The sequence below is a fragment of the Micrococcaceae bacterium Sec5.8 genome, from assembly GCA_039636775.1.
In the GTDB taxonomy this organism is placed as follows: domain Bacteria; phylum Actinomycetota; class Actinomycetes; order Actinomycetales; family Micrococcaceae; genus Arthrobacter.
On the sequence record CP143429.1, the window covers coordinates 457,051 to 514,721 of the forward strand.

Genomic DNA, 57,671 nt, shown 5'->3' on the forward strand with positions numbered 1-57,671 from the left:
GCCACTTCCCGGCCGGCCCTCCACCATGCTGACGATGCCAGAAGTTCTCCGCGCGGCGCACGAGTCCGTTCGAGACTGGTATTCGGGCGCCGTCAGAGCTTAGGGTGTCGCGGAGTCGTTTCCGCGTCGCGGTGTTAGTGTGCCGGGCCGGTGCCCGGGGACGGCTGGCACGTGGGGCAGTAGTAGATGTCGCGTTCTTCGGTGCCGGTGGCCTTGGCCAGGACGCCGCGCCGTACCGGTGTCCGACACTTCAGGCAGGGCTGGTGTTCGCGCCGGTAAACCCAGTAGCCGGGCAATCCGGAGCTGCGGCCCACGATGGCGCCGCGCTGGTTCAGGACGGTGGTCCGGCGGCCGGGGCCCAGGTTGGCTTCCAGCAGCACTTTGGCGTCGATGATCATGGCGGCGACGTCCGGCACGTCCGAGACCGGGGTGGCCGGGTGCACGCCGGAAAGGAAGCAGGCCTCGCAGCGGTAGATATTGCCGATCCCTGCCAGATTCCGCTGGTCCAGCAGCGCGACGCCGATCGGCACTTCCGGCGCGGCGCGGATCCGCCGCTCCGCCTCGACCAGGTCCCAATCCGGACCCAGCAGGTCCGGTCCAAGGTGGCCCACAACAGAGTCCTCCTCTGAACTGCGGACCACCTCAAGGATGCCGAGTGAGAAGCCGACGGCGTCCGCCGCGGCGGTGCGCAGCACGCAGCGGGCGGTGAATCCGGGTTTTCGCCAGCGGCCACCCGGCGGGTACACCTGCCAGGTGCCCTCCATCTTGAGGTGGGAATGAATCGTCAGACGTTGCGGCTCCGCCGGTCCGCCGGACCCCGGCCGTGCCGGGCCTTCCAGCCGCATGAGCAGGTGCTTCCCGCGCGGGATCACCTCTGTCACTGTCCAGCCGCCCAGTTTCAGGGTGGCGAACCGGGGCACCCGGAAGTCGGAGGAGGTCAGCTGCTGGCCGGCCAGTGCCGCGTGAAGCTGGGCGGCTGCGCGGAAGACCGAATCACCCTCAGGCACGGATTCTCAGCCCCTTGGGCGTGGAGTAAGCCCCGGCATGGGCCAGTGCCGCTGCGACGGGGGTATCGAGGATGCCGTGGCCGTTGACTTTTTCCATGATCAGTTTGTCTACCGCGCCCCGGGTGACCACACCCACCAGGGCCGCGCCGGCTGCCGCGAGCACCTCGGTGTCCTCGCTGAAGGCGAGCAGGGTCTTGCCCCCGCGTTCCACATACAGGACCAGGGCGCCGTCGACCAGTACCACCAGGGCGCCGGCCTTCCGGCCCGGGCGGTGGCCGGTTCCCGCCTCGACGTTGAGGGCAGGCCAGGGCAGGGCGGCGCCGTAGGGATTGGCGGGGTCCGTCGCTGCCAGGGCCAACGCGACGGGCTCGGGCTTGTGGAGCTGGGTGTCCTCGGCGTACGAGCGGAGCCGGTCCACGGTGGCGGGAACAGCGAACTGGGCCGCGCCCAGGTGCTCAATGAAGTAACCGCGGCGGCACCGGCCGGCTTCCTCCAGCCGGGCCAGGACTTTGTACATCAGGCCGAACCCGCCCAGGATGTTTTCCGCCATGACCGAGCCCCGGGTGATGACGCCGTACCGGTCCAAGAGAAGTTCAGCGGTGGCCCGGGCGTGGATGGTGGCATCCAGCTCGGGCGCGGGGAGTGCGGACCAGCGGCCCGCGGCCAGCGGCGGAGTGGGCGCGGTACCGTTTGCGGAGCCGTACTTCCCGCCGGTCAGCCCGGGGGATCCGAGCAAACCGGTGCCGTGGGCGCGGCCCAGCCGGCTTAGCCGTGGGGCACGTGCCCGCGGCGCGCGGGCAACCTGCCGGTGCGCAGTGTGCCCGCCGGCAATTATTGCCCGGACCGGCGCGAACGTGTCGCCGGTGATCCGGCCCGCCCAGGCGAGGTCCCAGAGCGCGGAAACGACGTCCTGGTCGCTGAGTACCGAATCCATCCCGCCGGCGACGTCGGTGAGTTGCCGGAAGAAGTAGCCGCCGCCATTGTTCCGCAGGTGGTCCAGGAGCCGAAGCTGGGCGTCACCCGGCTCGAAGTCGATGGCGGGGTTCAGGGTCAACTCGGCAGAATCAGCCAGATGGAGGCTCACCCAGCCGTCATTGCCGGGGAGCGCACCCGCACCGGACCAGAGCACTTCGCCGGCAGCCATAAGCTCGTCGAGCATGGCGGGCTGGTAATCGACGATGCGGCCGGCAAGGACGAGGGGTTCCCAGGCCGAGGCCGGAATAGGTACCCCGGACAGCTGGTCCACTGCTGTGATGATCCCGTCCAGTCCGCGCAGTGCCGACTGCCCGCGCTGGCCAGGTATGCGGACGTTTTGCCAGGCCGGCAGGAAGCGGCCGTAGGCGGAGGCATCCACGGGCTCCACCTCGGCCCGCAGCGCGGCAAGCGAGCGGCGGCGGAGTTTGCGCAGGACTTCGGCGTCGCACCATTCGCTGAGGCCGGTCAACGACGTGGGCGGGGGAGCGGGCTGGGTCCCGTTGGTGGTACTGGAATCCGGGTCAGGGGCGCTAGTGGTGCCGTCGGCGTCCGGGGCCGGCGGGGGTGCGGCGTGCGGCCGGAACTCGCCTTCCACCACCCGGCCGTCGGCGGCGAGCCTCTTCAACGCGGTGCCGACGACGGCGACGCCAAGTCCCAGCCGGGCGGCGGCCTCGGCCGAGGTGAATGGCCCGTGGGTCCGCGCATAGCGCGAGACGAGATCGCCCAGGGGGTCGGCGACCGGCTCAATAAAGGCCAGCGGAACGCCCATGGGCAACGGGACGCCGATGGCGTCGCGCAACCGGGCGGCGTCCTCCACTGCGGCGTAACGCTCGGCACCCCCGACATTGACCACGATGGCGCGGTTGGCACGCCGGAGTGCCGCGAGGTGCCCGGCGGCATCGGCGAGCGGAGCCCCGGCGTCGCCGGGTGGCACGGCCGGCCCGGCGTCGGCCGCGTCCGCCGCCACGGCCGGCCCGGCGTCGGCCGGCACAGCCGCCACGACGGCATCAGATGCGACGGCCGCGGCCGCCTCGAGCCGCGCCGCGACTTCCTCCGGGGTCAGCGGGCCCAGCAGGCGGAGCAGATCCGCAACGCCCTCCACCCCGCGGACCTTCCGGTCGGGGGCAAGCCGCTGCAGTTCCAGTTCGGTGGCGTCGATGACCTTCGCATCGAGCAGTTCGCGCAGTTCCACCCGGCCCAGGAGCTCGTTGAGCAGGGTCGAATCCAGCGCCAGCGCCGCTGCCCTGCGCTCGGCCAGCGGAGAATCGCCCTCGTAGAGGAACTGCGCCACGTAGCCGAACAGCAGGGACTTGGCGAAGGGGGACGGCTGCTGGGTGGTGGTCTGCAGGATCCGCAGCTCGCGCCGTTCGACGGACGCGGCGATGTCCTTCAACGCCGGAAGGTCATAGACATCCTGCAGGCATTCCCGCACGGTCTCGAGGACGATCGGAAACGTGGGGTACTTCCGCGCGACGTCCAGCAGCTGCGCGGAGCGCTGGCGCTGCTGCCACAGCGGTTGCCGTTTGCCGGGGGTCTGCCGCGGCAGCAGCAGTGCCCGTGCGGCGCACTCACGGAAACGGGAGGCAAACAGGGCGCTGCCGCCCACCTCCGCCGTCACGATCTGCTCGAGTTCCTCCGGATCAAACAGGAACAGCTCCGCCCCGGGCGGTTCGTCCTCCATCATGGGCACGCGCAGCACGATGCCGTCGTCAGCGGCCATCGCGGACCCGTCCATGCCATAGCGCTGGTGCAGCCGCTGCCCGACGGCGAGGGCCCACGGCGCGTGCACCGGCATGCCGAACGGGCTGTGCAGCACCACCCGCCAGTCGCCGAGTTCGTCGTGGAAGCGTTCCACCACCAGGGTGGTGTCGCTCGGGACCACTTCGGTGGCCAGTTTCTGTTCGGACAGGTACTGGATCAGGTTGTTGGCGGCGAAATCGTCCAGTCCGCTGGCTTTGCAGCGTTCCGTGGCGGGCCCGACGTCGGACGCGGCGAGTTCGCGCACGAAGGCACCCAGGGCCCGGCCCAGGTCCACCGGGCGGCCGAGCGAGTCGCCTTTCCAGAACGGAAGCTTTCCCGGCTGGCCGAAGGCAGGCGAGACCAGGACCCGGTCGTGGGTGATGTCCTCGATCTTCCAGCTGGTGGCACCGAGGGCGAACACGTCACCGACGCGGGATTCGTAGACCATTTCCTCGTCGAGTTCGCCGACCCGGCGGCCGCCTTTCGCTGCGGCTGCGGCCGGGCTCGCCGCCCGGCCGTCGCCGCCTGCGGTGCCGGGAGAAGCGGAGCCTTCCGCCTCGGTGCCGATGATGTAGACGCCGAAAAGCCCGCGGTCGGGGATAGTGCCGCCGGAGGTGACGGCCAGCCGCTGCGCGCCGGGCCGGCCTTCGATCGTGCCAGCGTTGCGGTCCCAGACGATCCGGGGCCGCAGCTCTGCGAATTCGTCGGAAGGGTACCGGCCGGCGAGCAGGTCCAGGGTGGCCTCGAACGCGGAGCGGGGGAGCGAAGCGAAGGGTGCTGACCGGCGGACCGTGGCAAACCAGTCCTCCACATCGATGGACCCCAGGGCCGCGGCCGCCACGGTCTGTTGGGCCAGGATGTCCAGTGGATTGGCGGGCACGTAGAGCCGTTCAATCTTTCCGGCGAGCATCCGTTCCACCGTGATGGTGGTGTGGACCAGGTCGGCGCGGTGCTTGGGGAACAGCACACCCTGGGAGATCTCGCCCACCTGGTGCCCGGCGCGACCCACCCGCTGCAGCCCGCTGGCGACGGACGGAGGGGACTCCACCTGCACGACGAGGTCCACGGCGCCCATGTCGATGCCGAGTTCCAGGGAGGACGTGGCGACGACGCAGCGCAGGCGGCCGGATTTCAGGTCGTCCTCGATCAGTGCCCGCTGGTCCTTGGACACCGAGCCGTGGTGCGCGCGGGCCAGAACCGGATCTGCGCCGGCGGTGCTCCCTGCCTGCGCCATCATGTGCGCCGGGGTCGCGGTGGAGGCAGGGGTTGCCGGAGTGCCACCGGGTGCTGCGCCGGCAGCCTCCCCGCCGACCGCGGCAGCCATCAGCTGCCGTTCGGCGTAGATCTCGTTGAGCCGCGCGGTAAGGCGTTCGGCGAGCCGGCGGGAGTTCGCGAACACGATCGTGGACTGGTTGGCCAGCACCAGGTCAACGATCTTCTCCTCGACATGGGGCCAGATCGAGGCCTGCGGCTGCAGTCCCGACGCCGGGCCGGAGTCGAAGGCGCCTGCGGCACCCTGCAGGTCCGACATGTCCTCCACCGGGACGGAAACCGTCAGGTCCCAGGTCTTTTTCGAGGGCGGGGCCACAATTTCCACCGGCGCGGAACCGGCGAGGAACTGGGCCACCAGTTCCTTGGGCTCCACGGTGGCGGAGAGCCCAATCCGCTGGGCAGGTTTCGGGAGCAACGCGTCGAGGCGTTCCAGCGATACGGCCAGATGGGCGCCGCGTTTGGTGCCCGCGACGGCGTGGACCTCGTCGACAATGATCGTGTCCACCTCGGCGAGGGTCTCCCGCGCCTTGGAGGTGAGCATCAGGAACAGGGATTCAGGCGTGGTGATGAGGATGTCCGGGGGGTTGCTCAGCAGGGCGCGGCGGTCCGACGCCGGGGTGTCCCCGGACCGGACGCCCACGGTGATCAGCGGCGCGGGCATGCCGAGGCGTTTGGCGGTCTGGGTGATGCCGATCAGCGGGGCACGCAGGTTGCGTTCGACGTCGACCCCGAGCGCCTTGAGCGGCGAGATATACAGCACCCGGGTTTTGCGCTTGGGTGCCTTCCGGCGGCCGCCCTTCGCGGGAGCCAGGCCGGGCAGCTCTTCCGGCTCGGCAGGGGCAGCCACCAGCAGCCGGTCCAGCGCCCAGAGGAAAGCGGCCAGGGTCTTGCCGGATCCGGTGGGGGCAACCACGAGCGCGTGCGCGCCCGAGGAGATCGCATTCCAGGCACCGTTCTGCGCCGGTGTGGGCGCAGTGAAAGCGCCGAGGAACCAGTCCCGGGTCGGCCGGCTGAACCGGTCCATGGCCTCGGCCTCAAGTGTGCCGCCAGCTAGCTCCTGCCCCTTCATTCCTCCATCATGCCCTACGGCAGCGACAGTATTTGGCGGGCGGTATCCCGGCCGCCCGGCGGAGGTGGTGCGGGCGTTACTGGGCCGAGAACGCCCGGATGCTCAGTACATTGGTGCCGGCGTTGCTGCAGGCGTCATGCGGTTCGGCGATGAACAAGGATGCGGTGTCCTCCGGCGGGTAAATCCGGAACCCGGCCGCGGGGACCACCGTGCAGTCGGCGTAGTTGCGGGCCTGGGTATAGCGCAGCGTGGCAGTTCCGCCCTGGCCGGGGGCGAGCAGCACGCCGGCGGCGGGGGTGGATGCGTCCCTCGCAGCGGGGGCGCCGATCGGTTCGCCGTTCGGGCCCGCGGTGAGCGAGACCCCGGCGAAGCCCTTCAGCAGGCAAGGCTCGGTGCCGGAATTCGTCAGGATCAGCTGGATGTAGACGCTGCCGGCCGCGCCGCCGCCGGTGGCATCGGTGGCGGCGGTCAGGCCGGCAGTTTTGCACAGCGCAGGACCGGCGGCCGGCGTGGAGACCGCCGCTGCCGGCGCCGATGTGGCGGGGGCGGCGCTCGTGGGGGTCTCCGCGGGCTGGCTGGTGGGGGCCGCGGCCGAGGACACCGCGGCGCTGGGCGCCGGTGTGCTGGAGGTCTGCGTGCTGGAGGTCTGGGATTGCGGGGTGCCCGTGCCGCAACCGGCGAGGACGAGTGCTGCCGCGGCTGCCGCCGTCGTCAGGAGCAGTTTGGAGGTGAATCGCTGAGCCGTCATGGCACCACCTTCATCCCGTTGGTGGCCTGAGTCAACGACGCCACGACGGCGGCGCCCGATTGATGCCCGGATTGTGATTTTCGGGCATCAATCGAGGTCAGCTAGTCCTTGGGCGCGGAGAAGGGAGCCGAGGCGCGGGACGGAACGGAGTTGCTCCGGTTGCGTGCCAGGGCGAGGCCGCCGAGAGCCAGGCCCCCGACGCCGGCCACCAAACCGGCCCAGCTGCGGGCCTGGGCGCCGTCGTCCGTCACTGCGGCGGCCTGGACTGCCTCCGGGGTGGCGTCCGGGGCGCCCGCAGCATGGGCGCCGTGTCCGTCCGCCGCGGCGGCCGCGGTGACCGTTACGGCTGGTGCCGGTACCTTGAGCGAGTGCGGGTCCTGCCCTTCGGCGGGGAGCTGCGACCAGTCGGTCTGGCCCACCTCGCAGTTCTGCAGCGTGGGGAAGTACAGCGTTTGCCCTGCGGCGTCGGGCAGTTTCACCGAGAGCACCAGGGCGTCGCGGAGGGAGGGCTCCAGCGGTGCCTTGGCCGTATAGATAATCTGGCTGGTCCGCTTGGTGATGGACGTGCCATCGGCAAGCTTCTTCGGCTCGGGCAATTGCTCTGTGACCTTCGCTGCCGTCCAGTTGGGGTTGACGGTTGGCTGCGCGTCGTTGAGCTCGGCAGGCAGGGTGATGGTCACTTTGGTGGTGCCGGATTCATCGCAGCCATGCGGTATGCCGAAAGTCAGCAGGGCGTAGGAGTTCGCGTCGGTTTTATCCGGGGTGACGCCTACGTGGGCCGATGCGCCGGACATGCCGGCAAGCATCAGCGCAGCGGTTCCGCCGGCCACAGCGGTGGCGGTGACGGAGCGGCGGATAGCGGAGGTGCGGGAAAGCTTCACGGGGGTTGCCTTTCAGGGGTGCACCGCGCAGGGGCAGGCACACAAAATGGGTGAGAGGCGCGGCGGTGGTGACGGCATCGGCGAGGCGTTCGGACGCGAAGCGTCAGCGGCAGGCAGGGCCGCGGCCAGGAGGTGTCAGGAAGATACGACGGCGGCGGGTGGCCCGCGCCGGCAATCGCGCCGAAGGTTCCGCCTTGGCAGTGGCGCGCACGCTGCCGGCCAGCCGGTGATCAACGGCACCGCGACGGCGTGGGGCGCCGCCGCTGCGGGAAGCCGCAGAAGCGGACGAAGCCACGCCGCGAGGGACCAGAGGGCGTCTTCGCCTTTGGCCAGGAGAACCGCGCAGAGGAGCGTTGCCAGCATGTGGCCGGCCAGCATCAGAAGGGAGTCGATGCCCGGGCCAGCGTGCAGACCGGCCGCGGCGAGCTGGCCGCCGGTGTCCGGGGACAGGTGGGCCGGGGCGAAGTGGTGCGGGGCGAAGTGGTGCGGCAGGACGCTGCCGGCCGGTGCCGTAGCGGCGGCGCTCACGGCGGGGCCGCTGAAGCCGGTGAGGGCCTCGTGCAGCACCAGTTGTCCGGCGCCGAGGAGGGCGGCCATGACGGGGAGGTTCAGCTTCAGCCGGGTCGCGGCGGTGGCGGCGAGCCCGGTCAGTGCCAGCAGGGCCAGCAGGATCCCGGGGGCGGGCAGGGTGCCGCCGGACAGTGCGTGGGCGCCGGCGGCAAGAGACAGGACGGTGAGCGCGACCATAACCGTGCGCAGGGCGTGGAACGGTGCAGCTGTGCGCACGGACCCCTCCCCTTCCCGGCTCGGCATGGTGCTCCCGCGGCGGAGCGGGTTGCCCCCGATTCTATCGGCGGTTTCTACCGGGCGGCGAAATGTGTCTGCCGGGCCGGGGCGCCAGCCTGGTCAATCGGTCTCGGGACCGGAGCAGAAGTGGCAGTCCTCCGGGCAGGGCAGGCCGGCCGGCAGCTCCTCCACCCGGTCGCTGGTCGTGGGGGAGGTCCAAAATCCTGGGGCGCCGTTGGCCCGGTCCTGCTGCAAAGTCACGAGGTGTCCTGAAACGTCATTGGTGCGGAACGCTGATCCCCATAGCTAACCGCGTTGCCCTGCTGCTCCTCAATGGACCAAACAACGGCGGCGCCGACTCTCCGCTGTGCAAAAGTCCAGCGGAGCAGTCCTGCGCCTTCATCCCGGGCGGGCACCGCGGACAGCAAAGAGGCCGCGGAACAGGCGCGAACCTGTCCCGCGGCCTCGGCACCGGAACCCCTAGCTGACTGCTGCGTCGGCGGTGTCCGGGACGCCGGCACCGGAAGCCGCCCCGGCGAGCCGGATCCAGGTGTCCACCACGGTGTCCGGGTTCAGCGAGACGGAGTCGATGCCCTCCTCGACCAGCCACTCGGCGAAGTCTGCGTGGTCGCTGGGTCCCTGGCCGCAGATGCCCACGTACTTGCCGCGCGCCTTGCATGCCTTAATGGCCATGCTCAGGAGTTTCTTGACGGCAGGGTCGCGCTCGTCGAAGCTGCCCGCCACGATCGCGGAGTCCCGGTCAAGGCCCAGGGTCAGCTGGGTCATGTCATTGGAGCCGATGGAGAAGCCATCGAAGTAGTCCAGGAACTCATCGGCCAGCAGCGCGTTGGACGGAAGCTCGCACATCATGATGACCTCAAGGCCGTTCTCGCCGCGGCGAAGACCGTTCTCCGCGAGCAGGTCGATCACACCGCTGGCTTCGTCCACGGTGCGCACGAACGGGATCATCAGCTTGACGTTGGTCAGGCCCATCTCGTTGCGCACGAAGGACAAGGCCTCGCACTCCAGGTCGAAGCAGTCGCGGAAAGACGGTTCAAGATACCGTGAGGCGCCGCGGAAGCCGATCATCGGGTTTTCCTCGTGCGGTTCATAGGCGGGTCCGCCAAGGAGGTTGGCGTACTCGTTGGATTTGAAGTCAGACATCCGCACAATCACCGGTTCCGGCGCGAACGCGGCGGCGATGGTTGCAACCCCTTCGGCCAGACGCTTGATGTAGTAGTCGCGCGGGCTCTCGTAGGCGGCGATCCGCTCCCGGATTTCTGCGAGCACCTCGGCGGGCTGCTCGTCCAGATTCAGCAGCGCCTTGGGGTGGATCCCGATCTGCCGGTTGATGATGAATTCCAGCCGGGCCAGGCCCACGCCGTGGTTGGGCAGCTGGGCAAAGGTGAAGGCCTGCTCGGGGGTGCCAACATTCATCATGACCTTGACCGGAGCCTCCGGCAGCTGGGTGATTTCAGTTTCCTCGACGCTGAAGTCCAGGAGTCCCTCGTAGATGACGCCGGTTTCGCCGTCGGCGCAGGAAACAGTCACCTCGAGCCCGTCGGAGAGGACGTCCGTGGCGGACCCGGTGCCGACGACGGCGGGGATCCCCAGTTCACGGGCGATGATCGCCGCGTGGCAGGTCCGTCCGCCGCGGTTGGTCACGATGGCCGACGCGCGCTTCATGATCGGTTCCCAGTCCGGATCGGTCATATCCGCGACGAGGACGTCACCGGTCTTAAAGGCGGCCATCTGGTCGATCGCGGTGAGGATCCGCACGCTGCCGGCGCCGATGCGCTGGCCGATCGCACGGCCCTCGACCAGGACCTTGCCGGAGCCGTTGAGGCGGAACCGGCTCAGGCTCCCGGAGGTTCGGCGGGACTGGACGGTCTCCGGGCGGGCCTGCAGAATGTACAGGCCGCCGTCGATCCCGTCCTTGCCCCATTCAATGTCCATGGGGCGTCCGTAATGGTTTTCGATGGCGACGGCGTGCCGGGCGAGCTGCTCGACGTCGTCGTCGGTGAGGCTGAAGCGGTTCCGCAGCGAAGCCTCAACCGGCACGAAATCAATGGTGTGCCCGATTTCGCGGTTGCTGGTGTAGGTCATCTGGAGGGCTTTCTCGCCCAGTCCGCGCTTGAGGATGGCAGGGCGGCCTGCTTCCAGGGCAGGCTTGTAGACGTAGAACTCGTCGGGGTTGACCGCACCCTGGACAACGGCCTCACCAAGGCCGTAGGAGGACGTGACGAAGACGGCGTCCTGGAACCCCGATTCGGTGTCCATGGTGAACATGACCCCGGAGGCGCCGACGTCGGAACGCACCATGCGCTGGACGCCCGCCGAGAGCGCCACTTCGGCGTGCTCGAATTTGTGGTGCACGCGGTAGGCGATGGCGCGGTCGTTGTAGAGGGACGCGAAGACGTCCTTGATGGCGACCAGGATGTTCTCGATGCCGCGGACGTTCAGGAAGGTTTCCTGCTGCCCGGCGAAGGACGCATCGGGCAGGTCCTCGGCGGTCGCGCTGGACCGGACGGCCCAGGAGAGGTCATCGGAGCCGCCGTGCTTGTCCACCAGCGTCTGGTACGAGGCGCGGATCTGGGATTCGAAGTCCGGCAGGAAGGGCGTCTCGCGCATGAGCTTGCGGATTTCCAGGCCCGCTGCCGCCAGGGCCGTCACGTCGTCGGTGTCCAGGCCCACCAGCCGGTCGGCAATTCTCTGGTCCAGGCCGGAATCGGCGAGGAAACTGCGGTAGGCGTCTGCGGTGGTGGCGAAGCCATCCGGTACCTGGACGCCGGCGGAGGTCAGGTTCTGCACCATCTCGCCGAGGGAGGCGTTTTTGCCGCCCACCCGGTCCAGGTCCTTGAGGCCGAGTTCTGAGAACCACAGGATGTCTGTCGTCATGGTTGCTGCTCCTTTGCAGATGATGGCATGAGATATCGCGCCCCGAGCGGGGCGATCGCCGGATGATGGGCGCAAGTCCTGTCCACAGTGACAGGTCCGGGCCGGTGTTTCCACATGATGTGGTCCACGCAACACGCAGGAGTCGATTCGCTCAGTGTTTGAGGTTCATCTTCTGCAGAATGGTGGCGGCCATTTCCTCGACGGAGACGCTGGCCGAATTCAGATAGGGGATTCCGTGCTGGACGTACAGCCGTTCGGCGCTGCGCAGCTCAAAGCCGCACTGGCGCAGTGATGCGTAGGGCGATCCGCGGCGGCGTTCGGTGCGGACCTGGCTCAGGCGCAGAGGATTGGTGGTGAGGCCGAAACACTTTGAAACGAAGGGCCGCAGCGGCTTGGGGAGTCCTTCGCGTTCAAAGTCCTCGTCCACCAGCGGGAAGTTCGCGGCGAAGATGCCGTGCTGGAGCGCCAAATACATGGTGGTGGGCGTCTTGCCGCAGCGCGACGGGGCAACCAGGATCACCTGGGCCTTTTCGAGCGCGCGCAGGCTCTGGCCGTCGTCGTGTTCCATGGCATATTCCACCGCGGCCATCCGCGACTGGTAGCGGGCAGCGTTGCCGAGTCCGTGCGCCCGGCCCGGTTCGCCGCTGGCGTCGACGCCCAGGGCGAGCTCCAGCTGGCCAACATGGGTGCCGATGAGGTCCACGATGATGCCCCTGCAGGTACCCAGGGTCTGGCGGATGTCGCTGCCGACGGCGGTGGAGAAGACAATCGGCTGCAGGCCGCCTATTGCACGGTTGTCGATCACCCGGACGACGGCGCGCGCCTGATCGACCGTGGTGATGAAGGGGACCGTGATCCGATCAAATTCGTTCTCCGGGAACTGCGTCAACAAGGTGTTGCCGAGTGTTTCTGCGGTGATGCCCGTACTGTCCGAAAGGAAGTAAACCGGGCGGGGAGCGTCATTGGTCATGAACGCATTGTCCACCAGTGCGGGCCGGCGCTCGTCCATGACGCACCCCGATGGGCGGACAGCTCAGCGCCGGCCTCGAGGAGTAGGCTGTGTTCCACGTCACCAAAGGAGCCCGCATGAGCTACAAATACCGGACCGTGAAAGTCCGCGGCACGGACCTGGTCGGCACCATCGCCCGCAGGCACGGTGGCGCCCCCGAGATCTACGAAACCTCAAAGGATCCCAGTACTTCAGTTGTGCCCGTGTTCTTCGAAGAAACCGGTGAGATCCGCTTCTTCGACCGGAAGGTCCTGGAGGACGTCGCGAGCCCGGCCGGCTAAGGGAAGGCAGACAGCCGCGTCTCCCGTGGCTGCTGCAGCCGTGGTGTTTACGGATCGTGCCCCGCCGGGGTCCTAAGCAAGCTGATGGACACTGCCGCCGGCCGGCCCCAGACTGAATCCATGGATGACGCGGACAGGCAGGAAACCATCGACAAAGTCACGGCCCGGATCCTCGCTCGGCATCCCGACGCTCCCCGGACCCTGGTCGCCAGCGTCGTCTCGGAAGAGTACGACCAGTTGGCGTCCAGCCGGATCCGGACCTACATCCCGACTCTGATCGAACACGGGGCCCGGAACAGAATTAGAAGCGAGTTCGCTTCACGGGCCGCAGAAGGAATCTGAAGCCCGTCCCCTTGCGGTCTTGCCTTTCCTCAGGTAGCCGATCAAGAGGGCACCAACTGCGATGACGCCCAGCCCGCCGAAGATGGAGGTCAGGACCACCCCTACCCCGCGGAACCAGACGCCGTCGCTTTCGAATCCGAGGACCACGGCGTTGCCCGGGCTTTGCTCCCGGTACACCACGGTGACATCCTCACCGATGACGGGGTGCTGGTCGTGGTCCACCGCCGCCCAGGTGCGGTGGAGCGTCCCGTCGGCGGAAAAAAAGTCCACTTCCATCCTGCGCTCCGATGCCTCGGTGACGTCATCGAAGTCGACAATGGTGCCGCTGGCGTGCGTCCCGGTCCGCGTCAGCTCCTCGTCCACATTGATCAGGTGGTTGCCGACGCCGATCAATACCGGCCCCAGGCAAAGGACCGCAACTGTTACCGCCAGGTTCACAACCCTTGGCAGCGACACCCGCGCTTTCGGTCGCCGCTTAACGGCAGCTCTTCTAGAAGTCACGTCCCCATTGTGCCGGACCGGCTGCATGATGAAGTGGACGGGAGTCCTGCGGGCACGGTTCCGTCAATGGCCCAGGCTCTTCGGCGGGAGTTCCGAAGCCCGGCCGTCCGTGGAATCCAGTACGGACGACCCGTCACGAGTTGCGCAGGAACCAGAAACGGCCTCGACGCAGCGAACTCCTCAGATTATTTAGTGTTTGGTATGACTCGGCGGCTCCGACGTCTGAGAACCACCCATTCCCTTTGTACAAAGAAGTGCGCCGGCGGCCGTCATCACGGATGGCACGCGCATCCGTGATGACGGCGAACTGCGCGTCGAGGTCGTCGGCGGTCATTTCCGACGTCGACTCACCATGGCCGGTGTTTACCAGGGATCAAGCCCGCGAGCGAAGCCAAGCCGCCGATCACGAATAGAAGTCCCACGAAACCGCCGATCCCGTGACTTGCCGGTCCGGTGAGGAGAAAAACGCCGATTCCGAGGCCGGCTACTCCGCGGCCGAGACGCCACACGCGCTTCACCTTCGGGTTCGACTCGTATCTCGAAACCCCATACTTCCGCCGCTCTCCTCCGCGGTTTCCTGGCGGGTTCGGATTAATCTCAGTGGGACCCTCGACGACCCGGCCGAAGTCGTCCACCCATTGGCCGGTCCCTACTTCCGGGCAGTGGGCGTTCACGCTCTCGTCGATGGCTGCGAAGTCCGCTGGGAATCCCCGGTACATCATCTTCGAGAGGCTCACATCGAAGTCCACGCGACTATCTGACCAGTGGGCGTCGTAGCGGACCAAGCGCACCGGGCGGTGCAGCCACCTTGAGGGTCGGACGAAAGCCGTCGCGCGCACGGCGACAGGCTGATCTGCGGTTTCGGGCATGGACCGAGCTTAGGGGCACCCGTCCTGAAACCGGTGACTAGGCTGCTGCTCAATCTTTCTGACGTGGGCGCCGGTCGATACCCTGCGTCTGGTCACTGCCATCGTCTTCGTGCCAATCGGACTGGTCTTGATCCTCAAGCCCTTCATCGGCCGCCGACCCGCGAAATGACTGAGATTCACCAAATGCAGGTGATTTACCTATTTGTTGGATTTATTGTTTGGTGTTGGTAGTGTCGGGCATGTTCGGCCCTCGGGGTATTCCCGCCGGCGGTTTCTTGTTGTCACTCTGAAGGTTTTGTAGGTCGCGCGTGCTGTCTACTGAACAGGCCAAGGCTGATTGGTCAGGTCCAGTCGATCTCGCAGGATATTTTCTCAGCTGGCGGCGGCGCGTAACTGCCATAGGTGGAAAGGCCCGGCAGCCCTTCCCGAGCCGTCGGAAGTGTCTTCGTTGAAGGAGTGAGCATTGGCTGTTTCGTTTGACGATGATGCTGCCACGTCGTTGGTCAGGGTCGCCCGTGATGTGGATGGGCGGCTTCGTGATGAAGGTGTGTTGCGTCGTGGCGCGGTAGAGACTGCGCTGGAGGACTTCTCTGGTGGGTATGCGGACTTGTTCAAAGAGGCTGCGTCCATTGAGACTGAGGATCGCGGGAAGCTGGCCGCGGTGCTTGACAATCTTGCCGGGCAGGTCGAGGAAGCACAACAAAAAGCGCGGGAGGAACGTGAGCGCCAATCGCGGCTGGCGGATTGGCGGGAGCGGGAGGCCGAGCGTGAGAGCAGGCGCGAGAACTTCATTGGAGACATCGGCACCGCGGTAGAGGGCATCTTTGATCCAAAACCCTCTGAGACACCGGTCGCGCCTCCAACCATCTCGGCGGTCTTCTCTCCCCGCCAACGCAACCGCACCTCAGGCGGTGGGTCTTCGAACGGGAAAAGTTCTGCCGTTCCGGACCATCTACGCACGTTCGTGGCTCAGGCCAGAGCGGGTAACACAGGCATGCAGCAGGACCTCATGCAGCTGGGCAACGCATGGGTGTCATTCACCTCGTCGTGCTCCTGGGTTCTGCTCGGATCGAACTCGTTCCCTGGCGGTTTTGAGCGGCTCCTGGGCGAAAACGAGGCAGATGCTTATTGGATTGAACACATCGCTGATGCATTCGCCGCCGCCGGCGGAGGATCACTCTCACATGGTGCGCTCGATCTGGCCGGTACTGGTCTCACGCCGTTGAGCGACCAGGAGCTGTTGCATGTGTTCTCGTCCCTGCCCGCGAAGGAACTCGCCGCAATGCTGACGGCCTCTCCTGCGCTGGTCTCGCAGCTTCAGATGATGAACCCTGCCGAGATCCACTCGTGGTGGACGGGCCTGAACCCGCAAACCGGCACCGAAACCCCGTTCTCGACCCGGCAGGACCTCTTGCTGACAAAGTTCCCGGTGGTCTTCGGAAACCTGGAAGGACTACCGTACAAAGCCCGGGACCACGCAAACCAAACCGGACTCAAGGGGGCGGTAGCCGATGTGGAGACTCAACTCGCGCAAATACAGGCCCTCCTCGACGACACGACCGGGGGCTACGGCGGGATGCCCCCGATGGCGGCCGCGTTGAGAAAATCACTCACTGCCGTGCAGAAGCAACTCGACGTGCTGCGCAATATCCAAGACGCGCTCAAAGGTCCACGCGGTAGCGCAGCGAGGCGGCAATTGATCTCCCTGACCCAGGACAATCCTCCCTTGGCTGCGGTGTCGGTCGGTGATCTCGATACCGCTGGCAGTGTCACCTACGCGGTTCCGGGAATGGGGACCACCGCCGGCGACATGACAGGGTGGACCAAAGCTGCCCAAAACCTGCAGGACCTGCTTCCCGAGGGAAGCGCCGTGGTGGCCTGGATCGGGTACGAAACCCCGCCTGTGCCCGCACTGGAAAACAACATCAACGTCGGCGTTCTTGATGTGAATCGAGCAGTAGCGGGCGGACAGAAACTCGCCGGGGCCCTCGGTGGCCTGTCCGCAGTCCGCGGTGAGTCCGCGCCGCAACTCAATATTGTCGCTCACTCCTACGGCACAACCACCGCCGCGGTAGCCCTGACACAGCCGGGTATCACGGTGGATAACTTGATCACTCTCGGCTCAGCAGGCCTGCCCGACAACGTCCACACCGCAGCTGACCTCAACGCCGGACACGTATACTCCGGGCATGCGCGCGACAAGATACCTGGTGAAACCGAAAGCGGGGACCAGTGGGCCTGGACTGGCCGGGAAAACAGCCGCGACCACCACGTGAACCCGATTAGACCTGAGTTCGGTTCCCACGCTTTCGGCACCGACACCGGCGGCGACGCCGGGCGAGCCGTCGCCGACCACAACGCGCTCATGCCTGCGGACGGCGAACAGGTAGGGTATTTCGACGAAAGAACCGAATCCCTAAAAAACACGGCCTGGGCAATCAAGGGAGAAGCGGAGAAGATCACCCCGTATGTACCGCTGGGCCCGACGGATCTGCAGAAAGCTTTACTGGAAGGAATGTCCAATGCCGGCCGCTAAAACACATATGAGGACATTCACGGCCGCGATGGTGGTGCTCATGATGGGAATGACAATAACCGCATGCGCTCAGAAGGAGCCAAACACGACAATGTCAGAGCCTACTACGCCGGAAAAAAAGACAATTACTGCCAGAGAAGGGCGGGACCGGGTGGTCGAACTCGTCATCAACACAACCAAACAGCTCGACGTCACCGGGTGGTGGCCCCGCAACGGCGTAGCTTGGGCTCAAGAGTGCTCCCTCGGAAATCGTGAGGAGGGAGCCAGCTACGGGTACGACCGCTGGGCGCCCCAAGGAACTGACCATATTGAGGACGCCAAACGCGTCGCCGAGTACTGGAAGTCCCTCGGCATGACCGTACGCACCGTAAATCCGACAACACACCCGACCGTCTTTGCGGAGGGCGGTCCCGTCCTCCGGGCTGAGTTTGATACTGATGCATCTGACAAGTCGTACAGTATTGGCGCTACTGCCCCCTGCTCACCGGGCGACGCGGTTGCATTGAACGACGAGGACGAAGCAGAGCGGAATCAAGGCAAAGTACTCCCCGGAGACGAAGGCATCGTCGTTCGGGAAGACCCCCCACAATAACTCCACGATGCAACCACAACCGAACCCCGGCCTCGAGCGCTGCCCATCAGCCGGGCAGTTCTCACTGGGCTGTGGTCCCCCTACGCGTCAGGGTTGGATGAGGCCAGCGGCTCATAGCAACTTCGCTTAATCTGTAGGGCGAGAATCAGGAACATCACCAATGTCTATCTCCACGATTTCCCCGGTGCGGGAAGATGGATCCATGAGTAATTCTGGCCCCCGCGCCGGTGGGCCGTCCCCTCGAAGGTCGTTCGCTCCGGCACAAAAATTGGCGCACTTGGATGCGTATCAACGGGCCTGCGACGACGGCACCGGAGGCGGGGCATACCTGCGCCGCGAGGGCCTGTATTCATCCCAAATCACCGAGTGGCGCAAGCTCCGCGACGCCGGCATCCTGGAGGGCAAGAAGCCTGGGGAAAAGATCGGCAAGCCCACTGCTGAACAGGCGGAAATCGGTCGTCTACGCCGGCAGCTGGAGGTGAGTGAACGCAAGCTGGCACGGACTGAAGCTGCGTTGTCGATTATGGAAAAAGCACGACTGCTTTTGGAGGATATCTCCGAAAGCGCGGAGCAGCAGCCCTGGTACAAGAAACCCTGATGTCTGCCTACACCGCCCTCACCGGCGCGGACATCCCAACCAGGGAAGCAGCCGTGATTGCCGGGGTCCCCAGGGCCACAGCGACCCGCAAAGTCCGAATCCCGGCGGAAGACCCGCGGCCCGCCCCGGCACCGGCAAATAAGCTCTCAGCGGCGGAGCGCGCTCACATCCTGGCGACCGTGAACTCGAAGGATTTCATCGATCTGCCGCCGGTGCAGATTTATGCCCGGCTCCTGGATGAAGGCATCTATTTGTGCTCAATCTCCACGTTCTACCGCGTTCTGGAGGAGAGCCGGCAGGTCAAGGAACGCCGCCGACAGGCACGCCACCCGGCCCGGGCCGTCCCGGAGCTGGTCGCGACCGGCCCTGGGCAAGTTTTTTCGTGGGACATCACCAAGCTCGCCGGCCCGATCAAGGGCAAATACTACGATTGCTACGTCATGATCGACATCTATTCCCGCTACATTGTCGGCGCCTACGTCCATGCCCACGAGTCCGGGGAACTGGCCGTGGAAATGATGAAGGAAATCTTCGGTATCCACGGCATCCCGCAGATCGTCCACGCCGACCGTGGCACCTCCATGACGTCCAAAACAGTCGCCGCGCTGCTCTCGGATCTGGAGATCACCCGGTCCCATTCCCGTCCGCGCGTCAGCAATGACAATCCGTACAGTGAGGCTTGGTTCAAATCGCTGAAGTTCGCCCCCATATTCCCCGAACGCTTCGGGTCCCTGCCTGACGCGAGGGCCTTCATGGGCTCCTTCGTCGACGGGTATAACCACACCCATTGCCACACCGGAATCGGCCTCAACACACCGGCAGACGTGCACTACGGACTGGCCGCCGGCAAAGCCCTTGAACGCGCCAGAACCCTTGCCGCCGCACGGGCAAAAACACCCGAACGATTCACCACCAACAACGACCCCAAGATCATCACCATCCCCGATACCGCCTGGATCAACAAACCAGCCGAGAAAACCGACACCAAAGCCGCAGCCTAACTCCCACTGGCCTCATTCACCTTGACAAATTCCGTCCTCGCTGTCCATCTGACGCTCCTGAGCTACTCTCGTAGAGCGCGTGTCGCTTACCCCCCAACGGCCCTCAGAACCGCACTGATGGCTTCTCAGACGATTCTGGGTGCTCTTAGTTTCTCCACTGAACTAGATTCGCCCTCGCCATGGGGTTGCTTCTCCTGCTGACGGTGCTCCAACGCTGGGCTGCGTTCAGGCTTCTGCGAGGCGAACATTGGGCCAGGTTTGTTCTGTCCCTCGTGGCCCTCTTGTCCCTGGCAGGTGCGTTGAGTGCCGCACCAGCACCTCTCATTGCTATTGGCTTGGTTTTGGGTCTTGCCGGTGCGGTGCTGATGTGGATGCCGGCATCCAGGGCGCATCTTCGACGTGGCTCGGCCGCCGGCTAAACCAGTCCCTCAACAGGCACCACCAAGCGGCAGCCTTGAAGTGTTTATCGTTTGTCGTTATATTAACGAAAAACGATAAACTTTGTCTTGGATTGGGGATGGCTATGGCGAACACATTGGCTTATTTGGACCGCAAGGGCGCGTTGGTGTTTGCGATCGTCTTTGGACTGGCCGCGCTCGGCATCGCTGTTTCCGCGATCGTGGCTGTTCTCACAGGGCTGGCGAGCACGCCGCTGCTGGATGTGCCGCTCACAAACCTGCTGCCACCCGCGCTGGGTGAGGGCAACAGTGAAGTCCTCCAGGCCGCATATGCAGCAGCCGATGTGCAGCCAGCCAGCCTCACCTCGACCGAACGCTCTTTGCTCCTCGGATCAGGACTTCTGGGCGGGCTTGCCGGCATGTTGTCCGCGGCGACTCTGGGCCTCATCAGTTGGTCCGTCTACCGCGGCACAGGCTTCGGTAAGCAGCTGGCCCTCGCCGTCGGCATCTCGGGCCTCGCTGTGATGGCCTGGGGGCTTCTGGGGCCGTTCATGGAGGCGATGGCCCATCACTCGGTCCTGGAACGGATCGCCTTGCTTCCGCATCGGGGAACAAGTGAGTTCTTCCTCATGGAACTGAACGTGTGGCCGGTCGCGGTTGGACTCGGCGCTGCCGTTCTCGCGAGCATATTCGAGACGGGCCGGCGTCAGCAGCTGGAACTTGACGGGCTCATCTGATGGCTTCCGCGTCAGATGAAGAGCAGCGGATACATTGCAGGCTCGATGAGCTCCTCGCGGCCCGGGACATGACCCTGACCGAGCTGAGCCAGCGGGTAGGTGTCAGCATCGTTAACCTGTCTGTGCTGAAAAACGACCGGGCGCGTGCGATCCGCTTTTCCACGCTGACCGCGATCTGCGATGTTCTCGACTGTGCGGTCGGTGAATTGCTTGTGGTGCGCCCCTAGCGACAGCTAGCACGTCGAGCGACGGCTCGGACCTTATCCAGCTGCCCGGCTGAGCCCACCACATTCTGGGGATAGTTTGTGGAAACGGTGGACCACGCGTGCTGGTGCCGGAGGTCCTCTCGTTCAGCCTTCGCAGTCGACGCAGTAGGCGTGGCCGTTCGTTTGGCGGGCCACTTGGGAGCGGTGGCGGACAAGAAAGCATGAGTAGCAGGTGAACTCGTCGTCGGCTTGGGGCACAACCTGAACGATCAGTTCCTCGGCGATGAAGTCCCCTGGAAGATCAACCCCGTCGACTGTGTCTGCTTCGTCCAGCTCCAGGACCACGCTGCGGGCGTCAGGGGAGTTGGCCGAACGCAGCGCCTCCAGGGAGTTGTGCTGGGATTCTTTGACGTCGGAGCGAAGTTCGTCGTAATCGGTTGCCACGGAGGACCGTCTCATTTCTGGTTTTTTGGGGGATGTCTGCCAAGCAAGGTACACCACGCGCCCCAGGAACTTCCCAGCCAACCACTGTGAGTTTCCCAACAGCGGCCTGACCGGCGCCGCCCTCGGCCGCAGCGACGACGACGACGCCGTCGGCGGCTGCGGCCAGTCTTCTGTGGAGATTCCTCTTAGGGTTTCGGAGGCACGGTGCTCGAATTCTTCACCCGGTCGTGCCACCACAGGTAAAGGCCCCAGAATCCGAGGACCACCCCGAATGCGGATGCAACTCCACGCCACCAGACAAAGGGCTGCCACAGTGCAAACAGGACCGCCCAGGCGAGGAACGAGGCGCTTATCCAAGGATTCGGAATCTTGTTGGCCATGTGGCCACCTTTCGGGTGAGCGTACTTGGAAGCGAAGCCCTGCGCTTTACAGCTGGCAAGTCCCGGCCTGGCCGCCGGACATCAGAGAGAGGGTACGGGTTGGCGATTTAGGACTGTCCTAGGGTTCCTTGTCCGTACCCGGAAGAGGTGCTCTCCGAAGCTCCTTGATACGGAGACGGAGGAAGATGATGACGAGCACCAAGGCGTACACAGCCAAAACTGCGACTGCCACCATCACCACCGAGTAAAGAATTCCGAGTATTCCAAACGAAATCACGCTAAGCCCCCAGTCTTATATTGCGCCGGATCTACGGCACAAGTCTCAGAGGCTAGCACTGCCACCCTTTGTCTGACAGTCGACGTCGGTCCTCGTCCGCCGTACTCATCCCCGAGAACAGCTGCTTCAACCCATAGATAGACCCGATCTGGGAGTTCTGTCAGTCCTGCGAAGACTCGCTGGGCGGGCGCTTATCTTTGTCGGCGGCCCGGAATTTGTCAAGGTGAATGAGGCCAGTGGGAGTTAGGCTGCGGCTTTGGTGTCGGTTTTCTCGGCTGGTTTGTTGATCCAGGCGGTATCGGGGATGGTGATGATCTTGGGGTCGTTGTTGGTGGTGAATCGTTCGGGTGTTTTTGCCCGTGCGGCGGCAAGGGTTCTGGCGCGTTCAAGGGCTTTGCCGGCGGCCAGTCCGTAGTGCACGTCTGCCGGTGTGTTGAGGCCGATTCCGGTGTGGCAATGGGTGTGGTTATACCCGTCGACGAAGGAGCCCATGAAGGCCCTCGCGTCAGGCAGGGACCCGAAGCGTTCGGGGAATATGGGGGCGAACTTCAGCGATTTGAACCAAGCCTCACTGTACGGATTGTCATTGCTGACGCGCGGACGGGAATGGGACCGGGTGATCTCCAGATCCGAGAGCAGCGCGGCGACTGTTTTGGACGTCATGGAGGTGCCACGGTCGGCGTGGACGATCTGCGGGATGCCGTGGATACCGAAGATTTCCTTCATCATTTCCACGGCCAGTTCCCCGGACTCGTGGGCATGGACGTAGGCGCCGACAATGTAGCGGGAATAGATGTCGATCATGACGTAGCAATCGTAGTATTTGCCCTTGATCGGGCCGGCGAGCTTGGTGATGTCCCACGAAAAAACTTGCCCAGGGCCGGTCGCGACCAGCTCCGGGACGGCCCGGGCCGGGTGGCGTGCCTGTCGGCGGCGTTCCTTGACCTGCCGGCTCTCCTCCAGAACGCGGTAGAACGTGGAGATTGAGCACAAATAGATGCCTTCATCCAGGAGCCGGGCATAAATCTGCACCGGCGGCAGATCGATGAAATCCTTCGAGTTCACGGTCGCCAGGATGTGAGCGCGCTCCGCCGCTGAGAGCTTATTTGCCGGTGCCGGGGCGGGCCGCGGGTCTTCCGCCGGGATTCGGACTTTGCGGGTCGCTGTGGCCCTGGGGACCCCGGCAATCACGGCTGCTTCCCTGGTTGGGATGTCCGCGCCGGTGAGGGCGGTGTAGGCAGACATCAGGGTTTCTTGTACCAGGGCTGCTGCTCCGCGCTTTCGGAGATATCCTCCAAAAGCAGTCGTGCTTTTTCCATAATCGACAACGCAGCTTCAGTCCGTGCCAGCTTGCGTTCACTCACCTCCAGCTGCCGGCGTAGACGACCGATTTCCGCCTGTTCAGCAGTGGGCTTGCCGATCTTTTCCCCAGGCTTCTTGCCCTCCAGGATGCCGGCGTCGCGGAGCTTGCGCCACTCGGTGATTTGGGATGAATACAGGCCCTCGCGGCGCAGGTATGCCCCGCCTCCGGTGCCGTCGTCGCAGGCCCGTTGATACGCATCCAAGTGCGCCAATTTTTGTGCCGGAGCGAACGACCTTCGAGGGGACGGCCCACCGGCGCGGGGGCCAGAATTACTCATGGATCCATCTTCCCGCACCGGGGAAATCGTGGAGATAGACATTGGTGATGTTCCTGATTCTCGCCCTACAGATTAAGCGAAGTTGCTATGAGCCGCTGGCCTCATCCAACCCTGACGCGTAGGGGCCTTCTGCATTCCGAGGATGAGGAACGTGATGCCCACAGAGAAGAACGCAATCCAGGCCGTGGTGCCCATAAAGGTCATGGCGATCGCAACGGCCGGGAATGCACAACTGCCTCGGAGTAGAAGTAGACGATTGGTTGAAGCCATGACGGTCAGCGCGGGGTTCCACCGGTATTCAAAGCCGGCTCTTCCCGTGCGGGCAGTCTGCAGGCCACATAGTTCAAGCTAAAGTGTGTCCGATCACGGTTCTAAACGCTTGTGCCGGGCTGGTTCGACTTCGCGGACGGATTCCAGAGCCGAGATGAGGCGGTGTGCCTTCGTCGGTGAGCTCAGCGGGTAGCTTGTTTCCACCAATGCGTCGTACTCATCCTTCAACACCAAGATCGCGGATCCACGCTTTGACGTGATCTCCACCTCGGCGCACTCGACGTTGACCCGCTCGATGAGACGGACAAGGTCGCGGCGAGCCTCGCTCGTTGTTATGGCCATCACTGGCTCCTGGTTGTACGAAACATGGTCGTCCTTGGCCTTTCGCGCCGAGGCTCTCCGGAGCAGGAATGACCGTAGCCAGCCGCAATCATTGGTTTATTCCTGTCCGTCAGGTGGGTCGCGAGCCTGGTCGGGACATGGAAGGGAGATGGAATGCCGAAGTGGCCGAGCTGGCGCATGAAGTGACCACGATTCCCGAGGGCAAGCGCGCGGAGCGTGAGCGGCAGCTAACTTCGAACTCGTCGCGTAGATGGGGTTGCTTCATCCCACACGAACCCGGGCTTTAAAAATCCCCACCCGGGTAAATACCCCCGGGCAATGTGAAGCACGCAGATCCTGATGCGATACGGATTTCGTTTGGGGCCAAGTCTTCTGCGACGATGTAGTTCTCCCCGGCACCCAGACTGATTTGAATTCGATACTTTTCGTCTACATCCAAGTCGACGGACACTTTGGCTCCGTTCGCCCGGTAGTGGGCTTCGATGTCCTTCACGATCGGCTCTATTTTGGTTCCTTCGGCGACCGTGACGGTCGTTGAACCATTCCATTTGTGCTGGGTCTTGTTGCAGGACAGAAGCACGCCCTTCTTCTTTTGATCGATCGAGACAACAGTGTCTGTTGGGATCAGGGCGGCGATCTCCAGTTCCGTAGCTTGGGCTTTGGCCTTCGCTTCCTGCCACGTCAGTTCAGCTTTCAACGGTTCCTTCTGTGTCTTAGTAGCAGTTGGCACAGTTGACTCGGTCGAACTCACGCTTGGGTTTCCGGCGCAACCGGCGAGCCCCATCAACCCCACCAACAGCACGACCGTTGCACCCTTCCGAGCCCTCATCGAGTCACAATTCCCAGCATGTCGTCGAGTGCCTTCTGATTGTCCTCGCTGTTGGAAGCGATGAGGTTGTAGCTGTTCATGAGGATGTTCCCTTCTTCGACGGTCTTGATCGCTCCGTTGAATTTGTCGTCGTCGGGACCGCGGAAGTAGTGCTGTTCGAACTCATCGCGATGAATCGGGTTGTTTCCATCCGACAGAACCCCTTTGTTCGTGATGGGGTTGGTAACTCCCTGACCATGGACGAGCAGACCGTAGAAGTACAGGTTCGAGTATTCCGTAGTTGGCTGTGGTTTCCAGTCCGGGAGCATCCCGGCCCCGGCGAGGGACATCACCTTGTCATATCGGGCCCCGGCGACCTCGGAGCTGGTGACATTTGCCAGGCCCCAACTGTGCCCGATGCCGGTTTGCTCGGCACCATTCAGGTAGGGGTCAATGCGCATCCCGGACTCGAAGGATGCCAGCTGCTGCCCGGACGTGGGTGCAAGGTTCTCATCGTTCGCTTCGCTGATTCTCCCCAGGTTGGGACCGCCGGCGGTGTCCTTCTCTCCGGGGAACCGCCCATCCTTATAGACGAACGCCACCGTCCCCGACACCTCGATAATGAGGTATTTCAACACCTGCTGTACCCCGCCTGCGTAGAAGATGTTCATTCCGGTGAACGTCCGGGACCGATCCCGGCCATAGAGGTAAACCTGTACGTCCCCGGCTTCCACCTGCTTCAGGTATGCCACCTCATTTGCCAGCATTTTCGTTCGGTTCGGGTCGTGACGGGCTTGCCCGATCCCCGACAACTTCCGGGCTGTTTCCAATGTGGGACCACTGGTATATGCGCCATAGATGCACCACGAGACCCCCAGAATGCAGAAAACCCCCGGTTTCCCGGGGGTTTTCAATGGCGGTGACGGTGGGATTTGAACCCACGTTGGCTTTCACCAAACAACATTTCGAGTGTTGCACCTTCGGCCGCTCGGACACGTCACCAACCTGACTAGGCTACCGGAGCCGGGCGCTCTTCCACAAAACGGCGGGAAACGGGGGTCCCCGGCGGTCCGCAGGCTGCGGACCACGGCACGCCCGGCGGCGTTCCGGACTTTCCCGCGCAGCGGCAGGCGACTAGATTCGACAGCAAGATGACTAACTCGAACACACCGCCGGCACAGCATGCCACCGCCTATTGGACCGTGGGCCCCGGGAAGGGCGAGCTCCGGCGCGGGGACCTGCCCGCCGCCGGCCCCGGTGAAGCACTGGTGCGGACGCTGTATTCGGGGATCAGCAAGGGCACCGAGATGGTGGTGCACAACGCCCGCGTGCCGGACTGCGTGGCGGATCGGATGGCCGCCCCGAACCAGGAGGGCACGTTCCCCTCGCCGGTGAAGTTCGGTTACCTCTCTGTAGGCGTCGTCGAGGACGGACCAGCCGACTGGCTGGGCAAGACTGTCTTCTGCCTGTACCCGCACCAGGACCGCTATATCGTTCCGGTGGAAAAGCTCACGGTGGTTCCCCTGGACGTGCCGGCCCGCCGCGCCGTGCTGACCGGCACGGTGGAAACGGCAGTCAACGGGATCTGGGAGGCCGGCCCCCGACTGGGCGACCGCGTCGCGGTAATCGGCGCCGGCCTCGTCGGCGGCATGGTGGCCAAACTCCTCAGCACCTTTCCGCTCGGCCGGCTGCAGCTGATCGACATCGACCCGGCCAAGGAGGAGTTCGCCGATGCGCTCGGCGTGGACTTCACCCACCCCGACGACGCCCTGGGGGACTGCGACATCGTGATCCACTGCTCCGCCTCGGAGGCAGGCCTGGCCCGCGCCCTGCAGCTCGCAGGCGACGACAGCGACATCATCGAAATGTCCTGGTACGCCGACCGCAACGCATCTGTGCCACTGGGCGAGGACTTCCATGCGCGCCGGTTGTCCATCCGCGCCAGCCAGGTGGGCGCCGTGGCCCGGGCCCGCCGCCACCGCCGCACCAACGCCGACCGGCTTCAGCTCGCCGTGTCCCTGCTGCGCGATCCGGGGTTCGAGGTTTTCCTCACCGGTACGTCCCCGTTCGCCGAGCTTCCCGACGTCGTCCAGCGGCTCTCCGACGGCCGCCTGGACGCGCTCTGCCACGTCATCGAGTACCCGGTGAGCGAAGACCCCGCCACCGAAACCACCACAGAAGCCACGAGGTAAATCCGTGTTCAGCTTGACCGTCCGCCGCAACTTCATGATCGCCCACAGCCTCCCGCGCCCCGCTTTCGGCCCGGCCCAGGGCATGCACGGCGCCACCTTCGTCACGGAAGTGACCTTCCGACGCCGGACGCTGAACGAGGATTCGATCGTCCTGGACATCGGCGAGGCCGGGGAGGTGCTCGACGCCATCCTGGAAGGTCTGAACTATAAGAACCTCGACGAGCACCCGGACTTTACGGCCCGGCTCAGCACCACCGAGGCCCTCGCCCAGTACATCGCCGACGCCGTCGCCGCCAGGATCCGCACGGGCGTGGACGGGCAGGAACTGGCGGGACTGGACGTCACTTTGCGCGAGACGCCCGACGCGTGGGCGAGCTACTCGCTCGACTTCGAGGCCCACTAGGACCTAGGTGCAAGCCACAAGCCCGGTTGGCGGCGCCAAGGACCGGCAGCGGCTGGGCGCCGTGCTGCGTGAGGGCCACCGCCGGGCCGTGTTGGAGACCCTGACCCGGGAACGGCCTGCCACACGGCCGGACTCCTGAGGACGGCGGCGCCGCCCGCACCGCAGCTCCGACTCAGGGGCCGCGGTGCACGGCAAAGAACTCGCGCAACAGTGCCGCGCACTCCCGTTCCCGGACTCCGCCGTACACTTCCACCCAGTGGTTCAGCCGGCGCTCGCGGAGGACGTCGAACACTGAGCCCGCTGCCCCCGCCTTCTCGTCCCAGGCCCCGAATACCACCCGTGGAATCCGGGCCAGTACCACGGCCCCGGCGCACATGGCGCAGGGCTCCAGCGTCACCACCAGGGTGCAGTCTGCCAAGCGCCAGCCGTCGCCGGCGGTCCCGTTCCGGGCGCTGAGCTGCTTCAGCCGCGCAGCGGCCGCGCGGATGGCCACCATCTCAGCGTGCGCCGTCGGGTCCCCGAGTGCCTCGCGTTCGTTGCGCCCGCAGCCGAGCACCGAACCGTCAGGGCCCACGACGACGGCGCCGATCGGCACGTCCGCCGTCGTGAGGGCGGCACGGGCCTCGACGAGGGCCAGGCCCATCCATTCAGCATGGCGGGGCTCGGGGGAAGTCATGGGTCAATGATAGTTTCGACGGTAAGCACGCTGCGCAGCCCGGCTGCCCGGCAACGAACCACCGGCAACGATATATCGGGAGAAGCCGTGAACACCGGAACAGAGAGCTGGCTGACGCAACGCTGGGGCAGGTGGGTGGTGCCGTACGCGGCGCTGTGGGCCACGATGCTCATCGGAGGCGTGATAGTGGTGGTGCTGGCGTTGCTCAGCGCCGAGGTCTACGACAACGTCGTGGACGACGCCGGCCTGGCGAACCTGGACAAACCCACGCTGGGAATGATGGAGCAGTTCCGCAGCCCCGGACTCGACGCGTTTGTCACGGGCTTCACGAACATCGGCGGCGGGATCGGAATGCCCATCCTGGCCAGTATTCTCACCGCGTGGCTCATCTGGGCCAGCCGCACCTGGCGTCCGCTGATCCTGATTGGTGGCGCCGCCGCAGTCTCCGTGACGGCGACGTCCGTGGGCAAGAAACTGATCGGCAGGGCACGCCCGGATCACGCCGACGCGGTCCCGCCCTACGAATCCTCACCGTCGTTCCCGAGTGGCCACACGCTCAACACCACCGTGGTGATTGGCCTGGTGGTCTACCTCGCATGCCTGCAGATCACCCGCACCCTGGCCCGGGTGGGCCTGATCGCGGCAGGTGCGGCCTTCATTTTCGCGATGGGCATGAGCAGGGTCTATCTCGGCCACCATTGGATGACTGACGTCATCATCGGGTGGGTGCTGGGGCTGGCCTGGGTAGGGATCGTAATCCTCGCGCACCGGCTTTTCCACGTCCTGCGGCACCGGGAACAGGCCGGGCCCGCGCCCACCTTCGACAACGAGGTCCACCTGCGCGACGGCGTCCCCGGCGATGCTGCTCCCAAGGCCAGGAACGACGCCGGCGCCCGCAGTCCCACGGGCCGGCCCCCCGCCGCCGGATGATAGTTTTGACCCATGCGCACTTTCGTTGTGGACCATCCGCTGGTCGCCCATAAGCTCACCGTTCTCCGGGACAAGAACACCCCGTCTCCGGTGTTCCGCCAGCTCACCGAGGAGCTCGTCACGCTGCTGGCGTACGAGGCCACCCGCGAGGTTCGCACCGAACCGGTGACCATTGAGACGCCGGTCAGCACCACCATCGGCACGGCGTTCACCAAGCCCACGCCGCTGGTGGTCCCTATCCTGCGTGCCGGCCTCGGCATGCTCGAGGGCATGACCAAGCTGGTCCCCACCGCCGAGGTCGGGTTCCTCGGCATGGCCCGGGATGAAGAGACCCTGGACATCATCACGTACGCCGAGCGTCTGCCGGAGGACCTCACGGACCGGCAGATCTTTGTGCTGGACCCCATGCTGGCCACGGGCGGGACGTTGCGGGAGGCCATCAAGTTCCTCTTCAAACGCGGAGCCTCCGACGTCACCTGCATCTGCCTGCTGGCCGCCCCGGAGGGACTGGCGAAGCTGGAGGAAGAACTCTCGGACGCCAACGTCACGATCGTGCTCGCCTCCATCGACGAGAAGCTGAACGAGAAGTCTTATATCGTTCCGGGCCTGGGCGACGCCGGCGACCGGCTTTACGGCGTCGCTGGTTAGGCCAGCCACCCGGCCGGCCGCGGCCCCGAAGTACCTCTAAGGCGGGCTGTTTGGGACTACCGCACAGCGTGCCCCGGGACTAGCCTGAGCCGCATGGATTTCAAACTTGAGCTGGTCTTTGTCCCCGTGTCCGATGTGGACCGCGCCAAGGATTTCTACGTCAACAAGGTGGGTTTCAACGCAGACTTCGACGAGCGGCCCTCGGACGGCATCCGTTTCGTTCAACTGACCCCGCCCGGCTCGGCGTGCTCGATCGCCATCGGAGAGGGCCTGACCGACGCGCCTCCCGGTACCGCCCCCAGCCTGCAGGTGGTGGTCAGCGACATCCAACAGGCCCACAGGCAATTGAAGGACGCCGGCGTGGACGTCAGTGACATTGATGTCCAGGACTGGGGACACTTCGTCTACTTCGCCGACCCCGACGGCAACAAGTGGGCGCTGCAGTTCATCCCCAGCCGTGCCGGCGGTCAATGACCTATCGGCAGTGCGTCGGCCTCAGGTTTAGTACCAGTTGTGGGCGTAGTGGAAGTTCAGGGCACCGCACGGTGAGCCATAGCGGTCCTTGACGTACTGCAGGCCCCAATTGATTTGGGTTCGGTAATTGGTGCGGTAATCCGCGCCTGCGCTGGCCATCTTCTCGGCTGGCAGGGACTGGACCACGCCGTAGGCGCCGCTGCTCGGGTTGGTGGCGGTGGTCTTCCAATCCGACTCCTTCGTCCAGAGTTTCATCAGGCACTGCATCTCATTGGCGGCCCAGCCGCGGGAGCCCAACTGGCTGGCAGCGTAGGCCTGCGCACCGGCGGGGTCGTCCACGGCAACGGGAGCAGGTGCGGGGACCGGAGCGGGGGCAGGTGCGGGGGCAGGAACCGGCGCCGCGGCCGGTGTGTCGGCGGGCTTTACTTGGGTGGACTGGGCTGCGAGGCCACTGGGAGGGATGTTGGCCTGGGTCCCCACTAGTACATGCTCAAAGTTGAGGCGCGGCAGGGGATCGGCCGTGACGGCCGACTGCGTGGCGCTGCCCGCGGTGGCCGTGGCGCTGCCCGCGCTGGCCGTAGGGGCTGCGGGTTGAGCCGCCTGGCCGGCGGCGCCGGCCCCTACCAGCACCGCGCACGCTGCAGCGATAACCGCCACGCGGCGTCCGGTGGAGCCCGCGGGGCCGGCGCGCCGGGACAGGGCAGATGCTGGTTTTGCCGGCTCGGCGCGGTGGCGCGAAGCTTCGGAACGGGTCTTTGCAGCGCCGTCAGGGCGCGTTTGTGCCTCGGATTTGGTCATGATCGCCTCTCAACGCCTGCGGAGTTAGCTGTCGGGTTCGGATGAGGTCACCCGGCCGCACGGAATCTCACGTGTCGGCTTCACCCCGTGGGGGCAATCTGCGCAAATGCCCGGGAACTCTGGGTCCCCCGCCTCTGCCTGGTCCAGCGGAATCCGGGAGGCGGCAGAGCTTGGCGTGCATCCGGATGCGCGGCCCCCTTGATGACCGCACCCTAAAACGGTACAGGATGCGAGCCGTCAAGTCACATTACGATAACGGCTGTCCCTTGTGGCGGCGTGGCGTCTTGCCGCCGCTCCGGTCTGCGTGGCGTGCCCCCGAGTCCTCCTCGGTGGTTCCACTCAGGCCGGGGGACGTGGCCCTAACGGCCCGCTCCCGGGTGGCCGGTGTTCTCCGGAGGAGAGGTCGGCGGAAGGCATACCGTGAACTCGGTCCGGCCCGGCACTGAGGTCACGCTGACGGTGCCGCCGTGGGCCTCGACAATCGACTGCACAATCGACAAACCCAGCCCGCTGGTTCCCTCGGCCGATGCGGCCGTAGCGGCGGCGGCCGCGGGGGACCCCGGAACTGCACGGGGCGGGTGGGCAGGGAGGTGCGGGAGATGCTTCCGGCCGGGTGGCGGCGCCGCACCGGTCAGCGGATTCTTCCGGGACGCGTCGGCCCGCGTGAACCGTGCGAAGATGCGGTCCACGAACCCTGGGGCGATCCCCGGGCCGTTGTCCGTCACGGTCAGAACGGCACTCCCGTCAGCGGCGCGCTGCACTCCAGTCACCACCATGGTGCCCGGGCCGGTGTGTTTACGCGCGTTGGACAGCAGGTTGGCCAGCACCTGGTGGAGCTGGGTCGCGTCCCCGCGGACCACCACCGGCTCTTCCGGAAGTTCCAGATGCCAGATGCGGTCCGGGGCCATGACTTTCTCGTCACTGACCGTCTCCACGGCAAGTTGTGTGAGATCCACTTCGCTGAGCTTCAGCGGTTGGCCCTCGTCCAGGCGCGCCAGCAGCAGCAGGTCCTCCACCAGGGTGGTCATCCGTTCGGACTGGCTCTGCACCCGGGCGAGGGACTTTTCGCCGTCGGGCGTGAAGTGCTCGGTCATCCGCATCAGTTCGGTATAGCCACGGATGGCGGTCAGGGGAGTGCGCAGTTCATGGGAGGCATCCGCCACGAACTGCCGGACCTTCATTTCACTTTTCTGCCGGGCTTCGAGGGCGCTGGACACGTTGTCCAACATCAGGTTCAGGGCGTGGCCGACGCTGCCCACCTCAGTTCCGGGATGCGCCGCGGAGGCCGGCACACGCATGGCGAGGCCCACTTCACCGGCATCGAGCGGCAAACGCGATACCTGCGTGGCCACCCCGGAGAGCTGGTCCAGAGGCTTCATGGTGCGGCGGATCAGCGCGGTGCCGGCCAGTCCAATCACCACAAGACCGCCAGCGGAGACCAGAACCATGGTCCAGACCAGTGACGCCAGCGTGTTCTGCTTCTCGGCGAGCGGCAGCCCGGTGACGATCACGTCGCCGTCCGGGGTGCTGGCCGCCACCAGCCGGTAGGCCCCGGCGGAGAGCGTCCGGTTCACGGGATCGCGCCGGGTGGAGAGCTTTAGAAGAACCTCGTCGTCCTCATCGGTGAGCGACTTCGGGGTGGCGTCCTCGGCAAGGAAGCCGGCGCTGCGGACCGAATCGTCCACGATCCTGGCGTTCAGGGTACCGATCCCCTGGCCGCGCGCCTCCAGGGGATCCCCCCGTCCGCCGGAGCGGCCAAACTCGCGGGTCCGGTCGGCGGCCTGCACCAGCTGGTTGTCGAGTTGCTTGGTCAGGAACGAGTCCATCGAGGCGTAGCTGACAATCCCGACAGCACCACAAATGGCCACGAGCAGGGCCATGGTGACAAGAACAAGCCGGGTGCGCAGATGCCAGGTGGACGGGTTGCGCCAGGTGAGCCCGGAGGGGCGCAGCGGGCGGAAACGTTCAGGCACTGATCAGTCCGCTGGTTTGAGGACGTAGCCTGCGCCGCGGACCGTATGGATCATGGGCGGGTGGTTGGCATCGACCTTCTTGCGCAGGTAGGAGATGTACAGCTCCACAATGTTGGCCTGGCCGCCAAAGTCGTAGTCCCAGACCCGGTCCAGGATCTGGGCCTTGCTGACAACGCGCTTCGGGTTTTCCATGAGGTAGCGCAGCAACTCGAACTGGGTGGCCGTAAGGTGCAGTTCCGCACCCGCACGCTTCACTTCGCGTGTATCGACGTTCAGGACGAGGTCTCCGACCACAAGTTCGGCGGTGTCCATGGCAGCCACCCCGGAGCGCTGGACCAGCCGGTGCAGCCGCAGGAGCACCTCTTCCATGCTGAAGGGCTTGGTTACGTAGTCGTCCCCGCCGGCAGCCAGCCCGGTAATGCGGTCCTGGACGGCGTCCTTTGCGGTCAGGAACAACGCCGGCACCTCGGGAGCGAAGGCGCGGATCCTGCCCAGCAGCTCCACGCCGTCGAAGCCGGGAAGCATCACATCGAGCACCAGCACGTCGGGGCGGAAATCCTTGGCGAGCTTCATGGCCTCGGGTCCGTCGGCGGCGACAGCCACCGACCAGCCCGCCATCCGCAGCCCCATGCTCATCAGCTCCGAGAGGCTCGGCTCATCGTCCACCACCAGGGCTCGGATGGGGGAACCGTCCGGATGGGTGAGCTGCGGGAGGTTGTTGGTCATGGAGTGCGAGGTGGCCATGGGACAACTCTCCGATCTGCCGGTTAGGTGCGGCTTTGGGGATCCTGTGCGGCGCCTGTGAATCCCAGCCTAGCGAGCTGGGCACGGAGAGGAGCGGCGGGCGGACCGCGATTTTCGCAGTTTTCCGGCGACCACTCTGTGGACTGCTGGACAACCGATAGTAAGTAGGCGAACGGTTTGGCACTATCGGTCTACCGTGAACATCTGCAGAAAAAGAGTCCGTCTGATCGAACTTTGTTCGGATTGCCGAAGAATTTGCAAACCACTGCAGTGGAGCAGCAGGGGATCTGACGGCTGACAGAATTGTGATGTGCACTACACTTGGGGATTTCGTCTCGCATGGTGGACATTGGCGCCCATTGTTACTTGCAAGTGTTCATTGTTACGTTGCACACTTCAACTGTGAACAAGTACTCAACAGCACCTGCAGCCGCAGATTCCTGGATCAGCGCACCCGCTGGTACCCGGAAGCGCTGTTGTCGAATGCACGCCTAACTTTTACACCCCAAGAGTTTCTAGGCATTCGCCCCAGCCCAGCGTCGGGCGCCCTCCCCAGTTTTCATTGCGGGGAAAAGTAGCATTCGAGCCGCGATGACGGCCATTCACATTGAGGTAAGCATTCCATGTCAGTTGCATCCGGATACGTCCACATCTCCGTCCGAAACGCCAGCAAGGCCGGCCAGGCTTCCGGGATCCGCCAGGGCTTCGGCGGCCGGGCACCTTTGGCCCCTGCAGGGTCCGGCAACAGCTTTCCCGCGTCCGGCTTCGCGCCGCAGGGATACAACCCCACCTCCTACGGCCAGCTCCGCGCTGTTCCGCCGGCACCGGCCACGGCACCGACTCCTGTGATCGCTCCCGGGACCGGAAGCCCCGTCCGTCCCGTTCCGAGCGACAACGTTGCCCGCGGATTTGTGCTTTACATGGGGATCGATGAGGAAACCGCCGCGTCTGCCGGCACGTCCATCGCCAAGCTCGCCCAGGAGATCCGCGCCTACGCCCAGTCCCTGGTCTCCGGCGCTGAAAGCTATGCGGCCGTTGCCGTCGCCCCGGCCAGCGCAACCGGTTCCGCGCTCGACGTCGTCCGTTCCACCTTCGGTGACCCCACGGTGGGTGCCCGCCAGCGCTCGGACGCCGCCCGCCTGCAGCAGCCGCAGGACCCGCGTCCCTCCGGCGTGCTGATCGACCTTGCCCGCCGGGAAGTGGCACTCGACGGGGAATCCCTGAACCTCACTTTCAAGGAGTTCGAGCTCCTCAATTACCTCGTGGAGAACGGCACCCGGACCGTAGGCCGTGATGAACTGCTCGAAGGGCTGTGGCGGAACGCCGAAGAAGTCCCCAATGAGCGGACCATCGACGTCCACATCCGCCGTCTGCGCTCCAAGCTTGGCCGCCTCGCCAACACAGTCCGGACCGTTCGCGGCCAGGGCTACCGGTTCTACGAGCATCCTGAAGTTGTGGTCTGGGCCGCGCCGGAATACTCGATCTAACGTTCAGCCCGGCGCAGGCGCCCGTCCCGCACGCGGGGCGGGCGCCTGGGCGTTAACGCCGTTCACAGGCGCGGCGACCTGCCCGTGCGCCACTAGGATTGGTTCCATGAGCGCGCATCACATGAGACGGCTGGTGATCATGCGCCATGCCAAGGCGGACTGGCCCGGCGGCGTCGCCGACCACGACCGGCCGCTGGAAGAACGCGGCCACCGCGACGCCCCGCAAGCCGGCAGATGGCTGTTGAAGCATGGCGTGGTCCCCGATTTCATTCTTTGTTCCAGCGCCTTGCGCACGCGGCAGACGTGCACCTGGGTCTGCCACGAGCTCGGAGACAAGGCACCGACGCCGAAACTGGAGCACGGGCTTTATGCGGCCTCCGCGTCGCGGATGCTGACTGTTATTAACCACGTTCCGGACACCGTGACCACCCTCCTGGTCATCTCGCACATGCCCGGCGTGCAGGACCTTGCCATGCACCTGGCCTCCCGCGACTCCAACCATGATGCGTACATGGACGCCGCCACACGGTACCCCACCAGCGCGCTGACCATTCTGGAGACCGAGAAATCCTGGGCTGAACTGGACGGCCAGGAAGCGAGACTCACGCGTTTCAAGGTTCCACGGGCCACGTAGCTTTCCGGCCCGGCCTGCACCGTTCGGGTCCGCTGTCCGGGTGCATAGTCAGGCGCCCCATTCTGCGGTTTACTGATGCTGTTCACTCGCGGACGTAAGGCGATCGAGAGAGAAGGCGGAATCATCGTGGATTCAGGACAGCTTATTGGACTCATCGTCGGCATCGTGGTGGTGCTGGCGATCGTGATTGTGGCCATCATGCTCGGCCGCAAACGCAAGGCAGCGGCAAACCGCACCAAGGCCGTGGAAATGCGGGAGCAGGCCAGGACCGAGGAGATCGGCGCGAGGGAGCGCGAGGCGAAGGCAGCGCGCGCCGAGGCGGATGCCAAGCAGGCGGAAGTGGAGGCCGAGCGGCTCCGGGAGGAAGCCCGCGGCCGGCAGCAGGAAGCCGAGCAGGTCCGCTCCGGCGTGCAGGACCAGCTGCGGAAGGCCGATGAACTGGACCCCGACGTCGCAACCGGCAAACGCGGCCACGAACAGGGCCAGGCGACCCCAGACGTTTCGGGCACTGAGGAGCTTCGCCGAGACCGCAGCGACCGCAACCCCGGCCAGGGCGGGCAGCCCTCCCCCCTTGCGGGCGACCAGGCCCACCACGCTGAGGTCCCCGGCAGTGAGCTTCCACCCGAGCAGGGCCACACCGGCGAACCCCGCAGCGATCCTCCCCGGAACCTCTGAGGATTTATCTGCTCGCACCGCCGCGTTGGCGGGTCGTGTTTTGCGTCGTGGTCCGGGCCGCCGGTCGAGGGGCCGCTGTCCGGGACGGTGCGCGTGGCGGCGTGCGTGGCGGCGTGCGGCGGGCAGGGCCGGCCGCCGGGCGCCGCGTAGACGGCGCCGGTCCCCTTGTCGCCGGCGCCTGGCCCCGCGTGGTTGCCGCCGGGCGGCGCAGGGGAGCGCCGGTGCTTCCACTGCGCGGACGCCGCCCTTTGCCCGGCAGGACGGTTCCGGCCAGCAACAACAGCAAGGTGGCCGCGCCGGCGGTGGCGGCGAGGTAGAAGTACAAGTCCGGATGGGTTGTATCCACGGGGGACGACAGTGCGGCCGGGTCTGCGTTGAAGGCCAGGCCCCATTGGCGCAGGAACGCGATGCTGAACGCGGTGAAGAGGGTGCTCCCGATTCCGCTGGCCACCAGGGTGCGGTGCCGCCGGCGGATGACCACCTCTGAGACGCAGGCCACGTACGCTGCGGCGGAGGCCGCAAGGAACCACGCGAACACCGTTTCATGCAGGGTGATCCCGGCCAGCACCAGCAGTGCCAGCGCACTGACAAACGCTCCGATGGCGAACTTGCCGCAGTTACCCATGTGGCCCATGAAGACAATCATCCCCGAGCGGGGCTACTTCACGACGTAGCCGCGCATGGATGCCATGATTGCCGTAAGGCTTTGCTCCCGCGTGCGCTCCGGGTTGTAGGTCTGCCGATCCAGGCCCACCCCGAAGCACGCGCCGAAAATGGCGGTCTCCAGACTGCCCCGGGACACGGCAGGGTCCACGGGGTAGACGGCAGCGACGGCGTCAATCGCCGCTCCCACTACGGTCAGCAGTCGTCCGCGGAGCTCGGTGAAGGTGTCCTGCCATTCACTGGCGGTCCGCCAGTTCTCGCTGACCCACAACCGGGCGAAGGACGGATACTCGTCCATGAAGTCCATGGCCTGTCCGATCATTTCGTCCATCGCCATGAGCGGGTCCACCGAATCGTCCCTGACGCTCAGCAGCCGGGCCAACAGGATGTCCACTCCATGGTGCAGCAGCTGGGCGATCAGGTCCGATTTGCTGCCGAAGTTGTAATAGACCGTGCCCTTGGACACCCCGGCCGCCGCGGCAATCTCATCGACCGTCACGCCGGCCACGCCGCGCTCGCCAAGCAGGTCCATCGAGGCCTCAAAGAGCTTCTGCTTGGTCGCGTTGGTGCGCGCCGGCCTGAGCTTCTTCGTGGTGTCCGTGGGGCTGCTCATACGGCGATCTCCGGCTTCAGGGACTTGAGGGTCCAGAACTTGTGTTTCCGGACGGCGAGGGTTGACATGGCTGTGCCCAGCAAGGTGTAGCCAAGCAAACCCAGCACGGTGGGCAGGATGACGGCGAGGTCGGCTCCGTAGATCAGGTGCCGCATGCCGTTGACCACGTATCCCATCGGAAGGATCTGGTGCACCACGTGCAGCGGCTCCGGCGTGGTCTGCCAGGGGAAGGTGCCGCCGGAGGAGACCAGCTGCAGCACCAGCAGGATGAGCACCACGAGTTTGCCGGGTGTACCAAGCAGTGCCACGACGCCCTGAATGATCGCGCTGAACGCCATCGCAGCGGCCAGCATCAGGAACCACATGAGCCAGGGGTGGGCAGGGTTCAGGCCCAGTCCCACATCGACCACCAGGGTGAGCAGGCTTGCCTGGACGGCCGAGACGGCCAGGAAGGGAAGCCAGCCGCCGACGGCGATTTTCCACGCCGGGGCGTTCGAGGCCAGGGCCCGCTGGGTGACGGGCCGCATCGCCTGGACCAGCATGAAGATGCCGATCCACAGGGCCAGGGTGAGGAAGAACGGAGCCAGGCCCGCGCCGTAGGAGCCGGCCTTGGCTTGCGAGACGTTGCTGACGGCGACCGGATCGGCGATCACCTTGGCGATGCTGTTCTTCTGGGTGTCATCGGGGTTGGGGACCTGGCCGGCGCCCTTGGCGAGCTCGGTTGCCAGCGTTCCGGCGCCGTCGGCGGCTGTTGCCGCGCCGCTCTCCAGCTGGGCCGCGCCGTCGTCGAGCTTCTGCGCGCCGGCGGAGAGTTTCCCGGCGCCCTCGAGGGCGCTCTGCTGCCCGGCGGCGAGAGTGGCGGCCCCGGCGGCCAGCTGGTCCGCGCCGGTGGAGGCCTGGGCGATGGCAGTGGTGAGGGCGGGGGTGGCTTTAGCAAGTTTGGCAGCTCCGGCACTGACGGCGGCGGAACCGTCGGCCAGCTGCTGGATCTGGCCCGCCGCGGTCTTCAACGCAGCGGCGGGACCCGCGGCGGCCGCGGGCGAGGCAGCAGTTGCATCGAAGTCCGCGAGGATCGCCTCCGCCTGGACCGGGGTGATGGTCCCGGCGGCGACGAGCCGGTTGTTGGAGGCGACCACCAGGCCGCGCCGTGCCTGGGCAGCGGCCTGTTCGGCCGCGGTGAGCTGGCCGGCGAGGGCCTGCACCTTGGTGTTGAGCGCGGCGTTGCCTGCCGCGACTTGCGCTGCGCCGTCCGCGAGCGTCTTCGAATCAGCCGGCAGGGTGGCGGTTTTGTTCTCAAGCTGGGTCAGGCCGCCCCCGAGTTTGCTGGCTCCCGCACTGAGGGAGGTGGCACCGTCCCGGAGCTTGAGCTGGCCGTTGTAGAGATCGGCGGTGCCGTTCCTGAGTTCGCCGGTGCCCTGGTGAAGGGTGACGGTCCCGTCGTGGAGGCTCCCGACGCCGTCGGCGAGCTCCCTGGCTCCGTCGGAGGCTTTGAGCATCTGGGAGTGGATGGTTCCGAATCCGGTAAGGAGCTGGTTGGCGGTTTCCTCACCCACCTCGGTGGCCACGGTGGCGTGCACGGCGGTGGTGAGTTTGTCCACAATGGTGCTCAGCAGGTAGTTGTTCGCGTCATTGGTGGTGACATTGAGCATGGCCTGGTTGGCGGCGTCGAAGCTGCCGGGGGAGACGAGGTTTGCCGAGAAGTCCTGGGGGATCTTCAACGCGAACGCGTACTTGCCCGTGCTCACTCCCTCGTCCGCTTCTGCGGTGTCAGTAACTGTCTGCCAGTTGAAGGTGTGTGCGTCCACGAGGCTGTCGGCGACTTTCCGTCCGGCTTCGAGCCGGGTGCCGTCGGCGGATGTGGCGCCTGTGTCCTCCACCACCAGGGCCGCGTCGATCTGGTTCAGCTTTCCGTAAGGATCCCAGTTGGCGTACAGGTACACGGCGCCATAGAGCAGGGGGACCATGGTCAGCGCCAGAATGGTGAGCTTGGGCAGCAGGCCGCCGGTCATGCGTTTGAGTTCAGAGCGGGCAAGCCGCAGCACAGTCACTTTGTGTCCTCAGTTTCGGAGGTGGTGGGAGCTTCGAGGGGTTCGGGTTCGGGTTCGGGTTCGGGTTCGGATCCGGGGGCGGTGTCGGCGGGAGCGGCCGCGTTGCCGATTTCTGCTGCCGGTCCGGTCCAGCCGTCGGGGAGATGCAGAACGGTGGCGACGACGGCGAGCGGGCGCCCGGCGTCGTACGCCAGTTCCTGGAGCCGCGGCAACCAGTCGTTGGGATCGCCGTGGCGGTCCGGGGAATCCACCACGAGCAAGTCCGTGTTGGGGTTCGCGAGGGCGAGGGCGGTGAGCAGTTCTATCCGGCGGGCCGCCGGAAGCTGCTCGGTCCAGAGGTCCGCGATGTCCTCGAACCGGTTGATCTTGAGCCACGGCTTGCTGAGCAGTGACCCCCGGTAGCGGCGCGGGACCAGGGCAAGGTCTTCAGTGACGAGGTCACGGACGCTGAGGTGTTGCTCGGGTTCGTTCACCCCGGGGGAGTCGACGACGGCGCTCGCCTGCCGCAGCGTCTTGATTTTGGTGCTTCCGTTCCACCGGGTGCCGTCCCACTCGAAGTGACCGCCGGCGGGTTTGAACCGTCCGCTGAGAGCCAGCGCCAGTGTGGTGCGCTGGTCCTGGCGCTTGCCGGTGACGAGCAGGAGTTCCCCGCGCCGGACCTGAAGGGAGGTGGCCGGCAGGAGTTCATCGCGTCTGCCGTCCACGGAGAGCTGTTGCACGCGGAGCACGGGAAGCCTTTCGCAGATGAATGTCTACGACTAGGCTAACTGAACTGACTGGTCAGTTCAAATAGAAGCCGGCGGTGTCGCTGCGGCCGGAGTTCAGAGCCCGTATTCCTCAAGGAGCCGCAGCCAGACTTCACTGATGGTCGGGTAGGCCGGCACGGCGTGCCATAACCGGTCAAGCGGGACCTCTCCGACGACGGCAATGGTTGCGGCGTGCAAAAGTTCGGCCACATCCGGGCCGGCAAAGGTGGCGCCCAGCAGGACCTTCCGGTCCTCGTCAACCACCAGTTGCGCCCACCCCTCGTACCGTTCGGCGTGCAGCGAGGATCCGGCCACCTGGATGGGCAGCTCCACGGAGGACACCTTGTAGCCATCCTTTTCCGCCTGCTGCACCGTCCGGCCCACGTTCGCCAGTTCCGGATCCGTGAACACGACGCTGGGCACCGCGTGGTCATCAGCTGTCCGGGCATACCGGCTCCACGGTGCCGCCGTCGCGCCCAGTTCGCCCTTGGCCCGGGCGGTGATCGCATCTCCAGTGGTGCGGGCCTCGTACTTGCCCTGATGGGTCAGCATGACTTTCCCGGCGGCGTCGCCGGCAGCGTACAGCCACGGGTCGGCGTCGTTCCCGGGAACCTCCGCCACCAGGCCGGTGGCGTCCGTGCTGAGCCGCAGGTGCCGGCCCTCCGGGGCCGTGAGGCCGACACGTTCCAGCCCAAGTCCTTCCAGGGCTGGGTGCCGGCCGGTGGTGACCAGGAGCTTATCCGCCGTCACGGTGCTGCCGCCCTCCAGCTCAAGGGTGAGGGAGCCATCCTTGTTCCCGCGGACGCCCGTGGTTCCGGTGTGAAGACGGAGACTGACCCCGTCCGCCCGCAGACCGGCCGCCACCAGTGCACTGGCCTCCTCCGGAAAGGCGCCCAGCAGGCCGCCGCGGGCAACCACCGTGACCGTGGAGCCCAGCCGGGCGAAGGCCTGGGCAAGCTCCGTGCCGGCCACGCCCCCGCCAAGGACCGCCAGTCTGTCCGGAATGGCTTGCGCGGAGGTCGCTTCCCGTGTGGTCCAGTAGTCGACGTCGGACAGGCCGTCAACGGGCGGCACCGTGGGTGCGGACCCGGTGGCCACCACGACGGCGTGCCGTGCCGTGAGCGCGTAACTGTTGCCGTCCAGCCCCGCAACTTCAACTTCCCGCGTGCCGGTAATCCAGCCGTGGCCCCGGATGAGTTCGATCCCCGTGTCCTCGACCCAGGTGACCTGGCTGTCGTCCTGCCAGTTGGAGGTGAAGTAGTCGCGGCGCTTCAGGACGGCGGCTGTGTCCAGGGTCTGGGTAATGGCCTCCTTGGCGCCGGGCACCGTCTGGGCGCCGTGCAGGGCGGTGCCCGGGCGCAGCAGCGCTTTGGATGGCATGCAGGCCCAGTAGGAGCATTCGCCGCCGACAAGTTCGGCTTCGACCAGCACCGCGGTCAGTCCGCCTTGCACCGCGCGGTCCGCCACGTTCTCGCCCACGGCGCCCGCACCGATCACGATGACATCAAATTCCCGTTTCACCTGTGCCGTCATGGCAAAAGCCTACGCCCGGCCCGGTGCCGTGTGGCGCCGCCGCCGGCCCTTTGCGGGGCACCACGCCGGCCGGCGCGCCCTGGCCGCCGGCCCCGACCTCGGCTGGGGTTAAACCAAAAGATCCGCACCGGCGGACCGGTGCGGATCTTTTTCACTGTGACTTTTTGATTTTCTTCACGGTGTCTTCACTGTGCGCCCAAAGGGATTCGAACCCCTGACCTTCTGTTCCGTAGACAGACGCTCTATCCAGCTGAGCTATGGGCGCATTTGCCGGTCCGGAACTTCTTGCTCCCCGAACCTCGAATTACTTTACGCGAGGTGGGGCCGTACTGACAAATCGTAGCGGGTGTAATCTGGATGACTAGACCGGTCTACGTGACCTTAGTCACAAAATACAGGCTTTGGATGGGACGGATTCCCTGAATTTCCGGGGTTTTCAATTTCCGGCTACCCGGACATCCCATATCCGGCCCCCTTTTTAGGGGGTGATCTAGCCCTACATTTAGGACACACGACTGAACCCGAGGAAGGGAACCGTAATGGGAGATCTGGCGCGACTGCCGTTGCTTGAAAAAGCACCCACCACACATGCCGGACTGCTGGCATGGGTCGAAGAGGTTGCTGAACTGACCCGGCCGGACCGGATCCACTGGGTGGACGGCTCCGAGGAAGAGAACACCCGGCTCACGGACGAACTCGTCGCCGCGGGCACGTTGACCCGACTGAACGAGAAGCTGTTTCCCAATTCTTTTGCGGCTTTCTCCGACCCCGCCGATGTGGCCCGCGTCGAGGAGCAGACTTTTATCTGCTCCGAGAACGAACGCGATGCCGGCTTCACGAATAACTGGATGGCCCCGGCGGAAATGAAGGAGAAGCTGCGCGGACTGTTCAGCGGCTCCATGCGCGGCCGCACCATGTACGTCATCCCGTTCGTCATGGGCCACCTCGATGCCGAGGATCCCAAGTTCGGCGTGGAGATCACCGACAGCGCCTACGTTGTCGCCTCCATGCGCATCATGGCCACCATCGGCACCGAGGTGCTGGAGAAGATTACCGCCACCAACGCCTTCTTTGTCCCGGCCCTGCACTCCCTGGGCGCACCGCTCGCCGCCGGCCAGGCCGACGTCACCTGGCCCTGCAACCCGGACAAGTGGATCGTGCACTTCCCCGAGGAGCGCTCCATCTGGTCCTTTGGCTCCGGCTATGGCGGCAACGCGTTGCTGGGCAAAAAGTGCTACGCCCTGCGCATCGCGTCCGTGATGGCCCGGGACGAAGGCTGGCTTGCGGAGCACATGCTCATCCTCAAGCTGACCTCGCCGGAGAAGAAGAACTACTACATCTCCGCCGCGTTCCCGTCCGCCTGCGGCAAGACCAACCTCGCCCTGCTCGACCCGACCATCGAGGGCTGGAAGGTCGAGACCCTGGGTGACGACATCACCTGGATGCGGATCGGCAAGGAGGGCGAACTGCGCGCCACCAACCCGGAGGCCGGCCTGTTCGGCGTCGCTCCCGGCACCGGCTGGGGCACCAACCCCAACGCCATGCGCGCCATCGCCAAGGGCCACAGCATCTTCACGAACGTTGCGCTCACGGATGATGGCGGCGTGTGGTGGGAGGGCATGACCGATGAGGTTCCCGCCCACCTGACGGACTGGCAGGGCAATTCCTGGACTCCTCAGTCGGACAAGCCGGCAGCCCACCCGAACTCCCGCTTCTGCACCCCGATCTCGCAGGTGGACATTCTGGCCGAGGAGTACTTCAGCCCCGACGGCGTGGAGCTCTCCGCAATCCTGTTCGGCGGACGCCGCAAGACCACGGTGCCGCTGGTCACCCAGGCCCGCAACTGGACCAACGGCATCTTCATGGGCTCCACCCTCTCCTCCGAGACGACGGCGGCCGCTGCCGGCCAGATCGGCGTGCTGCGGCGCGACCCGATGGCCATGCTGCCGTTCATCGGCTACGACGCCGGTGACTACCTGAAGCACTGGATCAGTGTTTCGGGCAAGGCCAATCCGGAACGCCTGCCGCACATCTTCCTGGTCAACTGGTTCCGGCGCACGGCCGACGGCGATTTCGCGTGGCCCGGCTTCGGCGACAACGCCCGCGTGCTGAAGTGGGCCATCGAGCGCATCGAAGGCAAGGCGGACGCCGTCGAGACCCCCATTGGCTTCGTGCCGGCGGGGAACTCGCTGGACCTCACCGGCCTGGACCTCACGCACGCGCACGTCGAAGACGCTGTCCGCGTGGACCGTACGGAATGGGACGAAGAGCTGGCCTCCATCGAAGAGTGGTACGCCAGGTTCGGCGACTCGCTGCCGGACGCGCTGCGCTCCGAGCTTGACGGTCTGAAGGAACGTATGGCCGAGCACTAACAGCCCGGATCAAACGACGGCGGCCCCGCACCTTGGGAAAGGTGCGGGGCCGCCGTCGTTGGTCACCGCGGTGGTGGGCCGAGCGTCTCGTGGGCAGATCAGGGCGACCGGCAAGCCGTCATCCGCCCTGATCTGCCCGCCGGCGCGCTAAGGCAGGGGCCGCCAGCAGGGATGCGGTGGTGAATCAGCTGGCCAGCCAGATGTCCGGGCCGAAGACCTCGTAGTGGATCTTGGTGGCAGGAATGCCGGCGTTGATGGCCTCGTTCCGGATGTTCTTCATGAACGGCAGCGGCCCGCACAGGTACAGGGACGCGTTCGCCGGGAGATCAACCTCCCGCAGGCTCATGAACCCTTCCTTCGTGCCGGCTACGGGGCGTTCGAGCCACAGCTGGAGGTCGGCGCCGTCCAGACGTGCGACGTCGTCCGTCATCTGGCTGCGCAGCGCCCAGCTGTCCAGGTCGCTCTCCGCGTGCAGCACCAGGACCTGGCGGTCGGAGCCCGACGCGGCAAGGGAACGCAGGATGGAGGCAGTGGGAGTGCAGCCGATGCCGGCCGAGGCCAGGACCACGGGGCCGTCGCCTTCCTGAAGGGTGATCTCGCCGTAGGGGTTGGAGATTTCCAGGATGTCGCCCACCTGGACGTTGTTGTGCAGGACGGGGGAGACTTCGCCGCCGTCGTCCTTCTTGGTGGTGAAGCTGCGGCTCGTTCCGGCGTCGCCGGAGAGCGAGTACTGGCGGACCTGGCGGAGTCCGTCCGGGAGGGTGACCTTGACGCTGACGTACTGGCCCGGGAGGGCGGGGGTGATGGCGGTGTCGTCGGCCGGTTCCAGGGTGAACGTCAGGGAGCCGGTGCCGGCGGGGGTTTTCGCGGCGACCCGCCACGGGCTCCACATGGAGTCGTTCGCCTGTGCAGCGTACAGCCCCTTCTCGAGCTTGATCAACGCATCGGCCATCAGCCAGTAGACCTCGGTCCAGGCTTCGGCGATTTCGGGGGTGATGACGTCGGCGAGGTCATCGGCGATGGCGGCGAAGAGGTGTTCGTAAACCACCTGGTACTGCGGTTCGGTAATCCCGAGGGACGTGTGGCGGTGCGCGATGCGCGCAAGCACCGTCTCCGGCAGGGTTCCGGGATTGTTCACCAGATGGGTGGCGAAAGCGGCGATGCTTCCGGCCAGGGCCTGCTGCTGGTTGCCGTTGCGCTGGTTGGAGCGGCTGAAGAGCCCGTCCAGCAGTTCCGGGTGCGCTGCGAAAAGGCTGGCGTAGAACTTGGGCGTGATCTCACCGATCCGGGACCCCACCAGGGGGAGGGTGGCCTCGATGACGGGGAAGGACTTGTCCGAGAGCATGTTGACTCCTGAGATAGTGGTCCGCGTCTGTCAGCCGGACCGGCGAAAATACTTGTATTCGAAATACGAGTATTTATATCTCAGTTCTACAGGGCGTAGAAAGTAACATCAAATCGGAGATGTTCCCGGGCGTGGCGGAACAGGTCAGAGGCTGGGGCTGAGCAGGCCGGGGCGCAGGCCGATCGCCTGGAACACCGGCTCCATTTGCCGTTCGGTCGGCAGGGACGCGACGACGAGACCGTCGAGCTCGCGGTAGAACGCCTCCCGGGCGCGGGAGAGGGCTCCGCGGAGGCGGCACTCATTGATCAGCGGGCACACTCCGCCGGTGGCGATGCAGTCGGCAGGGTCCGTGCGGGTGTCCAGTTGGCGCAGGAGCTGGCCCACGGTGGCGACTTGCCCGGCACTGCTGAGCCGGGCACCGCCGTGCCGGCCGCGCTCGACGTCGATCATGCCCAGCTCGCGCAGCTTCGCCATCGCCTTGCTCACGTGGTTATACGGCGTCCCGACCGCGTCGGCGATGCTTTGGGTGGTGAGGAGTGAGCCGCCGGGCGCCGCCGCGAGCACCATCATGGCGCGCAGGCTGACATCCGCGAAGGCGTTAATCTTCATACCACCAGCATACGGCGGTCTAGTCCACCCACACGCCGGGTTCATTGGTATCAGCGGAGAGCTCGCCGAACTCCAGCTCACGGGTCGCGGGGTTCGCTGCGTAGGGCAGGACCGCGGCGAACAGCGAGCCGTCCCGGTGTTCGGCAGCCACATGGATCGCGTCCGAGGCTTCCGCCAGCAACGTGATGTCGCAGACAATCGCTGCGGCGCGGAATTCGTCCCTGTGCTGGCGCAGCAGTTCCGTAAGATCACTGATCATCGAGTCCGCGTCGAAGTCGGCGCCGGTGCCCTCGGCTGCGTCGGCGGGGGTGACGGCGACCAGCCGGACCTCGCCGTCGATCTCAACGACGAGGGCGAACGGCAGGAACCCGCCGTTGCGCTCGAGCTGTTCCTGGGCGGCACCGACTCCGGTGCCCAGCAGGTTCTCCAGGTCGGTGGCGCTGGCCTCCGGGACGCTGTCCCGCCACGAGCCGCCGGCCGCGGAAACCGCGCCGGCCTGCGCTGGCAGTTCCGTCACGGTCCTAGCCCCGGACCAGCGCCAGGACGCGGTCGCGGACCCGCTCCATGGTGGCTTTGTCCGTGGCCTCGACGTTCAGGCGGAGAAACGGCTCGGTGTTGGAAGGGCGCAGGTTGAACCAGTAGCTGCCGTCCGTGGCGGTGAAGGTACTGCCGTCGAGGTGATCCACCGTGACGTCCTCGGAGCGGAAGTCCAGCCGGACCCGTTCCACGGCGCCGGCCTTGTCATCGATTTCCGAGTTGATCTCGCCGGAGGATACGTAGGGCTCGTACTCGCGGCCAAGATCGGACAGCTGACCGGCCTGCTCGCCGAGGGCGGCAAGGACGTGCATCGCGGCAAGCATGCCGGTATCTGCGTTCCAAAAGTCGCGGAAGTAGAAGTGGGCGGAGTGTTCGCCGCCGAAGATGGCACCTTCTGCCGCCATTTCGGCCTTGATGAAGGAATGCCCCACGCGGGTGCGTACGGCCCGGCCGCCGTGGCGGGCCACCAGTTCCGGGACGGCGCGGGACGTCAGCAGATTGTGGATGACGGCGGGAGTGGCTTCGCCGAGTGCCTGGGCGCGGGCAATCTCGCGGCGGGCCACCATCCCGGTGATCGCGGACGGCGAGACGGGTTCGCCCTTTTCGTCAATGACGAAGCAGCGGTCCGCGTCGCCGTCGAACGCCAGGCCGAGGTCCGCGCCGTGTTCGACGACGGCCGCCTGCAAATCGCGCAGGTTCTCCGGCTCGAGTGGGTTGGCGGGGTGGTTCGGGAAGGATCCGTCCAGCTCGAAGTACAGCGGAACAATCTCCAGGGGAAGCTTGGGCAGCAGGACGTCGCCGAGCACTGCCGGCGTGGTCAGGCCGGCCATGCCGTTGCCGGCGTCCACTACCACCTTCAGCGGACGGGAGCCGCGCAGGTCCACGAGGCTGCGCAGGTACTCGGCGTAGCCCTTGAGGACGTCGTGGACGCCGATCAGGCCGCGGGTGGCGGCGGCGGGAATGGAACCGGCGTTGAGGTATTCCTCGGCGCAAGCCTGGATTTCCTTGAGCCCGGTTTCGGACGAAATGGGTTCGGCGCCGGCCTTGGACATTTTGATGCCGTTGTATTCGGCGGGGTTGTGGCTGGCCGTGAACGTGGCGCCGGCTGCATTGAGCGCACCGCAGGCGTAGTAGAGCTCATCGGTGGAGATGAGGTCGAGCAGCTGGACGTTGGCTCCGCGCCGGGCGGCGCCGTTGGCGAAGGCCTTGCTGAATTCGGGGGAGGAGGGGCGCATGTCTCCGCCGACCAGGACCGTTTGGCCCTCCAGCTGCAGGATATCGACGAAGGCAGCACCCACGGCCTCGACGATTTCCGCGGTGATTGATTCGCCGACTATGCCGCGCACGTCGTAGGCCTTGAAGGAGGCCGAAAGGTCAAATGTCTTCGTCTGGTCCGTAGTCACGCGTCTTATCCTACGTCGCAGCCCAATCAGGGGGCGGAGGTGCTCCGGTGGTGTCGTTTTATCCCCGGATCCGCCGGAATTGTCCACACGGCGGAGCCGGCGGCTTCGCGCCTGTCGGAGGGGGCTGGGATACTGAACCAATGGCTAATTCCGAGAACGCTGCAGTCCTGTCCGCTTCCCCCGCTGTCCCAGCCGGGCTGGGCGGGACCCGGGAGCAGGCGCAGGAGGTGCTGCGGGAACTCGTCGGGCACCCCCAGGCGGAGTTCCATGACGGCCAGTTTGAGGCGATCGAGGCGCTCGTCGACGGCGGCCGGCGGGCCCTCGTGGTCCAGCGCACCGGGTGGGGCAAGTCGGCGGTCTACTTCGTCTCGTCCCTGCTGCTCCGGCGCCGCGGTGCCGGGCCCACCCTGATTGTCTCGCCGCTGCTGGCGCTCATGCGTGACCAGGTGGCCGCCGCAGCGCGGGCCGGGGTCCGTGCGGTGGCCATCAACTCCGCCAACCAGCTGGAATGGGACACCGTCCGAGAACAACTCGCCGCGGACGAGGTCGATGTCCTGCTGGTTTCGCCCGAGCGGCTGACCAATCCCTCCTTCCGGGAAAACCAGCTGCCGGAGCTGATCCGCCGCACCGGGCTGCTGGTCATCGACGAGGCCCACTGCATCTCCGACTGGGGCCACGATTTCCGGCCGGATTACCGGCGCATCGCGGACCTGATCACCCAGTTGCCGGACTCCGTTCCGGTGCTGGCCACCACCGCCACGGCCAACTCCCGGGTGGTCCACGACATCGAGGAGCAGCTGGGTGCCGAAGTCCTCACCATTCGCGGCGCCCTGGGCCGTGAATCGCTCCGGCTGGGCGTGCTGCGCCTGCCGGATTCCCGGGACCGCCTCGGCTGGCTGCTGACGCATTTGAAAGACCTGCCGGGCAGCGGCATCATCTACACGCTGACCGTCTCCGCCGCCGAGGATACCGCCCGGCTGCTCGCCGAAGCCGGACACGAGGTGCTCGCCTACACCGGGCGCACCGACCCCGCGGACCGCGAACGCGCGGAGCAGCTCCTTAAGGACAACCAGGTTAAGGCCCTCGTGGCCACCTCCGCCCTGGGTATGGGCTTTGACAAGCCGGACCTCGGGTTCGTGGTGCACCTGGGGGCGCCGTCCTCGCCAGTGGCGTACTACCAGCAGGTCGGCCGTGCCGGCCGTGGCGCTGCCAACGCCGATGTCCTGCTGCTGCCGGGGTCCGAGGACCGGGACATCTGGCAGTATTTCGCCACGGCGTCCATGCCCTCGGAAGAGAAAGCCGGCGCCGTCCTCAGCGCCCTCGCCGACGCCGGGACGGCAGTGTCCACCGTGGCGCTGGAGGCGCGCGTGGATCTGCGCCGGACCCCGTTGGAGTTGCTGTTGAAGGTGCTGGCGGTGGACGGGGCCGTGGAGCGCGTGGGTGGCGGCTGGCGGTCCACCGGGCAGTCGTGGACGTACGACGCCGAGCGGTACAGCCGGATCGCCGAGGCCCGCGTGGACGAGCAGGACTCGATGGTGATCTACCAGGACACCGCCGGTTGCCGGATGGAATACATCACCTCCGTTCTGGACGACGAAACGGCCCGGGCCTGCGGCCGCTGCGACAACTGCGCCGGCCAGTGGTTTCCGGCAGACATCGCCGCGTCGGCCACCGAAGCCGCCGGCCAGACGCTGAGCCGCGCCGGTGTGCCGCTGGAACCCCGGCTGCAGTGGCCCAGCGGCATGGACCGGCTGGGCGTGCCGGTGAAAGGCAAGATCAAGCCCGACGAAAGCGTCGCCGCCGGCCGTGCCCTGGCCCGGCTCACCGACCTCGGCTGGGGCGGTGCCCTGCGCGAAGCCTTCGGTGCGGGAGCTCCCGACCGCACCGTGGATCCGGGCATGCTTCAGGCGTGCGTCCAGGTCCTGCGCGAATGGGGCGCCGGTGACCCCCGCACACCCGGCTGGAGCGGGGCAGGCCGGCCCGCGGCCATCATCAGCGTCCCGTCCCGCGGCAAACCAGCACTGGTGGACTCCCTGGCGCGGGGCATCTCCGAGATCGGCCGGATCCCCTATCTTGGGCAGTTGCAGCTGGAGCACGGCGGACCCACCGGCGGGCGCGGCGGCAACAGCGCCTACCGGCTTGCCGGGGTCTGGGACCGCCTCGTGGTGGGACCGGAGCTCGAAGCGGCCCTGGCCGGCATTCAGGGCCAGAGCGTGATGTTGATTGATGATCTTGTCGACAGCCGCTGGACCGTGACGGTCGCCGGCCGGGCCCTCCGGCTTGCCGGCGCAGGCGCGGTGCTGCCGCTGGTGCTCGGCCAGGCAGGCTGACCACCGCCGGGCTCAGCCTTGCACAGTCCGCCCTGTTTCGAGGGTGCCGGCGTCCGGCGGTCCGGATTCGAGCACTGCCATCGCCGCGTTGTGCCCGCCGATGCCGCTGACGGCACCGCCGCGCCGGGCACCCGACCCGCAGATCAGGATCCGCGGGTCATCCGTCTGGACACCCCAGCGCCGGGCCGGAGTGTCCAGCGGTGCGTTGTCCTCCACGAACGGCCAGTCGAGGCCGCCGTGGAAGATGTTGCCCCGCGGCATGCCCACGGCCCGTTCAATGTCCAGGGTGGTCTTCGTCTCAATGCACGGCTGCCCGTCCGGACCGGTCAGCAGCAGGTCCTCAATGGGCTCGGCGAGGACCGAGTTCAGGGACTTCAGGACGGCCGCCTGCAGTTCTGTCCGGCGTCGATCGTTGTTCTCCGCCGTGATCAGCCGGTCCGGGACGTGCAGGCCGAACACGGTCAGGGTGTGCACGCCGGCGGCCTGCAGTTCCGGGGACAGGATGCTGGGGTCCGTGAGCGAGTGGCAGTAGATCTCGCAGGGGAGCGGGTCCGGTATGGTTCCGGCTGCAGCGGCGAGGTAGGCGGCGTCCAGCTGGGACCAGGTCTCGTTGATGTGGAAGGTCCCGCCGAATGCAGCTTCCGGGCTGACCGCCGGATCCAGCAGCCGGGGAAGCCGGGTCAGGAGCAAGTTCACTTTGACCTGCGCACCCTCCCGGAGATGGTTGGGGTTACGGCCGGCGCCGGTGGTGACGACGCCGGCAGCCGGCGGGTTCCGGAGCCGGTCCAGGACCACGGGGGCCACGTTGGCCAGGACCCAGGCGGCGGTTGCGGTGTGGTCCATTCCGCCGTGCCGGTAACTGACCACTCCTTCCGGGCGGACAGCGGTGACTTCCGCGGACGTCCGAATCACCGCCCCGGCCTCCCGGGCCGCCCGTTCAAGCTCGCCGGACACCGCCCCCATGCCGCCGACGGGCACATCCCAGTTCCCGGATCCGCCGCCGATCAGATGGTAGAGGAAGCAAATGTTCTGCTGCAGGTCGGCGTCGCCGGCGCGGGCGAAGGTGCCGATCAAGGCGTCGGTCAGCACCACGCCCCGGACCAGGTCGTGCCGGAGCGACCCGGCGATGGCCTCCCCGACGGGGCGCTCGACCATGGCCTTCCACGCCTCCTCCGCCCCGGCCCGCAATGCGAGGAGCCGGGCTTCGGAGCGGGTCGGCAGCGGAGCGGTGAGGGTGGGCCAGAGGGCCTCGGTCAGCCGGCGGCAGCCGGCGTAGAACCCGGTGAACGCGCGGTAATCGCCCTCCGGGGCCCCGACGGCCGCAAAGGAAACAGCGGTCGCATCCGCGTCCGCGTTGTCAATCAGCAGACCGCGGCGGCTATCGAGCGGGTCGGGGGTGTAGGAGGAGTACCGGCGCCGCTCCAGCCGGATGCGCAGGCCAAGGTCGTCAATGATTTGCTGCGGGAGCAGGCTCACAAGGTAGGAGTAGCGCGAAAGGCGCGCATCGACGCCGGCGAACGCCTGGGCGGACACCGCCGCGCCGCCGGATTGCTCGAGCCGTTCCAGCAGCAGGACACTCCGGCCGGCTTTGGCCAGATACGCTGCCGCGGCCAGGCCGTTGTGGCCGCCACCGACGATGATCGCGTCATACGCGCTGCCTCCGGGCACGGGGTTGCTCACCATGGCCCCATCCTGCCACCCCGGTACCCGGACGGCGCCGAGTGTCCGGTACCCGGACGCGCACCCGGACCTGCGACCGCACCCGGGACTCCGGAGACGCCATGTCCGGAAACGCAAAAGGCCCCGGTCCAGGGACCGGGGCCAAACGCGGAGACGGGGGGATTTGAACCCCCGGTGGAGTTGTGCCCCACACTTCATTAGCAGTGAAGCCCATTCGGCCGCTCTGGCACGTCTCCAATTGCTATTAACTAGCCAACCAAGGATACGCAGAAGGTGCCATGCAAGGCAAAACGGCCGCCGCGGGGTCATTTCCGGCCCATGGCGGGGCCCCGGATGGGCCCGACGTGACCCCGCGGTGTTCCCTTGGATGGTCCGGGATCAGGCGCCGCGCCCGGCCAGCGCCCGCCACAGGAAGTGCTGGCTGCGGCTCTGCAGCGCCGCGGCCTGCCGGTTGTCCGAGGCTCCGGCGTGGCCGCCTTCGAGCGCCTCGTGGAACCAGACGTTGGGGATGCCCATCGCCTGCATGCGCGCGGCCATCTTCCGTGCCTGGACCGGTCCCACCCGGTCATCCGACGTGGCCGTCCAGATAAACGTCTCCGGGTACTCCACCCCGTCCTTGAGCAGATGGTACGGGGAGAACGTCTTGATGAACTCCCACTGCCCGGGATCATCCGGGTCGCCGTACTCGGCAATCCAGGAGTAGCCGGCGGACAGTTTGGTGTAGCGGCGCATGTCCAGCAGAGGGACCCCGCAGGACACGGCGCCGAAAAGGTCCGGATACCGGGTGAGCATGTTCCCCACCAGCAGGCCGCCGTTGGAGCCTCCCACACAGCCGAGCCGCTCGCGGGACGTCACGCCGCGGGAAATCAGATCCGCCGCCACGGCGGCGAAGTCCTCGTAGGCCCGGTGCCGCTTCTCCTGCAAAGCCGCGCGGTGCCAGGAGGGTCCGTATTCCCCGCCGCCGCGGATGTTGGCCACCACGTAGACCCCGCCCCGGCTATGCGGGGCGTCCCCGTCGTGCCCGGCGGTTTCCTCGGTGCGGCGTTCCAGCCAGGCCCGGCCCACCGCGCCGCTGTAGGCGGGGGTCCGGGAGATCTCGAAGCCGCCGTAGCCGGAGAGTTGCGTGGGGTTCTGGCCGTCCAGCACCAGATCCCTGGACGCCACCTGGAAATACGGTACCCGGGTGCCGTCCTCGGAGATGGCAAAGTGCTGCTGGACCTCATAGGCCGCCTCGTTGAAGAACGAGGGTGAGGACCGGATCACCTCGTGCGTGCTCTGCACGCCGGCGCCGCCCGGGGCGCGCTTCAGGGTTCCGCGGGTCAGGGTGCTCGGCGTGGTGAAGCCGGTCGCGAGGAGCCAGAAGTCGTTTCCCGCACCGGGGGACGTGTCCCCGGTGGCAGGGGCGTCGTCCGAGCCGCTGGCGGTGTCCTCGTCGTCGACGGCAAACGCGTTGACGTCATGCAGCGGCGGGCAGGCATCAAGCACGGTGGACGCCCAAGCGGTGTCCGTTCCGGGCTGCTGCGGATCGAGGACCCGGATCTCCGAGGAGACGTCCTGAAGCAGGTTCAGCAGCAGGAAGTCCCTGGTCCAACTCCAGGACTGGAGGGAGGTGTGCCCGTCCGGAGTGAACAGCACGGACAGGTCCCGGCTGCCGGCCAGGAAGGCTTCGAACCCGGCGGCCAGCAGCGAGCCGGCCGGGTAGGTGGCGGTGCCCACGGTCCAGTCCTGCTGCGGCCGGAACAGCAGCCAGTCGCGGTGCGAACTGATGTTCACGTCGGCCGGTACGTCGATGGGCACCCATTCCCCGTCGCGCAGCACGGAGGTGGTCTTTTCGAAGAAACTGATCCAGTCCACGGCGAAGGTCCGCTCGAAGCCCGGTGTGGAGTCATGCGCCACGAGCGCCATCATGTGTTCGGCCGGGATGTCGAACAGCCGCTCGGCCGTGGCCAGGGACCCGCCGCGGCGCAGCGAGACGCCGGTCCGGGCGTAGGAGGACGTGGTGCTGGGCAGCCCCTCGGCCGTGGAGGCGACCAGCAGGGTGTCCGCGTCCAGCCAGGAGGCGTTGCCCTTTGCTGTGGGCAGGTCAAAGCCGCCGGCCGCCGGGTCCACGAAGCTGCGGGACTCGACGTCGAACTCCCGGTACCGGTTCGCGTCGCCGCCGTCGGGGGACAAGGCCAGCAGTGCACGCCGGTGCGGCTCCCCCGCGGCCGGGCGCAGGAAACTGGCGCCGTGGAAGACCCACTCCTCACCCTCCGCCGCGGCCAGGGCATCCACGTCCAGCAGAACGTCCCACTCCGGGGACCCGCCCCGGTAGCTGGTCCAGCTGGTCCGCCGCCACAGGCCTTTGGGGTTCTCGCGGTCCTTCCAGAAGTTGTAGTACCAGTCGCCGTGCTTGCCCACCATGGCGATCCGGTCGGTGGAATCGAGCACGTCGAGGATGCTGTTTTCCAGGGCGGTGTACTCCGGATCCTCTAACAGCTCCTCGGTGCGGGCGTTTTGTTCCCGGACCCAGGCGAGCTGTTCCTCGCCGTAGATCTCCTCGAGCCAGATGTTCTCGTCGACGGGTTCGGAGGTGGAGCCTTCTACAGCGTTTGCGGTTGGGCGGTCGGGCGCGGGCGGGGGAGCAGCTTCAGCGGTGGTCATTTTTCCATCCAAGCAACATCGGCGCGGCAGTAGCAAGTCACGCCGAAGCGCCCGGGGACGGTTCCGCCCGAATCCATCGGGTCCGGGCAGCGGGCCCGTTGCGGATACGCTGGATGCCGTGGGCATATCGCAGAGCATCCGGACGGCAGTGATTGGCGCCGGTCCCCGGGGAACCAGCGTCCTGGAACGGCTGCTGGCCAACTGGTCGCCCTCCGGTCCGGGAAGCACCCTGCACATTGACGTCATCGATCCCTACCCGGCCGGTCCGGGGCACGTGTGGCAGCCAGGGCAGTCCCGGCTCTATATAATGAACACGCAGTCCTTCTACCCCACCGTTATCCCGGAGGACCCGGACCTCGCACCGCCGCTGGCCGGCTCCACCTTCGACCGCTGGCGCGAGCGTCAGCGCGAGCAGCCCCTGCCCTCGCTCACCGCGGAGGAGCGCGCCGAACTGTCCGGGCTTGGACCCGCGGACTTTCCCAGCCGGGCCCTGTATGGCCGCTACCTGCGCTGCACCCTTGAGGAGCTGCTGTCCCGCCTGCCCGCCGGGGCCACCGTGGATTTCCACGCAGTGGAGGCCGTGTCCGTCCGCCACGCCGGCGCCCCCGCCCCGGGGGAAGCGGACGAGCCCCGAGTGCGGTTCGACGTCGGACTTGCCGACGGCGCCGTGCTCACCGTTGATTCCGTGGTGCTCGCGCTGGGCCACCTGGCATCCCGGCTCAACCCCGAACAGCGCGAACTGGCGGCGGCGGCGGCGGACTTGGGGCTGCTGTACCTGCCGCCGGCCGTTCCTACCGACGTCGACTGGTCGCTGGTGCCGGCCGTCAAGCCGGTGCTGGTGCGCGGGATGGGTTTGAACTTCTTCGACGCCATGGGCCAGTTGACCGAGGGCCGCGGCGGGCAGTTCGTGCCCGACGAGGACGGCGGCCTACGCTATCTGCCTTCCGGCCGTGAACCGCTGATCTTTGCAGCGTCACGGCGTGGCACACCGTACCGCGCGAAAGCAACCCTCACCGGCTACTACCCCGACGCAGTGGTCCTGAAGTACTGCACCGAAAGTGCTCTGGCAAAATTTGGGAAAGCCGGTATCCGGCCGGGCTTCGACCACGATCTTTGGCCCCTCCTGCACCGCGATGCCCTCTGGGCTTACTACTCGACGCTGGCGCGCTCGCAACCCGGCGCGATCCTGACGGATCCGCGGGAATTCCTGAAAGCGCTGGAGGAGGCCCTGCACCCGCACGCGCATTCCGCCGTGAAGTGGGAGGACCAGGTGGAGTCCGTCCTGGCGGTCCACCTCCGCCCCTCCCACCGGCTCAATCTCCTGGGTTTGGCAGCGCCGCTGGCCGGCCGGTCCTTTAGCTCCCGCGCGGAACTCGACCACGCCGTCGTCGACTACCTGCTCGACGATGCCCGGCGGTCCGCCCAGGGCGAAGATGACCCGGTGAAGATGGCCATCGGGGCGCTGCACCACGGCAGGGCGGTGCTGAAGACCGTCGTCGCGGACGGGGGCATTACCGACGCATCCTGGGTCGCCGGGCTCCGGGGCTGGTTCGAAGCATTCGTGGAAGGCCTGGCCAGCGGGCCGCCGGCACTGCGGGCCCAACAGCTCGCGGCGCTGGTCAGCGCCGGCGTCGTCCGGTTCGTCGGGCCGGACCCGAAGTTCGGCGTGGACCGCAGCGCCGGGACGTTCACGGCCGTCTCACCCTGGGTGGGCAACAGCGTGGACGGCGGCGGGGACGTGGTGGCTGCCGGGGCCATGGTTGAGGCGCTGGCGCCCGCGAACCGGGTTGCGGTCAACGAATCAGCCCTGCTGGAACAGCTGATCGCCGAAGGCCTGCTCCGGCCGCGGCTCATGATGACGGCGGAAGGAACGCCCGTTCCGGCGTCCGGGCTGGATGTGGCATCCCACCCCTACCGGCCCTTGGACGCCACCGGCGCGGTGACCGACGGCCTGTACGTCCTGGGACTGCAGCTCTCCGCCGTGCAGTGGGGCACCGCGATCGCGGCCGAGGCCCGGCAAAAGAACGGGCCGGTGTACCGCAGCGGCCAGCGGACCCTGCGGGACGCCGACGAGATCGCCCGGGCCGTCCTGGGGTGCGAAGGCCTCGCCAACAACTGAGCATGCCCTCCGTCCGGGCCGTCCTGGGGTGCGAAGGCCTCGCCAACAACTGAGCATGCCCTCCGTCCGGGCCGGGCAACGGACATATTGGCTATATGTCCACTGCTGCGGCCCGGGGGAGGGCATGCTCATTGGGTCAGGGCCGGGAAATTAGCCCTTCAGGCACTTCTGGTACTGGATCCAAGCGATCGAGTACTTGATCCACCCAACGACGTCGTACCACTTCTTCGGCGGAACCGGTGCGGTGCACTTCGGCGGGACAGGGGCGCTGGCTGCGACCTTTACGGCTGTCTTGATGACGGTGCCGGATTCGACGGCGGTGAGCACCAGGGTGCCCGTACCGGCAGCGGCGCCGGCGGGAACCGGAACGCTCACCGTGGCGGCGCCGGCGGAAACCGGCACCGTGCCCAGTGCTGTGACGGTGCCGTTGGCGGCCGTGAACTCGGCGCGCAGTGCGGTGTTCACGGGGCTGCCAAGGGAAGTGAGGTCCAGTTTGGAGACGGCCAGGGTGATGGCCTCCCCGGGCTTGACCTCGGCGGCGGTGGAGTTCACCACAGCGACGGAGCGGCGGGCGAAGTCCGGGGCGACCGGGCTGTTCGCCTGCAGGTACTTGATCCAGGCGTCGCGGTCCACGAGTCCGGAGTCCTTCGTGCCGGTTCCGGAGGTGAAGATGCGGAAGTTGTCGCCGCCTGTGGCCAGGAAGCTGAACGTTCCGATCCGGTAGGACTTTGCCGGGTCGATCAGTGCGCCGTTGACCCGGATCGAGGTGATCCGGTCACCGGCGGCGCG

49 protein-coding genes, 3 tRNA genes, 2 pseudogenes and 1 riboswitch (1 of these 55 running past the window's edge) are annotated in these 57,671 nt (G+C 66.4%); of the genes and pseudogenes, 19 read left to right on the forward strand and 35 right to left on the reverse strand.

The annotated features are described in order from the left end of the window. Positions 1-134: 134 nt before the first annotated feature. The 8 genes from VUN84_02205 to VUN84_02240 all read right to left on the reverse strand — a co-directional run bounded on the left by VUN84_02205 (position 135) and on the right by VUN84_02240 (position 12,346). Complete coding sequence (locus VUN84_02205) at positions 135-1,007, reverse strand: DNA-formamidopyrimidine glycosylase family protein (GenBank protein ID XAS64520.1); 873 nt, start codon at positions 1,005-1,007, stop codon at positions 135-137. After that, positions 1,000-6,063 (reverse strand): crosslink repair DNA glycosylase YcaQ family protein, encoded by a 5,064-nt coding sequence (locus VUN84_02210; GenBank protein ID XAS64521.1) that lies wholly within the window; start codon positions 6,061-6,063, stop codon positions 1,000-1,002. The genes VUN84_02205 and VUN84_02210 overlap by 8 nt, the downstream gene beginning before the upstream one ends. A 76-nt stretch (positions 6,064-6,139) precedes the next feature. Further along, the gene (locus VUN84_02215) at positions 6,140-6,811 is read right to left on the reverse strand and encodes a DUF4232 domain-containing protein (GenBank protein XAS64522.1); all 672 of its coding nucleotides are present in this window, start codon (positions 6,809-6,811) and stop codon (positions 6,140-6,142) included. A 101-nt stretch (positions 6,812-6,912) separates the two neighbouring features. Continuing rightward, positions 6,913-7,617, reverse strand: coding sequence for a YcnI family protein (locus VUN84_02220; GenBank protein XAS65734.1), 705 nt, complete (start codon positions 7,615-7,617; stop codon positions 6,913-6,915). Positions 7,618-7,827: 210 nt separating this feature from the next. Beyond that, positions 7,828-8,478, reverse strand: a complete 651-nt coding sequence (locus VUN84_02225; protein XAS64523.1) for a hypothetical protein — start codon at positions 8,476-8,478, stop codon at positions 7,828-7,830. Between the two features lie 120 nt (positions 8,479-8,598). Next, positions 8,599-8,739: a hypothetical protein gene (locus VUN84_02230; GenBank protein ID XAS64524.1), complete on the reverse strand. Its 141-nt coding sequence runs from the start codon at positions 8,737-8,739 to the stop codon at positions 8,599-8,601. A 219-nt stretch (positions 8,740-8,958) separates the two neighbouring features. Next, positions 8,959-11,376 carry a phosphoenolpyruvate synthase gene (gene ppsA / locus VUN84_02235; protein ID XAS64525.1) on the reverse strand — a complete coding sequence of 806 codons (2,418 nt, stop codon included), beginning with the start codon at positions 11,374-11,376 and terminating at the stop codon, positions 8,959-8,961. 151 nt (positions 11,377-11,527) lie between these two features. Then, a complete protein-coding gene (locus VUN84_02240) occupies positions 11,528-12,346 on the reverse strand; it encodes a pyruvate, water dikinase regulatory protein (GenBank protein ID XAS64526.1) in 819 nt (272 codons plus the stop codon). A gap of 116 nt (positions 12,347-12,462) precedes the next feature. On the opposite strand from VUN84_02240, the gene VUN84_02245 reads away from it, so the two are divergent. Both VUN84_02245 and VUN84_02250 read left to right on the forward strand, forming a co-directional pair. Next, positions 12,463-12,666 (forward strand): hypothetical protein, encoded by a 204-nt coding sequence (locus tag VUN84_02245; protein ID XAS64527.1) that lies wholly within the window; start codon positions 12,463-12,465, stop codon positions 12,664-12,666. Positions 12,667-12,786: 120 nt separating this feature from the next. Further along, the gene (locus VUN84_02250) at positions 12,787-13,008 is read left to right on the forward strand and encodes a hypothetical protein (protein ID XAS64528.1); all 222 of its coding nucleotides are present in this window, start codon (positions 12,787-12,789) and stop codon (positions 13,006-13,008) included. On the opposite strand, the gene VUN84_02255 is transcribed toward VUN84_02250, so the two are convergent. The 3 genes from VUN84_02255 to VUN84_02265 all read right to left on the reverse strand — a co-directional run bounded on the left by VUN84_02255 (position 12,985) and on the right by VUN84_02265 (position 14,378). Further along, positions 12,985-13,509, reverse strand: a complete 525-nt coding sequence (locus VUN84_02255) for a DUF3592 domain-containing protein (GenBank protein ID XAS64529.1) — start codon at positions 13,507-13,509, stop codon at positions 12,985-12,987. The two genes, VUN84_02250 and VUN84_02255, sit on opposite strands and share 24 nt — an antisense overlap. Positions 13,510-13,642: 133 nt before the next feature. Next, positions 13,643-13,843, reverse strand: coding sequence for a hypothetical protein (locus VUN84_02260; GenBank protein ID XAS64530.1), 201 nt, complete (start codon positions 13,841-13,843; stop codon positions 13,643-13,645). 13 nt (positions 13,844-13,856) lie between these two features. Continuing rightward, complete coding sequence (locus tag VUN84_02265; GenBank protein XAS64531.1) at positions 13,857-14,378, reverse strand: DUF5336 domain-containing protein; 522 nt, start codon at positions 14,376-14,378, stop codon at positions 13,857-13,859. A 463-nt stretch (positions 14,379-14,841) separates the two neighbouring features. Between VUN84_02265 and VUN84_02270 the strand changes: the two genes are divergently transcribed. From VUN84_02270 to VUN84_02290, 5 genes and pseudogenes are all read left to right on the forward strand, one after another. Continuing rightward, positions 14,842-16,914 carry an alpha/beta hydrolase gene (locus tag VUN84_02270; GenBank protein XAS64532.1) on the forward strand — a complete coding sequence of 691 codons (2,073 nt, stop codon included), beginning with the start codon at positions 14,842-14,844 and terminating at the stop codon, positions 16,912-16,914. Next, complete coding sequence (locus VUN84_02275; protein ID XAS64533.1) at positions 16,901-17,506, forward strand: hypothetical protein; 606 nt, start codon at positions 16,901-16,903, stop codon at positions 17,504-17,506. Before VUN84_02270 ends, VUN84_02275 begins: the two co-directional genes overlap by 14 nt. Before the next feature lie 202 nt (positions 17,507-17,708). Then, positions 17,709-19,105 (forward strand): annotated as a pseudogene (locus tag VUN84_02280) (IS3 family transposase). A gap of 523 nt (positions 19,106-19,628) precedes the next feature. Then, positions 19,629-20,240, forward strand: a complete 612-nt coding sequence (locus VUN84_02285; GenBank protein XAS64534.1) for a hypothetical protein — start codon at positions 19,629-19,631, stop codon at positions 20,238-20,240. Then, positions 20,240-20,467 carry a helix-turn-helix transcriptional regulator gene (locus VUN84_02290; protein ID XAS64535.1) on the forward strand — a complete coding sequence of 76 codons (228 nt, stop codon included), beginning with the start codon at positions 20,240-20,242 and terminating at the stop codon, positions 20,465-20,467. Before VUN84_02285 ends, VUN84_02290 begins: the two co-directional genes overlap by 1 nt. 123 nt (positions 20,468-20,590) lie before the next feature. On the opposite strand, the gene VUN84_02295 is transcribed toward VUN84_02290, so the two are convergent. The 6 genes and pseudogenes from VUN84_02295 to VUN84_02320 all read right to left on the reverse strand — a co-directional run bounded on the left by VUN84_02295 (position 20,591) and on the right by VUN84_02320 (position 25,609). After that, the gene (locus VUN84_02295) at positions 20,591-20,890 is read right to left on the reverse strand and encodes a DUF4193 domain-containing protein (GenBank protein ID XAS65735.1); all 300 of its coding nucleotides are present in this window, start codon (positions 20,888-20,890) and stop codon (positions 20,591-20,593) included. A 900-nt stretch (positions 20,891-21,790) separates the two neighbouring features. Beyond that, positions 21,791-23,187 (reverse strand): annotated as a pseudogene (locus VUN84_02300) (IS3 family transposase). 363 nt (positions 23,188-23,550) lie between these two features. Continuing rightward, entirely contained in the window at positions 23,551-23,799 is a 249-nt protein-coding gene (locus VUN84_02305; protein XAS64536.1) for a type II toxin-antitoxin system prevent-host-death family antitoxin, read from the reverse strand. A gap of 283 nt (positions 23,800-24,082) precedes the next feature. Next, positions 24,083-24,496: a hypothetical protein gene (locus VUN84_02310; GenBank protein XAS64537.1), complete on the reverse strand. Its 414-nt coding sequence runs from the start codon at positions 24,494-24,496 to the stop codon at positions 24,083-24,085. A 128-nt stretch (positions 24,497-24,624) separates the two neighbouring features. Then, positions 24,625-25,374, reverse strand: a complete 750-nt coding sequence (locus tag VUN84_02315; protein ID XAS64538.1) for a hypothetical protein — start codon at positions 25,372-25,374, stop codon at positions 24,625-24,627. Positions 25,375-25,521: 147 nt separating this feature from the next. Next, a tRNA-Ser gene (locus VUN84_02320) sits at positions 25,522-25,609 on the reverse strand. A gap of 149 nt (positions 25,610-25,758) precedes the next feature. Here VUN84_02320 and VUN84_02325 point away from each other — a divergent pair. The 3 genes from VUN84_02325 to VUN84_02335 are packed head-to-tail and all read left to right on the forward strand — an operon-like array spanning position 25,759 to position 27,341. Continuing rightward, positions 25,759-26,799, forward strand: a complete 1,041-nt coding sequence (locus VUN84_02325; GenBank protein XAS64539.1) for a zinc-binding alcohol dehydrogenase — start codon at positions 25,759-25,761, stop codon at positions 26,797-26,799. A 4-nt stretch (positions 26,800-26,803) separates the two neighbouring features. Beyond that, positions 26,804-27,202 carry a 6-carboxytetrahydropterin synthase gene (locus VUN84_02330; GenBank protein ID XAS64540.1) on the forward strand — a complete coding sequence of 133 codons (399 nt, stop codon included), beginning with the start codon at positions 26,804-26,806 and terminating at the stop codon, positions 27,200-27,202. Between the two features lie 7 nt (positions 27,203-27,209). Continuing rightward, positions 27,210-27,341 carry a hypothetical protein gene (locus VUN84_02335; protein XAS64541.1) on the forward strand — a complete coding sequence of 44 codons (132 nt, stop codon included), beginning with the start codon at positions 27,210-27,212 and terminating at the stop codon, positions 27,339-27,341. 33 nt (positions 27,342-27,374) lie between these two features. On the opposite strand, the gene VUN84_02340 is transcribed toward VUN84_02335, so the two are convergent. Beyond that, positions 27,375-27,878 (reverse strand): nucleoside deaminase, encoded by a 504-nt coding sequence (locus VUN84_02340; GenBank protein ID XAS64542.1) that lies wholly within the window; start codon positions 27,876-27,878, stop codon positions 27,375-27,377. 87 nt (positions 27,879-27,965) lie between these two features. Here VUN84_02340 and VUN84_02345 point away from each other — a divergent pair, with 87 nt between their 5' ends. From VUN84_02345 to VUN84_02355, 3 genes are all read left to right on the forward strand, one after another. Then, positions 27,966-28,808, forward strand: a complete 843-nt coding sequence (locus VUN84_02345; protein ID XAS64543.1) for a phosphatase PAP2 family protein — start codon at positions 27,966-27,968, stop codon at positions 28,806-28,808. Positions 28,809-28,820: 12 nt separating this feature from the next. Further along, positions 28,821-29,456: a uracil phosphoribosyltransferase gene (gene upp / locus VUN84_02350; GenBank protein ID XAS64544.1), complete on the forward strand. Its 636-nt coding sequence runs from the start codon at positions 28,821-28,823 to the stop codon at positions 29,454-29,456. Positions 29,457-29,549: 93 nt separating this feature from the next. Then, positions 29,550-29,930, forward strand: a complete 381-nt coding sequence (locus tag VUN84_02355) for a glyoxalase superfamily protein (GenBank protein ID XAS64545.1) — start codon at positions 29,550-29,552, stop codon at positions 29,928-29,930. 27 nt (positions 29,931-29,957) lie between these two features. Here VUN84_02355 and VUN84_02360 read toward each other — a convergent pair whose 3' ends face one another. The 3 genes from VUN84_02360 to VUN84_02370 all read right to left on the reverse strand — a co-directional run bounded on the left by VUN84_02360 (position 29,958) and on the right by VUN84_02370 (position 33,445). Beyond that, the gene (locus tag VUN84_02360) at positions 29,958-30,728 is read right to left on the reverse strand and encodes a hypothetical protein (protein XAS64546.1); all 771 of its coding nucleotides are present in this window, start codon (positions 30,726-30,728) and stop codon (positions 29,958-29,960) included. Then, positions 30,728-30,887: riboswitch (cyclic di-AMP (ydaO/yuaA leader) on the reverse strand. It overlaps the preceding gene by 1 nt. Positions 30,888-31,087: 200 nt before the next feature. Continuing rightward, on the reverse strand, positions 31,088-32,701 hold the full coding sequence (locus VUN84_02365; GenBank protein XAS64547.1) for a HAMP domain-containing sensor histidine kinase: 1,614 nt from the start codon (positions 32,699-32,701) through the stop codon (positions 31,088-31,090). Between the two features lie 3 nt (positions 32,702-32,704). After that, on the reverse strand, positions 32,705-33,445 hold the full coding sequence (locus VUN84_02370; protein XAS64548.1) for a response regulator transcription factor: 741 nt from the start codon (positions 33,443-33,445) through the stop codon (positions 32,705-32,707). 623 nt (positions 33,446-34,068) lie between these two features. On the opposite strand from VUN84_02370, the gene VUN84_02375 reads away from it, so the two are divergent. The 3 genes from VUN84_02375 (at position 34,069) to VUN84_02385 (ending at position 36,241) form a co-directional block, all read left to right on the forward strand. Then, positions 34,069-34,932, forward strand: coding sequence for a winged helix-turn-helix domain-containing protein (locus VUN84_02375; GenBank protein XAS64549.1), 864 nt, complete (start codon positions 34,069-34,071; stop codon positions 34,930-34,932). Between the two features lie 106 nt (positions 34,933-35,038). Further along, positions 35,039-35,566, forward strand: coding sequence for a histidine phosphatase family protein (locus tag VUN84_02380; protein XAS64550.1), 528 nt, complete (start codon positions 35,039-35,041; stop codon positions 35,564-35,566). Positions 35,567-35,692: 126 nt separating this feature from the next. Next, the gene (locus VUN84_02385) at positions 35,693-36,241 is read left to right on the forward strand and encodes a hypothetical protein (GenBank protein ID XAS64551.1); all 549 of its coding nucleotides are present in this window, start codon (positions 35,693-35,695) and stop codon (positions 36,239-36,241) included. Positions 36,242-36,245: 4 nt separating this feature from the next. Here VUN84_02385 and VUN84_02390 read toward each other — a convergent pair whose 3' ends face one another. The 6 genes from VUN84_02390 to VUN84_02415 form a co-directional block, all read right to left on the reverse strand. Next, positions 36,246-36,875, reverse strand: coding sequence for a hypothetical protein (locus tag VUN84_02390; protein XAS64552.1), 630 nt, complete (start codon positions 36,873-36,875; stop codon positions 36,246-36,248). A gap of 24 nt (positions 36,876-36,899) precedes the next feature. After that, on the reverse strand, positions 36,900-37,517 hold the full coding sequence (locus VUN84_02395) for a TetR/AcrR family transcriptional regulator (protein XAS64553.1): 618 nt from the start codon (positions 37,515-37,517) through the stop codon (positions 36,900-36,902). Continuing rightward, positions 37,514-39,565 carry a YhgE/Pip family protein gene (locus VUN84_02400; protein XAS64554.1) on the reverse strand — a complete coding sequence of 684 codons (2,052 nt, stop codon included), beginning with the start codon at positions 39,563-39,565 and terminating at the stop codon, positions 37,514-37,516. Before VUN84_02400 ends, VUN84_02395 begins: the two co-directional genes overlap by 4 nt. Next, positions 39,562-40,293 (reverse strand): ABC transporter ATP-binding protein, encoded by a 732-nt coding sequence (locus VUN84_02405; GenBank protein ID XAS64555.1) that lies wholly within the window; start codon positions 40,291-40,293, stop codon positions 39,562-39,564. Before VUN84_02405 ends, VUN84_02400 begins: the two co-directional genes overlap by 4 nt. A 93-nt stretch (positions 40,294-40,386) precedes the next feature. Further along, positions 40,387-41,844 carry an NAD(P)/FAD-dependent oxidoreductase gene (locus VUN84_02410; protein XAS64556.1) on the reverse strand — a complete coding sequence of 486 codons (1,458 nt, stop codon included), beginning with the start codon at positions 41,842-41,844 and terminating at the stop codon, positions 40,387-40,389. 191 nt (positions 41,845-42,035) lie between these two features. Then, positions 42,036-42,109: transfer RNA gene (locus tag VUN84_02415), tRNA-Arg, on the reverse strand. Between the two features lie 274 nt (positions 42,110-42,383). On the opposite strand from VUN84_02415, the gene VUN84_02420 reads away from it, so the two are divergent. After that, a complete protein-coding gene (locus VUN84_02420) occupies positions 42,384-44,216 on the forward strand; it encodes a phosphoenolpyruvate carboxykinase (GTP) (GenBank protein XAS64557.1) in 1,833 nt (610 codons plus the stop codon). Positions 44,217-44,400: 184 nt separating this feature from the next. Here the strand turns inward: VUN84_02420 and VUN84_02425 are convergent, their stop codons facing one another. The 4 genes from VUN84_02425 to VUN84_02440 form a co-directional block, all read right to left on the reverse strand. Then, entirely contained in the window at positions 44,401-45,561 is a 1,161-nt protein-coding gene (locus tag VUN84_02425) for a globin domain-containing protein (GenBank protein XAS64558.1), read from the reverse strand. A gap of 144 nt (positions 45,562-45,705) precedes the next feature. Further along, a complete protein-coding gene (locus tag VUN84_02430) occupies positions 45,706-46,170 on the reverse strand; it encodes an Rrf2 family transcriptional regulator (GenBank protein ID XAS64559.1) in 465 nt (154 codons plus the stop codon). Positions 46,171-46,189: 19 nt separating this feature from the next. Next, positions 46,190-46,687, reverse strand: coding sequence for a hypothetical protein (locus VUN84_02435; protein ID XAS64560.1), 498 nt, complete (start codon positions 46,685-46,687; stop codon positions 46,190-46,192). Positions 46,688-46,691: 4 nt separating this feature from the next. Continuing rightward, positions 46,692-48,110, reverse strand: a complete 1,419-nt coding sequence (locus tag VUN84_02440; protein XAS64561.1) for a phosphomannomutase/phosphoglucomutase — start codon at positions 48,108-48,110, stop codon at positions 46,692-46,694. A 140-nt stretch (positions 48,111-48,250) separates the two neighbouring features. Between VUN84_02440 and VUN84_02445 the strand changes: the two genes are divergently transcribed. After that, positions 48,251-50,440: a RecQ family ATP-dependent DNA helicase gene (locus tag VUN84_02445; protein XAS64562.1), complete on the forward strand. Its 2,190-nt coding sequence runs from the start codon at positions 48,251-48,253 to the stop codon at positions 50,438-50,440. A 12-nt stretch (positions 50,441-50,452) separates the two neighbouring features. Here VUN84_02445 and VUN84_02450 read toward each other — a convergent pair whose 3' ends face one another. From VUN84_02450 to VUN84_02460, 3 genes are all read right to left on the reverse strand, one after another. Continuing rightward, positions 50,453-52,123 carry an NAD(P)/FAD-dependent oxidoreductase gene (locus tag VUN84_02450; GenBank protein ID XAS64563.1) on the reverse strand — a complete coding sequence of 557 codons (1,671 nt, stop codon included), beginning with the start codon at positions 52,121-52,123 and terminating at the stop codon, positions 50,453-50,455. A gap of 145 nt (positions 52,124-52,268) precedes the next feature. Beyond that, positions 52,269-52,356 (reverse strand) — tRNA-Ser (locus VUN84_02455). Between the two features lie 142 nt (positions 52,357-52,498). Continuing rightward, complete coding sequence (locus VUN84_02460) at positions 52,499-54,763, reverse strand: prolyl oligopeptidase family serine peptidase (protein XAS64564.1); 2,265 nt, start codon at positions 54,761-54,763, stop codon at positions 52,499-52,501. A 118-nt stretch (positions 54,764-54,881) separates the two neighbouring features. Here VUN84_02460 and VUN84_02465 point away from each other — a divergent pair, with 118 nt between their 5' ends. After that, positions 54,882-56,882: an FAD/NAD(P)-binding protein gene (locus VUN84_02465; protein ID XAS64565.1), complete on the forward strand. Its 2,001-nt coding sequence runs from the start codon at positions 54,882-54,884 to the stop codon at positions 56,880-56,882. 150 nt (positions 56,883-57,032) lie between these two features. Here VUN84_02465 and VUN84_02470 read toward each other — a convergent pair whose 3' ends face one another. After that, positions 57,033-57,671, reverse strand: the final stretch of a protein-coding gene (locus VUN84_02470) for an ExeM/NucH family extracellular endonuclease (GenBank protein XAS64566.1). 3,948 nt of this gene lie beyond the right edge of the window; 639 of the gene's 4,587 nt are visible here — the last part of the coding sequence; the start codon falls outside the window, past its right edge — the gene reads right to left on this strand; it ends in the stop codon at positions 57,033-57,035.

Excerpts from the sequence above, each read along its gene's own strand:
- VUN84_02210 (XAS64521.1), bottom strand. The coding sequence starts at position 6,063 with ATGAAGGGGCAGGAGCTAGCTGGCGGCACACTTGAGGCCGAGGCCATG.
- VUN84_02215 (XAS64522.1), bottom strand. The coding sequence starts at position 6,811 with ATGACGGCTCAGCGATTCACCTCCAAACTGCTCCTGACGACGGCGGCA.
- VUN84_02220 (XAS65734.1), bottom strand. The coding sequence starts at position 7,617 with ATGCTTGCCGGCATGTCCGGCGCATCGGCCCACGTAGGCGTCACCCCG.
- ppsA (XAS64525.1), bottom strand. The coding sequence starts at position 11,376 with ATGACGACAGACATCCTGTGGTTCTCAGAACTCGGCCTCAAGGACCTG.
- VUN84_02240 (XAS64526.1), bottom strand. The coding sequence starts at position 12,346 with ATGACCAATGACGCTCCCCGCCCGGTTTACTTCCTTTCGGACAGTACG.
- VUN84_02245 (XAS64527.1), top strand. The coding sequence starts at position 12,463 with ATGAGCTACAAATACCGGACCGTGAAAGTCCGCGGCACGGACCTGGTC.
- VUN84_02250 (XAS64528.1), top strand. The coding sequence starts at position 12,787 with ATGGATGACGCGGACAGGCAGGAAACCATCGACAAAGTCACGGCCCGG.
- VUN84_02260 (XAS64530.1), bottom strand. The coding sequence starts at position 13,843 with ATGACCGCCGACGACCTCGACGCGCAGTTCGCCGTCATCACGGATGCG.
- VUN84_02265 (XAS64531.1), bottom strand. The coding sequence starts at position 14,378 with ATGCCCGAAACCGCAGATCAGCCTGTCGCCGTGCGCGCGACGGCTTTC.
- VUN84_02275 (XAS64533.1), top strand. The coding sequence starts at position 16,901 with ATGCCGGCCGCTAAAACACATATGAGGACATTCACGGCCGCGATGGTG.
- VUN84_02285 (XAS64534.1), top strand. The coding sequence starts at position 19,629 with ATGGCGAACACATTGGCTTATTTGGACCGCAAGGGCGCGTTGGTGTTT.
- VUN84_02290 (XAS64535.1), top strand. The coding sequence starts at position 20,240 with ATGGCTTCCGCGTCAGATGAAGAGCAGCGGATACATTGCAGGCTCGAT.
- VUN84_02305 (XAS64536.1), bottom strand. The coding sequence starts at position 23,799 with ATGGCCATAACAACGAGCGAGGCTCGCCGCGACCTTGTCCGTCTCATC.
- VUN84_02315 (XAS64538.1), bottom strand. The coding sequence starts at position 25,374 with ATGCTGGCAAATGAGGTGGCATACCTGAAGCAGGTGGAAGCCGGGGAC.
- VUN84_02325 (XAS64539.1), top strand. The coding sequence starts at position 25,759 with ATGACTAACTCGAACACACCGCCGGCACAGCATGCCACCGCCTATTGG.
- VUN84_02340 (XAS64542.1), bottom strand. The coding sequence starts at position 27,878 with ATGACTTCCCCCGAGCCCCGCCATGCTGAATGGATGGGCCTGGCCCTC.
- upp (XAS64544.1), top strand. The coding sequence starts at position 28,821 with ATGCGCACTTTCGTTGTGGACCATCCGCTGGTCGCCCATAAGCTCACC.
- VUN84_02355 (XAS64545.1), top strand. The coding sequence starts at position 29,550 with ATGGATTTCAAACTTGAGCTGGTCTTTGTCCCCGTGTCCGATGTGGAC.
- VUN84_02360 (XAS64546.1), bottom strand. The coding sequence starts at position 30,728 with ATGACCAAATCCGAGGCACAAACGCGCCCTGACGGCGCTGCAAAGACC.
- VUN84_02370 (XAS64548.1), bottom strand. The coding sequence starts at position 33,445 with ATGGCCACCTCGCACTCCATGACCAACAACCTCCCGCAGCTCACCCAT.
- VUN84_02375 (XAS64549.1), top strand. The coding sequence starts at position 34,069 with ATGTCAGTTGCATCCGGATACGTCCACATCTCCGTCCGAAACGCCAGC.
- VUN84_02380 (XAS64550.1), top strand. The coding sequence starts at position 35,039 with ATGAGCGCGCATCACATGAGACGGCTGGTGATCATGCGCCATGCCAAG.
- VUN84_02390 (XAS64552.1), bottom strand. The coding sequence starts at position 36,875 with ATGGGCCACATGGGTAACTGCGGCAAGTTCGCCATCGGAGCGTTTGTC.
- VUN84_02395 (XAS64553.1), bottom strand. The coding sequence starts at position 37,517 with ATGAGCAGCCCCACGGACACCACGAAGAAGCTCAGGCCGGCGCGCACC.
- VUN84_02410 (XAS64556.1), bottom strand. The coding sequence starts at position 41,844 with ATGACGGCACAGGTGAAACGGGAATTTGATGTCATCGTGATCGGTGCG.
- VUN84_02420 (XAS64557.1), top strand. The coding sequence starts at position 42,384 with ATGGGAGATCTGGCGCGACTGCCGTTGCTTGAAAAAGCACCCACCACA.
- VUN84_02425 (XAS64558.1), bottom strand. The coding sequence starts at position 45,561 with ATGCTCTCGGACAAGTCCTTCCCCGTCATCGAGGCCACCCTCCCCCTG.
- VUN84_02430 (XAS64559.1), bottom strand. The coding sequence starts at position 46,170 with ATGAAGATTAACGCCTTCGCGGATGTCAGCCTGCGCGCCATGATGGTG.
- VUN84_02445 (XAS64562.1), top strand. The coding sequence starts at position 48,251 with ATGGCTAATTCCGAGAACGCTGCAGTCCTGTCCGCTTCCCCCGCTGTC.
- VUN84_02450 (XAS64563.1), bottom strand. The coding sequence starts at position 52,123 with ATGGTGAGCAACCCCGTGCCCGGAGGCAGCGCGTATGACGCGATCATC.
- VUN84_02460 (XAS64564.1), bottom strand. The coding sequence starts at position 54,763 with ATGACCACCGCTGAAGCTGCTCCCCCGCCCGCGCCCGACCGCCCAACC.